We start from the raw sequence: 56,257 nt of genomic DNA, 5'->3' as shown, positions 1-56,257 counted from the left end.
CTTTACGTCATTCTAGTAATTTCACGTAGATGTTAGTTCTATGAAACGTCTTATTTAAGTGGGATTCTCATGCCATACTTTTCTCGTCTTTCTTTGCTTGTGGTTTCAGCGCTGGCTTTATCTGCCTGTGGTGCCGATCGCGAAACGACTGTAAGCCAGTCTGCGATCACCCCCTCCCCCTCCCCTGCTGTGTCTGTTCCGGCACCGAGTGTCTCTCCTGCTCCTGAGGTCACGCCTCCCGCTACAGGGGCGCAAACCTACCAGGAAAAAAATGGTTTGTTTGAAATTTCCTTTCCTCAAGGCTACAACTATCAAGAAACCGGAAGCGGCATTGCCTTCGTATCGGGCGATCAGGGGTTTGGTGGCTCAATTGACTATGGCCCTGCTCAGGGCACTCAACTCACCTCTGATCAGCTTGAAGAAGCACTAAAGGCTGAATATCAGCGGCGATTGCAGCAAATTGATTGGCAAGCTTCCTCGGTGCAGCCCGATGGCAGCGTTCGGGTGGACTGGACAGGGAAAGATGGAGATGGCAACGATCTGGATGCCATCAGCTTTGTGGAACAGCGAGGCGACACTATCTTTATCTTGAATCTGTTTGGGATCAATAAATCCTATCAGACCTACAACAGCGACGCAGAGGCGATCGTCAACAGCTACCGCACTGGCAATCCACAAGGTTAAGCCTATTGCCGCTCAGTCCTCCAATGCAAAAGAGGGCAGGTTTTGTTAACCTGCCCTCCTGATAGCCTGGATTAGTGTCCATCTGCTGATAACGGACAGCAGAATTAGTTAGAGACCTCTGCCATTTCGATGACACGACCATCCAGGTCTTTGACCAAAAAATTGAGCGGTTTGTCTCTGCGAATCTTGTGCTTTAACCCATATGCCTGCACTCGCAGTAGCAGTTGCTCCAGGCAGTCGTGGTCGAAACAGACATGCCGCTGTCGATTCTTCTGACCCAGGCTCGCACCAGAGATAATGTGCAGTTGGGTGTTCTTCTTCAACTGATACCAGAGACCATCTGGCGTGCTGAATCCCTGAGCTGCAGATGTCCGGCCCAGGCTGCTGGCGGAGGCGTACAACGGATCGATGCCGCTTGTTCCCAGGGTTTGCTCATAGTTGTAGTAGTAGTGCAACGGTACATCTGCCACGGGCAAATCCAACAACCCTTCATAGAGCCGTCTGGCTACTTCCAGGTCAGATACCATGACCGTGTGAACCTTGGGGGCACTGGTGAGAAACATCCACATCGCCCCGGCATAGGCGATCAGGAGGATAACCATAATGCCTTGGGTCGAGAGCAGCCCATCCAGTGGTAAGGACCAGAACGCACCAAGGACGGTAGACAAAAGCGGGAGGGTAGGATTGACTAAAGCCATGAACTGCAAAATATATTGAGGGTTGAATACGCTTCAGCAGATAGATCTTGCTTTTAGGCAAATATTAATACCAGTTTATCAATCTCACCTTCGTATCTTTCAAATCTGATCTCAAGCTTCAGACTTGTCGCAGTTTTGTGTAGCTCTCAACAAGGGTTAGGAGAATAGGAAACTGGATTATGGAATTGAGCTGTTCAGCCAGATCTATCACTAGATTCAGGCTGAATCTAATGTAATCCTGACAAAACACCTAAATTAGGTGCTTGACGTGATTTTGATATCTCTGCTACCGTTTAGAGGCGTAAAGAATTTTTGGATACTGAGTCGGCAGATGATTTGCTCAAGCGCTTACTTTTATTTTTGGTTTAGCGAGGTTCACCTGGGGTGAGTCCATTTCAACATGGAACCTCGAGGTGAACCGCAGAGCAAACTCTGCGGTTTCTGTTTTAAGTAGCACCTTCCAGTCGATCGCACATCAACAAAGCACAGATGCTGACCCACTACGGCTTGTTTTACGGATTTTACTTTTTTTGGACCAGGAGACATCCCGGGTAAATGGTCATGCAAGCATTTGCTTAACCCGGGACCCCAAGGTTCCGGGTTTTTTGATGATTATGAACGGGTCATTGGTTGTTTAAGCCCACTATTCGATTCCTAGATCAACTCACATCAAATCTAATTCACTCAATTCACAAAGGAGTATTCCAGTGCAGAACGCTAAACTCGTCGCTAAAGCTAGTTCCGACCACAAAACAATCGTTCAACTCTCTGATCAGGTGACAGTTGGCGGGCAGGATTTGTTAATTGTTGGCGGGCCATGTACCGTTGAAGATTCAAAGCAGATGGAAGCAGTAGCTAGCCGTCTGGCGGTGGCTCCAGTGCAGGCGCTACGAGGCGGAGTCTACAAGCCCCGCACCTCACCCTATGCTTTTCAGGGGCTTGGGTTAGAAGGACTCAACATTTTAGCAGGCGTACGGCAACGCTACGGCTTACCCGTGATTACCGAAGTGATGGCGATCGCACAAATTGAAGAGGTGGCAACCTATGCGGATGTGCTGCAAATTGGTAGCCGCAACATGCAAAACTTTGACTTGCTCAAAGCATTAGGGCAGGCCAACAAGCCTGTGGTTTTAAAGCGAGGATTGGCCGCCACCATTGAAGAATTCGTCATGGCCGCCGAATATATTCTCAGTCACGGCAACCCCAACGTGATTATGTGCGAGCGCGGTATTCGCAGCTTTGACAGCTACACGCGTAATGTTTTGGATTTGGGTGCGGTTGTAGCGCTCAAGCAAATCACCCATTTGCCAGTCATTGTTGACCCCAGCCATGCCGCCGGAAAGCGGGAACTGGTGGCAGATCTGGCTAGAGCTGCGATCGCCTGTGGAGCCGATGGCCTGATCGTCGAGTGCCATCCCGAACCAGAAAAGTCTGTTTCTGATGCGCGTCAGGCTCTCTCGCTCGATGACATGGTGAACCTGGCTGAAAGTTTGCAGCCGATCGCAGCGGCAGTTGGACGCACCATACCCAGTGGAGCCGGGAGTTTACCCCGGCTTTCGCTTGTTTAGGGAATAGGAGATCAAGCAGGGAACCTCGCTTATTCCCGAACAACCGGTAACTGAAGCCATTGGCTGAGTTCTTGAGAGAGCCAATCTAGTTCTGGATCGGTGAGCGTTTCGCCAATCTCATACTTTCGGGTTCCAACCCAGATCACAATTCGGGGTTTGATCTCAACTTCTCGGCTACCGTGGCGGGTTGATATCCAGCGGGACGATCGCCGCGTATGAACTAACTTGCCCACGTTTTGCACGTTCATTGGCCGCGTCGCTTTAAACGGCCAACCTAGAAGTTCATAAGACAGCGACACTGTTTCGCGATCGATTTGGAGCCGGGTGTGAACAACCAAAGCCCGGAGAACTTTGAGGATCATCGTGATGCCAACGCCCCAAAAGGGCAGAGAAAACAGGGCAAAAAAGAGGCTACCCTGAAGTGCGCCCCCCGTCCAAACAACGAGAAATGCGTTCCAGGCGATCGCAAACAGGATAGTGCCGCCCACTTCGGCGCTAAATCCGGGTGGCGGAACCAGGATCTCCAGGGTTTGGTCATCCCTGGTCAATTGCACCTTCGTATCGGCTGGTTTTCGAGCCAGAAAGGTGGAATAACCGGGTTGAGGTGCGATCGCCGACCCATGCTGTAGGGCGTGCAGTGCCTCTTGTGCCGAGCCAAACCGACGGTTCAGGCTAGGATGGGTCATCTGCTTGAGCCAACGAACCAGATCTGGACGTAATTGAACAATTGATTCAAATTCAATTTGTAAATCCAGTTGCGGCAAATCGGCAGGGTGCCGCCCCGTTGCTAAATAGATTAAAGTGGCTCCCAAACTATAGAGATCGGAAGCAGGAACGGCTCGTCCGCCAAACTGCTCTGGCGGCATATAGCCATAGGTACCCACCACCGTTAACGTTCCCCCTTCTTTGGCGGCGAGCGTTTGCACGGAGCCAAAATCCACTAAATAAACCTGACCAACGCTATTTCCTGAACGGTTAGTTAACAGAATATTGCTGGGCTTGATGTCCCGGTGAATGACGGGCGGTTGCCGTCCATGCAAATAAAGCAAAATTTCGAGCAGAGATGTGGCTAACTCTTTGATATCGGCCTCGCTAAACGTTCGTCCCGCTTTGAGCTGCTCTTCTAACGAATTGGCATCAATATAGGTTTGAACCAGAGCAAAGCCTTTGTGATGGGGCAGGTCTAATTCAAAATGATTCAAGTAGTTGGGAATTGCCGGATGGGATAGCGCTTGCAGCGTTTCTGCTTCCCGTTCAAACAGCTTCAAATCATCCCATTCAAAATCGTTGCCAAAGGTCAGCAGTTTCACAACCACCAGGTTTTGCGTCTCCAGATCTAGCGCCAGAAGCGATCGCCTCCCTGCCCGCTTTCCAAGCTGCCGCTGAACTTGGTAGCGGTTATACAGCACTGTTCCAATCAAATTGTTTGATTCTAGATTTGCCATGCGCTTACCACTCAGCTCAGCATGATACGAGGCGAATGTCGATTCAACCTATTGCTAGTGTGCCGAAGCAACTCCTCGTCTGTGTTACTGCGTTAAATTTTGTCGGAAGATTGTTGCACAGGTTAACGATTGACTCCAGGGCAATGGAGTGCGCTCAATCTCTGGAAATAGGTACCTGTAGCCAATGGCTGATTTCATCGGCCAGCCAGTTTAGCTCTGGATGAGTGACTGTGTTTTCGTTGCACAGCTCGTGTTTTTTGACCCCAACCCAGAGGATGAGGCGATCGCCCTTGTACCACCATCGCCATCCTGTATGCGATTGGGCTATCTGTAAGCGGCTCGCGAACCGTCTGGAAAGGGGAGCACAGCGATATTTCAACCCTAACAATTCGTAGGTTGCACTCATTTGCCACACACCAAAGCGCAGCCGCACTCGTCCGGCCAGGGCAAAGGCCACTTTCCAAACGCAGATTGCAGCAATGATGCTAAACACCCCTCCTGCGGCCAGATTGGCAAACGTCAGCTTGAGCGAAATAACTTCCTTCAAATTCAACGCAGCAAAGGCCAACAGACCTGTCAGGGCAGCACACCTCAGGGTCAGTCCTTCTGGCGGCAGCACAATATCTAACGCGTTTTCCTTTTTGAGCAAGGTCACCTTACTGCCCAGGGGTTTAGTAGCTCGCCTGGGATCTGTACCTCTGCGGGATGGATGGGACGATGAGTGGCGTTGCAGGAGCTGAACACCCAGGGTTTGTAGGGTTGGTGGTTCGAGCGATCGCAAGGCTTCCGAAGCGGACGCAAATCGATTCTTTAAGCTGGGTTGCGTCAGCCGCCGCAGCCACCAGGCCAGTGTGGGGGTCAAATGGGTTGGCTCAAACTGAATGCGAAAATCGTCATCGTTCAAGTCGGCAGGATGCTGCCCGGTTGCCAGATAAATTAACGTGGCACCTAAACTGTAAAGATCGGAAGCGGGAACAGCTCGTCCACCAAACTGTTCGGGTGGCATATAGCCATAGGTGCCAACAATCGTTAGGGTTCTGCTCTCCTGCCCGTTTCGCGTCTGCACGGCACCAAAATCGACAAGATAGGTTTGGGCAATACGATGGTTGGCATCAAGGGTGAGCAGAATATTGCTGGGTTTGATATCGCGATGAATCACAGGCGGTTGCCGCGTGTGCAGGTAGATCAGAATATTCAATAGCATTTGAGCCAGTTGCCGAATGTCTGCTTCACTGAAGGTGTGTCCAGACTGAAGATGGTCTTCTAAGGACAGCGCCTCGATATAGGTTTGAACCAGAGCAAACCCCTTGTAGTTTGGCAGGTCTAGCTCGAAGTAGTTTAAGTAACGCGGAATGGCAGGGTGGGTGAGGCTTTGCAGCGTATTGGCTTCGCGTTCAAACAGCTTCAAATCATCCCATTCAAACTCACTGCTGAAGGTGAGAAGCTTCACTACTACCTGGTTTTGGGTTTCTAAATCGAGAGCTAACAGCGATCGCCGTCCGGCACGTTTTCCGAGCTGTTGCTGAATCTGGTAGCGATCGTGAAGCACCTTGCCGACGAGGTCACACAGTCCTAGAGTTGACATTTGGTATTGCTACCCTTCAGTGAATTGACATTAAACTGATGTCAACTCATTTCAACTGATTTCATCGTTGCCCAGGATAGGATGCGATATGCAATTTGGTCCCGGTTTTACCGCTACATTTTTGTACTACTTTGCCACAACGGCAATTTTGTTTACACTGCTTGCGTCCCAGGTTCTCCATCTTGGAACCGGGACAGGCATTCCTCAGCAAGTCGGCATTTTAGGAGGACTAATTGCCGGAGTTCTAGGGGCTTACTTTAACCGCACTACTACATTTTCGGTTGGGTTCAAAAACCAGAAAACGTTTCTCAAAGAATTGCACAAAACGATGCAAGCGATGGGCTATGAACAGAAAGCCCAGGAGGAGGATGTGCTGATCTATGAGCGACCGGGGTTAGGAAAAGTTTTAGCTGGAAAAGTTTATGTGCAGCTAGAACCAGAAACCGTGACGATCGCCTCTCGTTCCATTCAGCTCAAGCGCATCCAGAAAACCCTCTCATAATAAGACCAATCTGCACCGACCTGCACCGCTCTGCATTGTCGAAACACCGCAGATGTAAACTGAACCACCCGATCGACAAGAGCCGGAATCATAGGTCAATTCTGGCTCTTGTTTGCTGCTGTTAGTCAGTAATCGCCATCTTTAAGCTGCGGCAAAAGGTTTCGATCGCCTGTAAGCCCTGGGTGGGGTCACCTTCGGCCAAACGCTTCACAAAAGCGCTGCCAACGATGACCGCATCGGCTCCCCATTCCCTCACTTGCTTGGCTTGCCCCGGTTGAGAAATGCCAAACCCAACGCCAACGGGCTTGTCGGTAATGCCGCGTAACTCAGTAAGCAGGTCTTGCACGCGGGCACCAACTTGAGTCCGTATTCCCGTAACGCCCGTGACGCTCACCAGATAGATAAACCCCTGGGAATTAGCAGCGATCGCTTCAATTCTGGCTTTGGGACTGGTGGGTGCCACTAGCAGCGTCACATCAATCCCAATTTCGGCGGCTGGTTTCAGCAGCCCTTCAATTTCCTCTAGCGGCAAGTCGGGCACCACCAACCCCTTCACCCCCACCTCTGCAATTTGTTGCAAAAAGGTTTCAATGCCTCGATTCAAAATGGGGTTGTAGTAAGTGAATAAAATGATCGGCGCTTTTAGCGTAGGGCTGACGGACTTAACGACATCAAGCACCTGCTCTAAGCGAGTCCCGTTTTGCAGGGCACGGGTAGCAGCCGCCTGAATCACGGGGCCATCCGCTAACGGGTCGGAATAGGGAACGCCTAACTCGATTAGATCGGCACCGTTTTGATCTAAGAGTTGAAGCGCTTTTGCTGTTGTTTCTAAATCTGGATCGCCTGCGGTGATGAAGGGAATAAGCGCACACTGGCCGCGATCGCGCAGCGCATCCATACACTGAAAAACTGAACCCATGCTGTGTCCTTAACGACCGTTTCTGAACCGTTTACAAGCCGATTGTGGCATTGCAACCGTTAACTTGCTTACGTCTTCACAAGACATTTATTCTACGGCTCATTGGTCGCCTGCGATCGCTCCTTTTCAGCCGCACGAAGCTGTTTTTCCTGCTCTAGTTCAGCCTGAAGCTGAGCCAGTTCTTCGGGCGACATTTCGTCTAAGCGTTTTTGTAAAACGGCATCTTCATAGTCTTGCAACTGCTGATTGTAGGTCATGGTGTGTGTCACAGCCCGAAACAGATAGGTGAGCAGCCAGCCGACCAGGCCGCCCACCAGCAACACCTGACTCCAGATGCCAGCATTGATGCTATCTAGCCCGATCGCTTGCAGAATCAGGTAAATGACTCCTCCAGCGGCAAACAGCCCTATGCCTATGCCTATGACATCAATCCGTCGCATCTAGCCCCAATCCCAATCGAAACCACCGATTTGGTGCAGTGGTGTGGCAATTAACCTTGATGAAGTGAACTTTATGCTGCAACCAGTTACGCTTCAACCTGCCGCTTTTGAGGCCGGAAGTTGAGAAACGGACTGAGCAACAATAACCCTGGAAACAGGAAGAAAACCAGAAAGTACATCAAAACCCGCTCGATTGAGCTGGCAACATACCACCGCTGCTTGAGGTAAAGGAAAGTTAGGGCTGGCAAAACAACCAGATAGGCACCACCAAGGGCGGCATACAGCAAAAGAACAATAGGAAGCTCCATAGGTTTGAAATGCTTAGTTACAATTCACCACATGCTGCCTTTTATCTTAACGCCTTCTGGTGCCCTGTCCCTTAGCAAACCCAGGACATTACATCACCCCAGGTTAAGACGCTACTGAGATGGAGATTGCGTCTCTGTGCTACTAGAAGGTCGATTGACCTGGAGCCGCTCGGTGACTAGCGTAATGCCATCGTTTCGCACTACAACCGCAGAAATCCACTGGCTGTTTGGCTGAGCAGGTGCCTGACCTACTTTAAACAGCCCACCCGCCGATAGAATCTCTAAATTGATTGGTGCAGCACGGAGATAGCCGCGCGGACGAATTGGTTCTTCGATCGCCGCTCCCAACAGCAGGCGCTCTCCCAGCGGTTCTGCCACGATCGCATCAAAGTTGAACGATTCCCCGGTGGTCACTTGCTCTGGCAAACTAACCTCAACGGTGGGTGGGCGAACGCCCGTGGTAACCTCACTCCGCTCACTTAAAATATCTTGCCGCACAATCTCTCCGTTTTCAAAGCGTTGCCGAGAGGTAATGCTGGCATTGAGATTTAACCGTCTGCCGTCGTTGGTTCGCGTTCCGGTAATGGTTGTTGTGGTTTCTGCGACGATCGCGGCTCCATCCTGCTGCCAGGAATTGAGCGTAGTGCGATAGGTTAAGTCTGGATAACGCTCCCAAAACCCTGCCAGCGCATTTCTCAAGTTCTGATAATTCAAGCCGTCAGAATGAGTGAGATTAGGGCTGAAGAACTCCATGACCGCATCTAAATCCCCTTCACTGGCAGCCGTATCCATCTGAGATAAGGCTGTGGTGAGGGCAGGCGGTGCAGCGGGTGGGGTTTCGGTTTGGGCGATCGCGCTTCCCCCAAAACTGATCAACAACCCTAGAAACAGAGACGATACAGACGCAGATGCTTTACATAGCGCACTCTGACAAACCCCATTGCTGGTTTGCGTCAAGAATTTGGAAGAATCCTGAACGTTAACGCTTCGGGTGGGTTGAGGGTTGTGCATAGATGATAGGTTGAATAATTGATTAGGGTGAGCGGTTTGAAATGAGTCCACTATAGTCGGCAGGTTTGAAAAATTCAAAAAACCGGGTCAAGTGAATCTAAATGGCAAGTGGATCTACGAATGGATCTGAATGGTCTGTTTCGGGCTTCTAATCCTAAGATTACTGCCATCTTAATGGTCATCGGTTGGTGGTCAATCCGTAGTGACTCCAAACTGATCCAATCAGCCCCATCAGCAGCGTAACGGAGAAAACGTCCTTTGGCAGATACACCAAAAAAACTACTCATTGCTGCCAGCGGCACCGGTGGTCATCTCTTTCCGGCGATCGCTACCGCAGAGCAACTGTCAGATTATCAGATTGAGTGGCTGGGGGTGCCCGATCGTCTGGAAACCAAACTGGTTCCCCAGCAGTATCCCTTACATACTATTGCGGTAGAAGGATTTCAGCAGCGGTTTGGCCTGGGGAGCCTGCGAATTTTTGGACGGTTATCAGGGGCGATCGTTCAGGTACGGCAACTCCTGCAACGCGGCCAGTTTCAGGGGGTATTAACCACGGGCGGGTACATTGCGGCTCCGGCATTAATTGCAGCCAGAAGCCTGGGTTTGCCTACCATTCTGCACGAGTCTAATGCACTGCCCGGCAAGGTGACGCGATGGCTCAGCCCGTGGTGCAGCACCGTGGCGCTAGGATTTGAGGCCGCTGCTACCTATTTGCCCCGAGCGCGTAAACTTTGCGTGGGTACACCCGTCCGTTCTCAGTTTCGAGCAGCTCTGCAAGCATCAGTTAAACCATCCGAGTTAGGCATTCCAGCCGACGTGCCGCTAATTGTCGTCGTCGGCGGTAGCCAGGGGGCAGTGGCCGTGAATCGTTTGGTACGGCAATGTGTCCCCACTTGGACAGAAGCGGGTGCCTGGATCGTGCATTTAACCGGGGAGAATGATCCAGAGGCCGACACCTTAAGCCATCCGCACTATATTGCTTTACCGTTTTACGACGACATGGCGTGGCTGTTGCAACGAGCGAACCTGGCAGTAAGCCGAGCCGGAGCCGGAACCCTCACCGAACTGGCAGTGACCCAAACCCCGGCTATTTTAATTCCCTATCCCTTTGCGGCAGAAGATCACCAGACTTACAACGCGGCCATTTTTGCGGCAGCAGGAGCAGCTCAGGTCTGCCGTCAGAGCGAGTTAACCCCAGAGCTATTAGAGCAAAAAGGCTTATGTCTGTTGCGATCGCCCAACCAGCTTCAACAAATGGCTACGGCAGCAGGCCGTTTGGCGATCGTCGATAGTGCAGAACGGTTGGCCACACTGGTGCGTGACAGCCTGAGCGCTATTCCCAAAAAACGGTAGGGGAGACTTGGAATCAAATTGGCTTGAAAGTTCCCCAGGGTTAGGGAAGGGTTTAGAACCTTCGTCAGTCAATCAGTTGTTCAGGCTCAATTCTGGTTACTAACTATCTATATCGCCAATTCAGTTTGCTGTATTCAAGGTTGTAACTGTGTAGCCTTATATGCTCGTTGAGCTATGCCATTACGGAGACATTTGATATGTTTCAGGTATCTTTAGAGGATGTTTTAATAGTCTGATTAGTTACCCGATAGGTGTAGGGGCGAAGCATACTCTGCGAAAAGCAAGCTGCGAATTAGAATGGCTGGAACAACCGAGACACTGTCTACCGAACGCTTCGCCCCTACCGAGACGCAAAAAATACTTTATCAAACCACCCCCTCAGTCACATAATCCCAGGAGCATCGAACCTATTAATTGAAAGTGATCCAAAAATGACAAATCCTTAGAACCTGGCTATTTCTCAGGAGAGGTTTTATTTACCTCAAAGGATAGGTTTTATAGTATGAACGTTTTCCTTAACCTGCCTTTTACAGCCCCTTAACAAATCAATTTGCTCTCTTCCATAGGATTGAGGTGAAGTTATTTCCTCGACCCTATGAACCGCCTAACTAACCTTCTTCCTCAAGGAAGGGTTTGGAGTATTATCGGTCTGTTACTGGCACTTCTAATCTTCTTTGTCAGCTTAGAGTTGCTAGGAGATGGATTTCAACTATTAGGAGAGGATGCGGCTGAAGCATTGCTTGCAACAACCCGCAACCCCATTACTAGCGTGTTTACAGGCATTTTAGCAACCACTCTTTTACAAAGTTCTTCAACCACAACGAGCATGACGGTTGCGTTAGTTGCGGCAGGTGCAATCGATACCGCAGCCGCAATTCCGGTTGTATTAGGAGCCAACATTGGAACTAGCGTAACGAATACCATTGTGGCACTGGGACATGTTAATAACCGGGAAGAGTTTGTGCGCGCATTTAAAGGGGCAATGGTATTGGATTTTTTCAATATCATTGCTGTTTTCATCTTCTTACCATTGGAGTTAACAACTAATATCTTGTCGTGGTCTGCAACTCAGTTGACGAATGCAGTAGTGGGAGTTGGGGGGACAGAACTGTTTGATCCATTAGGCTTTATTGTTGACCCGATCGCCGATTTGATTGTGAATTTGACGGGGGAAACCGGGTGGCTGGTTCTCGTGATTGCGATCGCCATGCTGTATTTCGGCTTAAGAAGTTTAGTTAAAGCCCTTAAAGCCCTTTTGAACGATAATTTGCAGGAAAAAGTTAAGAAGTATCTGTTTAAAACATCCTGGCAGGCGATGTTGTTTGGTTTGTTGATTACGGTGGCGGTGCAAAGCTCCAGCATTACAACATCAGTCATCATTCCAATTATTGCCTTGGGAGTCGTCCTGACCATGCAAGCGCTGCCTTATTTTCTGGGGGCAAACATTGGTACATCCACCACCGCATTACTCGCTGGGTTAGCGCTGGCAGGCAATGGAGAACCTGAGAGCATTGCTGCCCTGAACGTAGCCTGGGTACACATGGTTTTTGATATCTACGCCATTATTTTGCTGTTTCCGATCATGAAAATTCGCCGGATTCCGGTGTGGTTTGCAGAGAAGACGGCTGAAGTGATTACACGAGGTCGGGTGATGTCATTTGGCTATGTGGCGCTGGTGTTTTATCTGATTCCTTTTGGGTTGGTTTGGACTACACAAGATTTAGAAATTGCCCAATTCTATGATCCGATTGTGCCTCAGGAGGTGCAAGAACTGGAAACGGCTGAAAGAGATAGTGAAGCTGCCGATGAAGATGTACAAGAGGCGCTTGAGTCTGGAGGAGACGACGACAGCATAGGCACAGAAGCAGAGGACAACACTGAAGAGGCAGAGTCTTAGCTCGACTTTATCTAAATGCTAGAACCTACTGTCATTGGTAGTTCTAGCATTTTGGAAGACGCTCCTGACGTTTTCATGTCGGTGATATTCCATGACGTTTGCAACGTTCTAGAGCCTGAGCTTGATCCAGGCCGGGTCAAGGAATGACCTCGATTTTAGATGGACAAAGTCGAGGAGGATATTTGAAAAGTGCTGAGTAGTATTCGATCTGCCCTTTAAATCCTCAAGTTCTGGCTTCGACGTGAGCGCTCAGCCGAACGGGGACTTTGAACCAAATTAGCTTGAAAGTCCTCCCATGTTGGGGAATTTAGGGGGCAAATAAAGCTGTCTGGAAAGCACCAAACCTCCCGACATTAGCCTCCAAATGCCGCAAACAGACCCGCTCCATCTTTTGTTCAAAGTCCCAAAGTTGGGGATTTCGGAACAACTAGAGGTGCGACTAAGGAACCTTTAAAACATCCTCTTAAGCACAACCAGTTGAATTAAGAAGCTCCATTTTTAGAAGTCAATATATGGGAGAAGTGTAAATGGCTTCAAAAACAGACGCTAAACGACATCAATCCCTCAAGCGGCAACTCGGTATTCCAGGGGCGATCGCGCTGGGTCTGGGTTCCATTGTGGGCACCGGTGTATTTGTCAGCATTGGCTTGGCCGCAGAAATTGCTGGCCCCTCCATGATCATTGCGGTCGCTATTGGGGCATTTGTTGCCACCTGTATTGCATGCGGCTGCCCTGATGTTTGTAGCCTACACAGGATATGGCCGTATTGCCACCCTGGGGGAGGAGGTACGCGAACCCAGGAAGACCATTCCCAGGGCAATCATCACCACATTGATCATGACCATGTTGCTTTACATTGGCGTGGCCGTAGTTGGCATCGGGTCGGTTGGAGCGAATACATTAGGCAGTGTCACCCGTGAAGAGGTTGCCCCATTAGAAATTGCAGCCCGCAATTTTGCGGTACCGGGCAGTGCCATTGTCCTGGCGGTGGGAGCGGTCACCGCAACTCTGGGAGTTTTACTGAATCTCATTTTGGGGTTATCTCGCGTTCTGTTTGCAATGGGTCGCCGTCGTGATATGCCAGGGGCGGTTGCTCGGTTAAATCAGTCTGAAACAACGCCGTATGTTGCCGTCATCATCATGGGAATGGCGATCGCGGTCATTGTTTTAACTGGAGACGTGCGAATCACCTGGTCATTTAGTGCCTTCTCGGTGCTGGTGTATTATGCGTTGACCGACTTATCTGCACTGCAAATTCCAAATGAAGATCGGCTCTATCCCCGCTGGATTGCCTGGATCGGCTTATCTGCCTGTCTATTTCTGGCATTTTGGGTAGAGCAACAAATTTGGTTAGTAGGATTGGGACTGATTGTGGCTGGATTGGTCTGGCGATGGGCTATGCAAAACCTATCTGCCCATGCAGATGAAGGTTGATGAGAAGGCAAGAGAATTCCTCTATCCATTGAGGTATGCCGCAAGAGGGATTGTTTCTCAATTTCCCAGGATTTAACTCCGCCTTAACACCCAGTAAACCTTCCACTAGGAAGCACTTGATAGTCTGATCAGGTCTTCAGCTACCAACTGCCAGGTTAAAACCTGAACAGGGCAGTTTTGCTGAAACAAGGGTCTGTTTCTGTGCATTAATCAATCGTTTCACTCACTTGAGATTCAAGTCAGAGATTTTGTGAACAGCCAGAAACAGAAAATTCAAGTTTTACAGCGATCGATCAGATTAGTCAGTCTCTTTTTTCTCCTGGAATTAGGGGTTGGATTGTGGATTGATAGCCTCTCTCTGGTTGTGGATGCAGGACACATGCTCCTCGATCTGCTGGCATTGGGGTTGTCCTTAATCACAGCCTCCGTATCGTTCCGTTTACCTCTTCGTCAAACCACAACCTCTTTGCGTTTGGAAGGACTCGCAGCCTTGATGAACAGTTCCAGCTTGCTCGTGTTGGCAGGTTGGGCAGCCAGGGAAGCGATCGATCGCCTTCAAGCTCCAGCAACGACCGACCTCGTCAGTCTACCAATGCTAATTACAGCGGTCATTGGACTGGGTATCAACACCTGCAATGCTCACTGGCTACATCAACATTGTCATCACGATCATCATGCCGACCTCAGTTTGCAGTCGGCCTGGTTACATGTGCTGACGGATGCGGTTAGTTCGCTAGGGGTGGTGTTCGCCGCGATCGCAATGGTTGGGTTTCACTGGTGGTGGGCAGACAGTGCCATCAGCCTGGTTATATCAGGCTGGATTGCAGCATCAACCATACCGCTTGTGATTCAAAGTGTGCGTCGTTTGCAACGTCCCCAACGGGATGCTGTGCTTCTGTGTCAGTGTCATCCTCAAATCGTTCAGCAATACATCTATCCCTCATTGGAGGAACTGATTCGATGAATGTGCGTTCTTTGCTCAAAAAAGCCTGGTTCTGGCCGATAGGTCTGGTGAGTATCAGTCTGATTTGTTTGCTAACCCTTTTCCCGGCGCTGATTCCAGGCAGTTTGACCTGGGCACAACCCGGACAAACGCGATCGCCCGATGACCCACTTACATTAGGAGCCGTGAGTCCAGCCCCTCTCCGCCTCTGGCCGGTGAACAACACAACACTCATCACCGGACAACGGTTTGATCTACGGGTCGAAACCACGATTCCTGCCGCAGAAACGCCCACGTTGCAATCGCTAACGATCAATGGTGCAGATGCCACAGCGGCATTTCAGCAGGGTATTCAGGCAGAAATGGCGGGCGAAGGTGGGGCACTAGAAGCAGGCATACCTGACGCAGATTCCGGATTTTTTGGGCAAACCCTCCGCAATTATTCCTTCGATCGACCTGGTACCTATCAGGTGGCCGCCACAGTGGTGTTGAACGGGGAACCCGTTACGGCCACCAACACATACCGGGTGCAGGCGTTTCGTCCGGCGGGGAATCTGAACAAAATCATTTTCACCATCGGTGACGGCATGGGAACCCCCCTGCGGACAGGCGCACGCATTATGGAGTACGGCATCCGGGATGGACAACCGGGAGGACGGCTCCAAATGGAGCAAATGCCAGAGTTAGCCCTCGTTTCCACCCACTCACTCAATAGCCTGATTCCAGATTCTGCCAATACCGCCGCCGCCTGGGTTTCGGGTGCGAAGACTATCAACAATGCCCTGAACGCCTTTCCCGACAACACGCCAGATAATCCTTTAGATAATCCCCGCATTGAAACCTTGCCGCAGTACATGAAGCGGAACTACGGCTGGGGCATTGGCATGGTCACAACGGCATTTCTAACGGATGCAACGCCGTCATCCTTTGCTGCCAATATTCGGCATCGTGACCAGTATGAAGCGATCGCCCAACAATACGTGGACTACTACAACGATGACTTTTACCAGCCCGCAACGGGCTATCGCGCCCTGGCCGAATTAACGCAACCTGTGGATGTATTGTTGGGACCAGGGGCACGTCACTTTGTAGGCGATGAAACCGTCAGTGAGCAGCAATTTCGAGACGGCAGCGCTCGCCGTGATAACCAGGACTTAATTGCTATTGCCCGCCAACAGGGATACACCGTTGTCACCGATCGGCAAAGCATGAATGCGGCTCCTAACGATCGATCGCTGCTGGGACTATTTTTAGGTGACTTTCGACCCAACGCCGCCCTGGGGCCACAAAACACTCCGTCTGCCCTGGATCTGCTGATTTCACGGGAACAAGCGACTATCCGTGGACGGGGTGCGGCCAACCTGGAACCGCCAATTCCAGCCGAGTTTGCCACCATTCCGATGCTGGAAGAGATGACCACCAAAGCGATCGCTACGCTCAATACCTTATATCCCAACGGCTGGATGTTGCAGGTAGAATCGTCCCAATCTGATAAGCTGGCGCATCCCCTTGACCCCGATCGCACCCTGTACGAAGTCTTGACGCTCGATCGCTCTGTTCAGGTGGCACGAGAGTTTGCTCAGCAAGCGGGTAATACCTTGGTCATTGTGACAGCGGATCATGCCCAGGGGCAGACGGTTGGTGGCACGGTGGATACGCTGGCCATTCGTGAGGGCAGAACTGACTTACAAGAGGCCATGCGTTCCTTCACGGATGCCGGATTTACCGACTACCGCGATCTGGATGCCAATGGATATCCGGATGAAGCCGACCCGCCCAACAAGCTGGTGTTAGGAGTTTCAGCCCGCCCTGCTTTTCGTACCGACTTTTTAACCGATGATGTCAACCTTGATCCCACCGTTGATGAAGACGGGTCTACACCCAACCCGGAGCGCAATCCCGAAGGCTTGCTGTTAACGGCGGATTTAGAGCGGTCTACCACGGTTGCTAATCATACCGCCGATGATGTGCCCTTAGCAGCAGAAGGGCCGGGTAGCACCCTGTTCAATGGGGTAATTGACAATATCGAAGTCTTTCAACGCATGGCCGCTGCTATCAGTGGTGTACGCGATCGCACCCAATTATCAGCCCTCATTCCCAACGAACGCCCGACCGCTCTTGATAGCCAGGGTCGTCTGGTAACGGACGCATCCCTTCAAACCCCCTACCGTTAATCAGGGAGAACACTATGTTTTTGAATCGATTGGTTCGCACTCAGCCTGTTCAATGGCTATGGATAGGATTGGTGATAATGGTGGCGATCGTCCTAATGGTGGTTCGTCCTGCCTTGAGTACCTCAAATCAGTTTCATGGCAGCAGCATCTTATACGGCAAAGTTTCCGATACTCGCCATTGGTACGACACACATGGACACAATCTCGTTGCTCATGCCAAAGTCACTATCAATTCCCTGCCGCCGCAAATTACCTACACCGATGATCAAGGGCAGTTTCGGTTTGAGGGATTGCGCGATATCAAATACCGCATTGCCATCGAAAATCCCCAGGAAACCAATAAAGCCTATACCTTTGTCACACGGGTTGAAGGACGCACCGGGCAGTTTTATGATCTCGCTTCGGATGAGAAGCACAACCTGAAGGAAATGGATTACTAGGCGTTGCCGAATCACGGTACGAATTCCTCCCTTGCTCTCCCAAGGTTGGGGACTTCCGCACCTTCAAAGTCATCAATTCTGGGGAACTTTGAAGGTGCGGTTCGATTGCTTCCTTTCCTCTTTTATAAAGTCGAGCAAAAGATTAAAGCTACCCATGTCCGAACAGTTGGATAAGAAACTGGGTCAATCTCACCTGACCCGACGCAACAAAACCATGCTGGACTGCAAATGCTAACCTAGAAGTTGAATAATGGACACAGTGGGATTATCAGGCTTTCAGACTCATGAACAAGGTCGTTGTTGGACTCTCAGGAGGAGTTGACAGTTCAGTTGCTGCGGCAACCTTACATCACCAGGGGTATAGCGTTGTTGGTCTAACGCTCTGGTTGATGAAGGGAAAAGGACAATGTTGTTCTGAAGGCATGGTTGATGCTGCCAAGCTGTGTGAAGACCTTGGCATTCCGCATCACATTGTGGATAGTCGAGACGTCTTTCAATCGAACATCGTAGATTATCTGGTAAGCGGTTATGCTGCCGGAATTACACCGTTGCCCTGCTCTCAGTGCAATCGAGCTGTGAAGTTTAGTCCGATGTTGCGCTACGCCCATGAAGAATTGGGCATTGAGCAAATTGCCACAGGCCACTACGCCCGCATTCATTTCGACGAAACAACAGGACGTTACCAGTTGTGGCGAGCAGTCGATCGCACTAAAGACCAGTCTTATTTTCTCTACGACCTGACCCAGGACGTGCTGGCCCATACTCTGTTTCCGCTGGGCGATCAAACCAAGGTTGAAACTCGCAGCGTCGCGGCTGGGTTCGGGCTGCATACCGCCAGCAAGCCGGAAAGCCAGGATTTGTGTTTAATTGAAGCCCACGGCTCCATGCGCGATTTTCTCGACAAATATCTAGCCCCTAAAGAAGGCGATATTGTTGATCAATCGGGCAAGGTGCTGGGTCGCCATCTGGGTGTTCACCACTACACCATTGGCCAGCGTCGCGGCCTGGGAATTGCCGCCGAGAAGCCGCTGTATGTGGTGGCAATTGACGCCGGACGCAACCAGGTGATTGTTGGCGATCGCACCGATATGCTCCAGTCAGATTTCACGGTGCAACGAGTCAACTGGGTGTCCATTCCCGACCCAGAAGCCCCGATTCGGGCAGACGTTCAGGTGCGCTATCGTTCAACGCCAGAACCCGCCACGCTAATTCCGCTATCGAGTGTAGATGGAAACTATCGGGTCAAAGTCACTTTTGATGACCCCCAGGCCAGCATCACACCAGGGCAAGCCGCCGTTTGGTACGATGGCGATGTTTTGTTGGGGGGCGGCTTGATTGAGCCATTCCCAAACGCGAGCTAGCTCTGGCCAGGGAACTGGCTAGAGAAGATGAGTTAATCTTGCACCCATAACCGTAATACGATGGGTGCGGAACCAATGCGATCGCATTTTGTAGACGTTAGTTAAGCGAGGGGATTACTTTGAGTCGTCACGCACAAGGGATCGAAGCCCACGGTGGGCAGTTAATTAATCGGGTGGTTACACCTGAACAAGGGCAAACATTCCTGGCACAAGCCTATACATTGCCACGGGTCGTTCTAGACGAACGAACCACCTCTGATCTGGTCATGATTGCGATTGGCGGGTTTAGCCCGCTCACCGGGTTCATGGAACAGGCAGACTATGATTCTGTTGTGACCAGCATGTATCTGTCCAACGGGTTGCCCTGGTCAATTCCCATTACGCTATCCGTGAGCGAAGCGATCGCCGATCCCTTACAAGAAGGAAGCCTGATCCGGTTGGACGATCCCAGCGGGCGCTTTGTTGGCGTATTAGAACTGACGCAAAAATTTCGCTACGACAAAGTAAAAGAAGCCATCAACGTTTACCGTACCGACGAAGAAAAGCATCCCGGTGTCAAAGTGGTTTACGAACAGGGGGCGATCAACCTGGCAGGGCCGATCTGGCTGCTCCAGCGCGACCCTCACCCTCAGTTCCCCACCTATCAAATCGATCCAGCGCAATCCAGAGCGTTGTTTCAAGAAAAAGGGTGGAATACGATTGTTGGGTTCCAAACCCGCAATCCGATTCACCGTGCCCACGAATACATTCAAAAGTGTGCGCTTGAAACGGTAGACGGGTTGTTCTTGCATCCCCTGGTAGGGGCAACCAAAAGCGACGACATCCCAGCCGATGTGCGAATGCGCTGTTACGAAATCATGCTGGAGCATTACTTCCCTACCGATCGCGTCATTTTGGCTATTAATCCAGCCGCCATGCGCTACGCTGGCCCCAGAGAAGCCATTTTCCACGCACTGGTACGAAAAAATTACGGCTGCACTCACTTCATTGTTGGGCGCGATCATGCGGGTGTTGGCGACTATTACGGCACCTACGATGCTCAACACATTTTTGATGAATTTGACCCGGCAGCATTGGGCATCACACCGATGAAGTTCGAACATGCGTTTTACTGCACTCGAACGCAGTCGATGGCGACCACGAAGACCAGCCCCAGTTCTCCAGACGAACGCGTTCACTTATCTGGAACCAAGGTGCGTGAGCTGCTGCGGCGAGGCGAGCTGCCACCACCGGAATTTTCGCGGCCAGAGGTCGCTGCCGAACTGGCTCGTGTGATGCGATCGCCCGTCGAAGCGTAACATCCACAAACACGTCCATCAGAGCAACCCAATTTGCTCTGATGGGAACCGTTTAGGCCATCGAGACTATCCGGTTGAAACCCTATTAATGTAATTATTTAGATGTAACAAGACATTCCCAAAAACGAATCATTCGCTCACAGGTTGACAGATCAATGTTTGTCAACTGTCTGGGTTGACTTTAGAGGATGTCTTAAAAGTGCTAAGCTCCAACTCGAACCGTCCCCTAATCCCCAAAATTGGGGGACTCCCGAATCCATTCTGTTTCAAAGTTCCCCAATTTTGGGGGATTTAGGGGGCTAATTTAGAATGTTGAGTCATTCTCAGACACCCTCTTAGCCCCGTCAACTCGATCTGACCAATAGCCATGCAGACGTAGAGAATCTAAGGTCATCCCGTATTGACAAAAAGCTCCTATTTTTCAGGGAGATTGGATGGAACGCACGCAATTTTGATGTCGAATAATGTTCAAATAGGAGCATGGGACTAAAGCGACGAACCTTTTTACAGCAAGCTGGATTGGCGCTGAGCGCGTGGGGCATCAGCGAAACGGGGCTGTCGGTGTTGGCACGTCGCTATCAGCAGGTGTTGGCTCAACCGACTCGTCGCAAGCTGGCATTGTTGGTGGGCATCAATCAGTATGCCGAACAGGTTTGTGATTGTACACCGCTACGGGGCAACACAGCGCTCAACGGTTGCCTCACCGATGTTGCTTTGCAGCAAGAGGTTTTGATTCACCGCTTTGGGTTTCAACCCAGCGACATTTTGACCCTGACCGACCAACAGGCCACTCGCGAGGCGATCGAAACAGCCTTTCTTTCTCACCTGACCGAGCAAGCCCGACCGGGAGATGTGGTCGTCTTTCACTTCAGCGGGTTAGGAAGTCAGGTTAAGTTTGAAAACGCCCCCGAAGCGTTACAGAATACGCTCGTTCCGGTCGATGGTATTCTCCCGTCTGAAGAAAATCCCACCATCCACGATTTGCAAGAAGAAACGCTGGTTTTGCTGTTGCGATCGCTCCAGACGGATCAAGTCACCACCGTTTTAGATGCCAGCTTTGCCGACTTTGGCCGATTCCTTCAGGGAAACCTGCGGATTCGATCGCGTCCTAATGCGCCAAGCGGTTATGCCTGCGATGCCGAACTGGCCTTTCAGGAGCAGTTATTGACCCAAACCAAGCTATCGCGGGAACAGGTGGTTCAGCAGTGGCGCTCTGGTCAACTGCCGGGAATCATGCTAACAGCCGCCGGGGCGAACCAGATTGCCACGGAAGGTCAGTGGAACGGGTTTAGTGCCGGTTTGTTTACCTATGCCCTCACCCAACAACTGTGGTGGACTACGCCCGTATCGACGCTACGCATTAACCTGGGTCGTGCCATTGGTTCGGTGAAGCAGCTTGTGGGGAGCAACCAGTTACCCGCCTTAAGTGGACAAAAAAGCCAGGAACAGGTGTTGTCGGCCTACTACACTCTGCCAACGCCCGCCAGTAGTGCGGATGGAGTCGTTACGGCGGTTGAAGAAGATGGCAAAACTGTGCAACTGTGGTTAGCCGGGTTGCCTGCCAGCGTTTTGGAATATTACGGCACGAACTCATTACTATCGCTTTACCAACCGGCAGCCACACCACCCTCGTCAAAGCTAAAGACCGCTGATGAGGCACCAGGCACATCGTCAGATTTGGGCGATCGCCCCTTACTACAGGTGCGATCGCGCGATGGCCTAACCGTAAAAGCGCGAGTTGCGACTACAGACGCCTCCTCACCACCGTTACAAGTGGGGCAGCTAGTACAAGAATCCGTCCGGCTATTGCCTCGCAACATCAGTCTCACCGTTGCCCTCGACACCAGCCTGGAGCGTATTGAACGGGTAGACGCAACGAGTGCCTTTGCCTCTATTCCCCGTGTGTCTTCTGTAGTGGCCGGAGAGCAACCCGCCGACTATTTGTTTGGCAAAAACCTGCCGCAACCTCGAACCCTGGCAGCTCTGGCGGATGACGGGCTGCTGGCTGACGCGACACAGCCAGCGACAAGTAAAACAGCCAACGACACCCCAGCGGCAAAGAGTAGCTATGGCTTGTTTTATCCCGGTCGAGCCGTTATTCCTGGAACCCTGGTTGAGGGAGAAGAAGCCGTAAAAACGGCAGTGAACCGCCTCACACCGCAATTGCGAACCCTGCTGGCAACCAAGCTGCTGCGGTTGACCGTAAACGAAGGATCGTCCCGGCTGGGCGTTCGAGCCGTATTAGAAATGGTGTCGCCCCAGGAGCGCATCGTTATGCTGCAAGAAACGGTGCGTGCCCCGTGGTCAATGCCAAGCAGCCGATTGGTGTCGTTGCTGGCGGGTAACGGTGTGCCAACGTTACCCATCGGTAGCCATGTGCAGTTTCGCTTGAGCAATTACGGCGATCGCCCCGTGTATTTCATTCTGCTGGGGTTAGATACAAGCGGCAGTGCGATCGCGCTGTACCCGGCATCTGTTACCTTTAGCAGTACCGCTCCTCGGTTATCGCTACAGGACAACGTTATTCCACCGGAGCAAACCATTACCATTCCTCAGAATCCTCTGTCAGACTGGATCATTCAAGGCCCAACAGGATTCGCCGAAACCTATCTTATCTTCAGCCGTAGCCCACTTACTCAGGCGTTTGCGGCTCTAGAAACAGCAATGCGCTCTAAGGGGGATGCACGGCAGGTCAACGTCCTGTTAGATCCACTTAAAGTAGCTCAAGCGGTTCTGCGCGATCTCCATCAAGCCGGTGCCCCAGCGGTCAAAGCCGATGCTCCGAGCGATAGCTATGCGTTGGATGTAGATAGCTGGGCAACCCTCAGTTTCATCTACCGGGTGGCAGAAGCCTGATGTGGCAAAGCGCTGTCACGTGTTGTTTGTAAATCAGCCAGATCAGCCTGTTGCTTGCAGACATAGCACAGTTACACTGGTAAGAATTGCATCCGTTGCAGCGGAGGTAGCAAAAATAACTCTCCCGTGTCCCGTACGGAGAACGGCTGAGAACAGGTCTAAACGTTTTAGGTAGCCTGATCAGGCATTGATTCAGGTGTAGTTGGATCAAGTCGAGACGTAAAAGATACTTCTCAAACACCCTTCTAATGTTACAGGTCGTTTAACTCACACCCTAACGTTCGAGTGCAACTAAAAGACGTCAGACTTCAGCGTGTGGCGTTTCAAACTGTATAGCACTGTATAGCAACGCTACACCATACCGTTGCTACAGATGAATACTACGATGAACAGCGTCAACATAGGAAGGCGTAGGCTTTTGTGACACCAGTTCCAAGTGTTATTCCACCCAATGAATCACAACGCTTAGCGGCGGTCAAACGATACGACATCCTGGACACGCCTCCTGACAAAACGTTTGATCGCATTACCTATCTGGCTGCTCAGATCTTGCAGGTGCCGATCGCACTGGTCAACATTGTGGACTACGACCGAATTTGGTTCAAATCGTGCTGGGGGCTGGAAGGTGTTGAGCAAATTGAGCGAGATCCAGGACTCTGTGCCTCTGTGATTTTGCAGGACGAGGCGTGGATCGTAACCGATGCTAGCACCGATCCCCGAACACAGACCAATCCGCTGGTAACGGGTGAATTTGGTCTCCGGTTTTACCTGGGTATTCCGCTTAAGACCAAGGATAGCTTCAATTTGGGGACGCTTTGTGTTGTGGATCAAAAACCTCGACAAGTGGTTGAGGAAAAGGTCAAGATGCTCCAGGAACTGGCCGCTATTGTGGTGGATGAACTGGAGTTGCGGCTAGCAACCCGTCAGGTGGTTCAATCTAAAGACATTCAACTGACCGAAGTGGAACGGTTGAGCCAGCTCAAAGATAGTTTTCTGAGTACCATTTCCCATGAACTGCGTGCGCCCATTACCAACATGAAGGCCGCGATCGCCATGCTTAAAGTGGCGAAAACCGAGACAAAGCGCAACCAATATCTTCAGGTGCTAGAGCAAGAGTGTAGCCGTGAAGCTCAGCTCATTGACAATTTGCTCAATTTGCAACAGCTAGAAGCAGGGAATCTAGAGCCTCAGCCTGAGACGATCGAGTTAGCGGGTTGGTTAAAGGAGTTGTTGCGTCCGTTCGAGGCTCGTCTTCAGCGCCGACAACAACGGCTTATGCTGGAGATTCCGGAACACCTCTCCCTGACAACCGATCCCTCAATCTTGCAGCGCATTGTGATTGAACTGATCAATAACGCCTGTAAATACTCCCCACTGGATGCAACGATCGCTGTAACAGTAGCCTCTTCCATGGATGCCGCGGCTCAACCCGTTATTGAACTACAGGTGAAAAACACAGGCGTAGAGATTCCGCCGCAGGAGCAACAGCAAATTTTTGCCAAGTTTTACCGCATTCCCCAGGGCGATCGCTGGCAGCAAGGCGGCACCGGGCTGGGGCTGGCTCTGGTCAAGCAGTCTGTAGAGGCATTACAAGGAACGATTCAGGCTCAAAGTGCAGACAACCAGGTTACGTTTTCGGTGGTGTTGCCCCATCTTTCACCCCGTTCAGCGATGCCTGAGTGACCTAAACCAACTCAGCGATGTCAGCGTCGATCAAGCGAACGTGAACGGGTTAAAAAGATTTCCTGATTTGGGCATGGGGAGCCGGAATAGAGAAGCAACTACCCTTTATTGCTGGAGGTTTACCTGCATCCCCGGCAGTGAGGATGTGAGATCTGAAGCGGGAGGGTAACTTTGAAGAAGCATCACTGGTTGAACGTTGCTGAATACGCGTCTGTTGTTGGTTTGGGGGTCGGTTCGCTCGCTTCTATCGTGTATACGCAGATGCTCTATGTATCTGCTCCGCTTTCAATTTTGGTGTTGTTGAACTTAGCGAACCGCCGTCGCTTAGAGCAAGAAACTGAACAACACACGGCGATCGCCGTCAATGAACTCGACCAGCGATTATCGCAGCAGATTGAGCAACTAAATCAGCAAGTGATGTCGCTTCCCACCATTGAAACGGTGGGAGGCATCAAAAAGTCGCTACTTTTGAAAAATCGGGAAGTTGTCGAAAAGCTATCCGGCGAAATAGTAGCCATTCAGCGTGAATTCCAGGATCGGTTAAAGCTAATTGAAAAGCAAGATTTAGCCGCTGCCCGCCTGGATATTAATCAACTGGGTGAAAAGTGCGCCCGCCATGCCGAGGCACTGGCCGACATTACCAGTCACCTTAATCGCCTCTCTAGCATCGCCAGGGTCGATGGCCTGGAGAATGTGGTAAATCAGCTTAAAGGGGATGTGTCTCAGCTTCAGAGCCACTTGCAGGAGATTACCAGCTACGCTAAACCCAACCTGGTTTCGCTTCAGGATCAGGTGGCTAATCTCAACCGCCAGTTCAAAAAAATTCCGGCTCCTGTGGATCAAACAGCGCTGAGACAAGAAATGAGCGAGTTGATTCGGGTGGTGGCTGACCTGGTGCCCAAACGCGAGTTTACGGCGCTAACGGCTCAAATTCGAGAGCTGAATCAACAGCAAGAGATGCTGAAGCAGACCGTTGCCACGCTTGAAACCCATTCCGCCCGGTTTGGTAAACCCCAGGAGGTACCGCCTGCTCCCCCAATTCCCGCACCGCAGCGAGCAGCCGAGCCAGCAGATAAAGAACTAGATCGCCAGGTCGATCGCCTGTTAAGCGCTTCTGAGTTGTCGCAGCAGCATCCAGATGTGCAGGAAACCATCACTACCATCATCAACGGGTTACAGGAGCAACTAACGGCGCTTCACACATCAACCCAGCAGTTGACAGAACAACAGCAACGCCTGTATACCCAGGTGAATCAACTGCCAAAAACGCTGGATGCGGTTGCCGTGCAGCGGCAGGTGCAAGACATTACCGAGCGAATCGCCCATGTTGAAAGCGGCACCCAACTGTTTCAAGCGCAAGTGGAAGCCAATTTGCAGCGTGACTTAGAGCAGGTGAACCAAAAGCTGCGATCGCTCCCTGCGGCTCCAGACTACGAATTTATTTTCGATCTCACCTCAGCGAACGGCCAGAACAATAACGGTAGCCAGACAGCGTTGCAGCAGGCGCTAAACCATAGTCAGGAACGGCTAATTTTGATTTGCCCCTGGTCGGATGAACAGCGACTAAACGGGGAATTGCTGCAACAGTTAAAGCAATTCTTGCAAAACAATCGGCAGCTTAGTTTGGGTTGGTGTTTCCAAGCAAACCGGGACGAAAACCGCCTGCTCAACAAGCTAGTGCGCGGTTGGGAAGTTACACCCCACCAGCGCACCGAACTGCAAGACACCTTGCGAGATTTGCTGAAGTTGAAACAAGCGTATCCAGAGCGGTTTCAGTTTAAGGTTTTGGGCACGGCTGAAAGCTTTTTGGTGATGGATCAAACGATGGCGATCGTGGGGATTCCAGAGATGCTATCAACCCGGTCTATCTTTACGCAACTGCAACTGAAGCTTCGTACCACCGACAGCGGTGTGATTCAGCAGCTTATTCAGCGGTTTGATAACCCCCTATTAGACCCATCCGACCTGGCAGCTCATTGGAATCGAGCCGTCACTCGCTACGAATTGGGCGATAAGCAAGGCGCAGTGGCTGACTTTACTCAGGTGTTAAGTCTTGATCCCAACGACGCGATCGCCTACAACTATCGTGGTTTGGTGCGTGCCGATCTGGGTGATGTTGAAGGGGCTGCGACCGATTTCACACAGGCGTTGCACCACGACCCGCGCATGTTTGCCGCTTGCTGTAACCGGGGCTTTGTGGCGCTTGAACTGGGTGACTATCTAGCGGCGATCGCTGATTTTGGCCTTGCGCTTCAGCTTCAACCCCAATCGGCCATTACCTACTTCTATCGCGGTTTAGCGTCGCAAAAGTTAGGCGATCTTGAAGGCGCGATTCGAGACTACAGCGAAGCGCTGATGTTATCTCCAGAAGCAGCGGTGGCCTACTATTACCGAGGCGTAACCCATCAGAAGGTAGAAAACTGGTCGGAGGCGATCGCCGATCTGGAAGCGGCAGCCCGCCTGTTTCACGAGTTAGGCAGCAAAGCCAATGTGCAAAAAGCGTTACGCATTCTAGAAAAGCTAAAGTCTGCTCCACCCGCAAAACCTGCGGTTGCGAATGGTAGAAAGTCTGCGGCTCCCCACTACTCAGCCAACCAGTTTGAACTGGCTCCCTCGGAAACCATTGCCAGGGAGTATGTGCATCCGTTGGGGCCAGAAGCCAGTCTGGCAAACAGTGAGCAGTTGCACTCGTCTAACGGCCATCACGCTCATGCCGAGAACCCAGTATCTAACGAGCTGATTCAAGTGGTCGATGTTGAGGTGCTTGGCCCGGAAATGATCATTGATCCGGTTTTTCCGGTAGAACCCGAACCGTCGCACCGATCGCCATCGAAACGGACAGGTCATTCCATGCGATCGCCTCGTCCTACGACTCAAAACGGTAATGGTGCCCATCATAGTGAGCGATCGGAGGCGGAAGTGTTAGTGGATTTCTGTCGCCACAACTAAGTTGAGCTTACTAAATCTCCTCTCGTTTTAACAGCAGGCGAAATGCCTGCTTTTTTTTGGTCAACCAGAGGTTGACCAATTCGTACAAAGTAAGTATTTTTAGATCTATTACTTAATAAAAATAAGTTTGTGGATCTAAATTCAATAGATTTTAAGGCAATACGCTTTCTTATGGCTCAAGGACGAATGACCTGGTCTGAGTTGGCAGGTTTGTTGGATCTGTCTGCCCCGGCCACTGCCGATCGCGTCCGCCGATTAGAAGAACGCAAGGTCATTAAGGGCTATGCCGCTCTGGTAGAGCCAGATGCGATCGGATGCCATCTTACTGCGTTCATTGCCGTTACGTTAGAGCGTCCAGAGCATCGAGCTGGTTTTCTGGAACGCATCCGCGAGTTACCCGAAATCCAGGAATGTCATCACGTGACAGGCGAAGACGATTACTTGTTGAAGGTTCGTTGTCGTCACACTAAAGATTTGGAGATGCTGATCAGCGAACAGTTGAAAGGATTACCCGGTATTTTGAGGACTCGCACCACGATCGCCCTTTCTACCTTGAAAGAAACGCCCATTTTGCCGATGAAACACAACGACTAACGCTATTGCTGCTGGCTACGTTTCGCCTCTTAATTGCACCTCATTCGCCACACCGTTATGGACATTGATTTCTTTGTTCGAGGGTTGATTGTTGGTTTTTCGATCGCGCTTCCGGTTGGGCCCATTGGCGTTTTGTGTATTCGCCGCACTCTCACCGAAGGACAGCTTTCAGGCTTGGTATCTGGTTTGGGAGCTGCAACAGCCGATGCCATTTACGGCGCAGTTGCTGGGTTTGGGTTAACCTTCATTTCTGGTATTCTGATCGGTCAGACCTTCTGGTTACGTCTGATTGGAGGAGCATTTTTGTGTTATCTCGGCCTTAAAACCATCTTGACGAAAACAGCCGATCGCGCAGCGTCAGAGCAAAAGTATGGTCTACTAGGGGCTTACACCTCTACGGTATTTCTGACCCTGACCAATCCTGCAACCGTGCTGTCGTTTGTGGCTGTGTTTGCTGGAGTAGGGCTAGCCAATGCTGATGGAAATTACCTGACAGCGGGAATTCTGGTTTTAGGTGTTTTCACGGGTTCGGCAATATGGTGGCTGCTGTTAAGTAGTAGCGTCAGCCTATTACGAGCAAAATTCAATCCTCGCGGCTTGCAGTGGTTAAACAGAATTTCAGGTTCCATTCTTCTCGTCTTTGGCATCATCGCTCTCAGCGTTGGGCGCTAACTGCGCTCTGGTGGCGAGCGCTGCTAATGGTGATGGCAATCTGTCTCTGTATCGCTTGTTGGACGGCCTATTCTGCAACGGCGACATCGGTAGATAGCCTGCGGCAGCAGCAACAAGAATTAGAGCAAAAGCGCCTGGACATTATTCGAGAACGCGATCGCCTGCAAAATATGGAGCAATCGGCTCAGAAGCATTTAGGTGGGTTGCAGGAAAACATTCGCGTCACGGGCAGCCAAATTACCGAGAATGAGGCCAGGCTAAAGAATGCCACCCAGGCACTAGCACAACTGCAAGCAGAACTGGCTAAGGCAGAAAAAAGTTACCAGGATCGACAATTTTCAACGGTGGCGCGGTTAAAGTTTCTGCAACGGCAGACGGGCAGTAAAGGTTGGGCGGTGTTGCTGCAAAGCCAGACCTTGAACGACTTCCTCGATCGCCGCCGTCAATTAAAGCTGGTTTATCGAGCCGATCGCCATTTTTTGGCAGAACTAAAAGCCGAGGCTGATGATCTGGCGCGTCGCAAACGCGAGGTGGAGCGGCAGAAAAACGAAATTGCTCTGCTCACCCAGGAGCTACAAGCGCAGAAGGAACAGTATGAAGCGCAAGCCGAAACCCAGGAAGGTTTAATTCAACGGTTACGAGTCGATCGCCAAGCCCTGGAAGAAGCGGAAGAGCAGCTTTCCAGAGATTCTACTAATATTGCTGTTTTAATTCGCGATCGCATTACCTCGCAAACCCAAAGCCGAGTGCTCATTCGGGGAACTGGGGTGTTTGGCTTTCCCAGTGATGGGGTACTCACCAGCAGTTTTGGTTATCGCCAGCATCCAATTTTGGGCAGTCGCCGCTTTCATGCCGGGGTCGATTTTGGTGCCAGTCATGGCAGCCCCATTCGAGCCGCAGATGATGGAATGGTGATCTTTGCAGGGTGGTACGGCGGCTACGGTCAAGCCGTTGTGATTGATCACGGCGGCAGTATTACAACACTGTATGGACATGCCAGCGCGCTGTATGTTGCGGAAGGGGAGGCGGTAAAGCGAGGACAGGCGATCGCAGCCGTTGGCTCAACGGGCTTCTCGACAGGGCCACACCTCCATTTTGAAGTACGGCAAAATGGCGATCCGGTGAATCCATTGAATTTCTTGTAGTCTAAGAGGATGTTTGAAAAGTGCTGAATGTCACTTGAACCGCCCCCTAAATCCCCCAATTCTGGCTTCGACGTGAGCGCTCAGCCGAACGGGGACTTTGAAACAGAACTGGCTCGGAAGTCCCCCAAGGTTGGGGGATTTAGGGGGCAAATGCAGTACATTTGCTACGTTTCAAACATCCTCTAATGGCGGGGAGCTTGAACTCCTTACGTCAGCGTTGTGCAGGTATGGGGAGATGCCATGAGTTTGGTCTTTGAAACGCAGAGATTACGATTAAACCCAATCACAATGGATGGGCTGGATACGCTGCACCGTATTTTTGTTGATCCATTTGTCAGAAAGTATTTGTGTGACGATGAAATATTCTCTTCTCAACAGGTCGAAGAGATGTTGCTAGAAAACCAAACGCGATTTGAGGCCGAAAAGTTTGGACTTTGGTTTATTGAAACAAAAGCGGAACAAGAGATTATTGGGTTTGTTGGGTTGTGGTATTTTTTTGATGAAGACCAGCCGCAATTAATCTATGCGTTGCTGCCGACTGCAACCCAGAAAGGCTATGCCACGGAAGCGGCAACTCAAATCCTGGACTATTGGTTCAACGAACTCAACCATGCCTATCTTGTAGCCAGTTCGGATAAACCTAACCTTGAGTCGCACAAGGTTGCAGAGAGGTTGGGAATGAAGCAAGTAGAGGAAAAAATGATAGACGGCAAGCCTGTCTTATTTTTTAGAGTAGAGAAATCCTGAGCCATACTAACCATTTCGATGACTGCTAGAAATTAGCATTGATGGAAATAGGGCGATCGCCACGAAGTCCTCTATAAGGGCGTAGCATTTGGCAGATACCCTCTTACAGCAGTTCTCAATCGAGTAAGCCACAGTCTCGTCAAGAGGGGTGTGGGGTGTAGGGTTTGAGGTGTGGTGAATGCAAATGAAAATGGCTGTAAGCAGACTCAGATGCCCCCAGCCAAATGCTGCGCCCCTACGAGGCGACGGGTTACATATAGGCTTCCTCAAACATCCTCTTAGAAATCTGCTGGTCTTACATCATCGGGCAATTCGTCGAGTGTAACGTCTAACGCCTTGCAAAGGGCTTTCATTTGTGGAATCGTCAACTCTGGCTGATATTCACCTCTTTCCCAAGCGCTGATCGCTCGTTGCGACAAAGTCCCTGTACCCGTTTTATCTGGAATTTGTTTTGCTAGCTCAGCCTGAGTCAACCCTGCCTTGAGTCGAAGCTTTTTCAGGGGGGAAATGGGTTCCTCTGGCGATCGTTGGGTTTCAGACTCAGGCATAGGAGCAAATTTTAGAAGCACACTTCTTGACAGCGATCGTTTTTAGAAGTACGCTTCTATTTCAAGGACAAGTGAAAGAAGCAAATGCATCAAAATATTGCTGCTGAACCAATTGATTTCAGTTGGTTAGCAGATTGCGATGCCTGCGTCTCTAGTGTCTCACCAATAGCCGATATTGAATACCAACAAGGCAACTGATTGATTTCCGTTTGACATTAAACGGATGTTGTTTGCTGCCTAAATAGCCTCTTGCAAACCCTAGCCCGATCGCCTTTGTTGCGATCGCCTTATTTGCCATGTCTTACCGCGATCGCCTGTCGCCCTGGTGCATCGTTCGTCATTTGCCAAAGGCGCGATCGATCATCGTTGCTCGGTTTCGTCGTCGTCCTGAAGCAGAAGCCCACTTGCGTACTATGCAACAACTGTTGCCCACCACCCATCACACCATTGTGTTTGATGCGATCGCTCAACCCTCAACAGAGATCAATATAGATAGTTTGGTTGAAATGGAAACAAGGGGCGATCGCTTTGCTCCCAATATCTCCGTTGCCATTCCGCAACCGCGAGATTTGAGGAAGCCCAATGTGTAGCCCGTCACCGTGTAGGGGCGCAGCAGTTGGGCAACCCCTCTGAGTCTATTCCAGCCTCTACCTGCAAAATGCTACGCCCACCTGGCTACGTTTCAAATAGCCTCTTAACAAAAGAGACGTTCCATTACAATAGAACGCCCCTCAGAGTTATTGATGAAACGGTCGTTAGGTAATCACGGTGGGTTGCTCCCGCCCTGTAAACTCGCGGATTTTAGCCACCTCTTCCGCAATGCGAATCAACTCGCCCAACGCTTCTTGCGTATCAATATCATGCTGGTTGGGGTCGGGCTGGTAGCTCTCTAAATACACCCGCAGCGTTGCCCCCTGCGTTCCCGTTCCCGATAACCGAAACACAATTCGAGAGCCATCCGTGAAACCAATCCGCAACCCCTGGCGATCGCTAACGCTATGGTCGATCGGGTCGGTATAGCTGAAGTCATCAGCAAACTCAACCTCATAGGCACCAAAGGTCTTCCCCTTCATCTCTGGCGCAAGCTGGCGTAAGCGGGTCATCAATTCCGTGGCTTTATCGCTATCAACCCCCTCATAGTCATGACGAGAGTAGTAGTTGCGTCCGTAGGTTTTCCAGTGGTCGCGCACAATCTGCTCCACCGATTCGCCCCGAACCGCCAGAATGTTGAGCCAGAACAGCACCGCCCACAGCCCATCTTTTTCGCGGACATGGTTGGAGCCTGTGCCAAAACTTTCTTCGCCGCACAGCGTTGCTTTGCCTGCATCCAGCAAGTTGCCAAAAAACTTCCATCCGGTTGGCGTTTCGTAGCAGTCCATCCCCGCCTGCGCCGCCACCCGATCGACTGCCTGACTGGTGGGCATCGATCGCGCCACTCCGGCCAAACCGTCCTTATACCCCGGAGCCAGATGAGCATTAGCTGCCAAAATAGCTAAACTGTCGCTCGGCGTAACAAAGAAATGGTTGCCTAAAATCATGTTGCGATCGCCATCCCCATCGGATGCAGCTCCAAAATCGGGCGCGTTATCACCATACATAATGTCAACCAGATCATGGGCGTAAACCAGGTTAGGGTCGGGGTGCCCACCCCCAAAGTCTTCTAGCGGTTCACCGTTTTGCACCGTACCGGCTGGCGCACCCAATCGTCCTTCTAAAATTGCTTTGGCATACGGCCCTGTTACCGCGTGCATTGAATCGATACACAACCGGAATTGTCCAGAAGCAACGACCTGACGGATGCGATCGAAGTCAAACAGCGACTCCATCAGTTGAGCATAATCCTCAACGGAATCAATCACCTTAACGGTCATGCTGCCTATTTGCGATTCGCCCACCCGGTCGAGATCCACATCTGGAGTTTCCAGCATTTTGTAAGCATCAATCTCTTTGCTGCGAGCATAGATGGCTTCGGTTACTTTTTCAGGAGCAGGGCCACCGTTGCTGGTGTTGTACTTTACGCCAAAGTCTTCGTCTGGGCCTCCCGGATTATGGCTGGCTGATAAAATAATGCCGCCGATCGCTTCTGTTTTACGAATCACGCAGGATGCAGCAGGTGTAGACAAAATACCGCCCTGCCCCACCAGCACCTGCCCAAACCCATTAGCCGCCGCCATTTTGAGAATGGTTTGAATCGCAGTGCGGTTGTAATAACGCCCATCGCCACCGAGTACCAGCGTTTGCCCCGCATAATTTTCAATGGCATCAAAAATAGATTGGACGAAGTTTTCCAGGTAGTTTCGCTGCTGAAAAACCTTGACCTTCTTGCGTAGTCCGGAAGTGCCGGGCTTTTGATCCGCGAAGGGGGTTGTGGCAACCGTTCGTATGTTCATGAATGTATAGTGATGGCTTAATAACTGTTAGTAGTTCAGCTTGGTGGTTCAACAAGGTTGCTGTTCTCACGGCAAAACTAACAAAGAACCCAAGTTACACCCATCATCGTCGCATTTTGGCTGTCTCCTGTGGAGTCATCCTTGAGACAGGTGTTCAAAATTTTGGACAATCCCGCTGCAAACCATTCTCTAGCCCCAGTTTCTATAATTCTCGGTAGCATGGTCAAGATGTTGGTTAACGTTTCATCTCGATCGAATTGACCCATGCAGCCATTCACAACCCATCTCCGCGTCCGTCACTATGAGATGGACCCTTTGGGGCATGTCAACAACGCCGTCTATCAGCATTATTTAGAGCAAGCCGCGATCGAACACCTGGAACATCTGGGGTTTACGCCCGACCGATATCGTGAATTGCAGGGCACATTTGTGATGCGCCGAATCACGATCGACTATTTACGTCCGGCGATATCCGGTAACACCCTTGCTATCAAGACCTGGCCTGAAGAAATGCGGGGCTCGCGAGCCATTCGGCGGTATGAGATTCGCAAACAGGGAGAAAGCGATTTGCTGGTGACAGCAGAAGCGCTGTGGGTCTGGGTCGATGCGATAACGATGCGCCCTAAAGCGATTCCGCGCCCAATTTTTGAAGTATTTGGTCAACTCAGCCAATCTGTGAAGGAGTAGCACCATGCCCACTACTGAAGCCACCTGGCAACACGATTTCATCGTTAGCAATGGCGTTCGTTTGCATTATGTCACTCAAGGAGAGGGGCCGCTGATGCTGATGTTGCACGGTTTTCCAGAGTTTTGGTACTCCTGGCGCAAACAAATTCCAGAATTTGCCAAAGACCACAAAGTGGTGGCGATCGATCTTCGAGGCTACAACGATAGCGACAAGCCCACGGATCAATCGGCCTACGTCATGGCAGAATTCACCAAAGATGTGGCAGGGGTCATTCGTGGGTTAGGCTACGAACGCTGTATTTTGGTAGGTCATGATTGGGGTGGGGCGATCGCCTGGAATTTTGCCTACGCCTACCCAGAACTGGTCGATCGCCTGATTGTACTGAACTTACCCCATCCCGCCAAGTTCGCCGAAGGATTGCGTACGCCGCAGCAGTTGCTCCGCAGTTCGTATATTTTCTTTTTCCAGTTGCCCTGGCTGCCAGAATTCATCATCGAAACCTCAGGCTATCAGCTGATTAGCAATGCAATTCAGGGAATGGCCGTAGACAAAACCGCTTTCACGCCAGAAGACCTGGAACTGTATCGAACCGCCGCCGCCAAACCGGGCGCATTGACAGCCATGTTGAACTACTACCGCAATGTGTTTCAACAAGGGCTAACCCGCACGGACTGGGGCATTTTACAAGTGCCAACGTTGATGATTTGGGGCGAAGACGACACAGCCCTGGGCACCGAGTTAACCTACGGCACCGATGCCTATGTAGAAGACCTGCGGATCTGCTATATCCCCAACTGTAGCCACTGGGTGCAGCAAGAACGGCCAGATTTGGTGAATCAGTATATGCGGCAATTCCTGGCTCAGGCCGGGTAGACCCAGCCTCACTGCGCCTCTGGCGGCAGGTCTTGACTGCGGCGAAACAAATGGGAGTGATCGGGACTGTATAGACGCGATCGCACCACATTACCAGCAGGCGATCGCGCCTCAGCGGGCTTCAGTGCCGGACTGATCAAGTACAGCGTGGTGCGAATCAGGTTTTCCTGGCGGGTCAGTTCTGCCATTTGATGCAGCGGCACCACCCAAATTTTTTCGTCCGGCCAACCGACTCGAAAACAAACGGCAACCGGGGTATCGGCTGGATAATGCTCCAGCAACCTGGCCTGAGAGTCTTCCACATGACGAGCGCTGAGATATAAACACAGGCTGGCTTTATGAGCCGCCAGAGAGGCCAGCTCCTCTGCAACGGGCACCTGAGTACGACCGCTGATTCGAGTCAGGATAATGGTTTGCACCAGGGCAGGCACCGTCAACTCGACTTGCAGCTTGGCGGCAGCCGCCTGAAAAGCACTGATGCCAGGAATCACCTCAAACGGCACCTCAGCCGCCGCGAGCGCTTGCATCTGTTCGTGAATGGCGCTGTACAAGCTTGGATCGCCAGAATGTAGCCGAATCACCGACTTGTGCGATCGCACCCGTTCTATCATCAGCGGCAAAATGTCTTCCAGCGTTTTGTTCGCCGTGCCAACCACTTCTGCATCCGGGCGCACAATCTGGAGAATTTGTTTGGGCACCAGCGAATCAGCAAACAAAATCACATCCGCTTGAGCCAGCAGCTTGTACGCTTTGACCGTCAGCAGCTCTGGATCGCCAGGGCCAGCCCCCACAATGTAAACCGCAGGGACAAGCGCCGCCTGGGACGATTCGCGAACCTCAGTAGCATTTAAACTGACCATGTAATACTCCGATTCTGTCTCTACGAATAAATCCTTAAACAAGCCTCAAAAAAGCCGAGTTTTTATGAAGGCTATGTGAACTGTAAGGGTCATTCCGGATACCACCTGTTCTCCCAGTAAAAGGGAATGGTAGATGCACCCTGATTCAAAACCAATGGTTCGCCATTGGTTTTTTTTTGTCTAATTGACTGTCTACTTACCGTTCTACTTGGGCTTAGTGGGAGTTGGATGCGGCACCGTTATCCGATGGCGATCGCATCGAAACCACATCGGGCAAAAAGCGGCGGAACCCATACAGCCAGATCAAGCCAGCAATCCCAAAGGTGATGCCAATTAAGCTCACCACCTGAGCAATGCGTAACGGGCCTAGCATGAGGCTGTCCATTCGCAAGCCTTCAATCCAAAACCGTCCCAGGCTGTAAGCAACAAAGTAAACGAGAAACAACGTCCCTGGTTTTAGTTTGAGCCTGCCACGCACCCCTTGAACGAACAGCGTTAACAACAGCGCAAACACCGCTAAATTCCACAGCGACTCGTAGAGAAAGGTGGGATGAAAATAGCTGAATTCTGCATAACCGGGCGGACGCTGAGCCGGTGGAATGTAAAGCTTCCACGGCAGTTCGGTCGGACGACCAAACGCTTCCGAGTTAAAGAAGTTGCCCCAACGCCCGATCGCCTGTCCCAAAATCAGTGATGGCGCAACGACATCAGCCAACTGCCAAAACGAAACGCGATTGAGTCGGGCAAAGATCAGCGCTGCAATTGACCCACCCAAAATTGCGCCATGAATAGCAATACCACCATGCCAGATAGCCAGAATTTCGGCAGGGCGCTGGGCATAGTTCTCCCATTCAAAGGCAACATAATACAATCGGGCGGATGGAATGGCGGCAACCACCAGCCAAATGGCCAGATCGCCAATCAGGTCAGGGTTCATGCCTCGTCGCTTTGCTAATGTCGTGGATAGCGTTAATCCAATCATGACTGCCGAGGCAATTAGGGCACCGTACCAGCGAATTGCAAGGGGACCCCACTCCAACAAAATGGGTCCAGGAGAGGCAAATTCAGCAATTAGGGTTGGTATATCTGGCACGATCGCTGCTCCTAGAGAGACTTCTGCCAGTCTATCAAGTATTGCTAAGCAGACGACCATTTCAGCAGATGACGCTGAGTGTGCCGTTGAAGCGGCTCTACCTCCCAAAAATCTTCTGTGGGGAAAGCTAAATTACTCTGTGGAACCGAGGAGATTATCTGCTATCATAGGTTCTCGTCACCCTGGAGAGGTGGCTGAGTGGTCGAAAGCGGCAGATTGCTAATCTGTTGATGCCTTTAGGGGTATCCGAGGGTTCGAATCCCTCCCTCTCCGTTCTATAACTGTTTCAGCCGATTCTACCCGATTGCAATTAACCATTGCAGCGACCGTTTTCAACGCTCAAACTGGTTGAAACGGGGTGTTTTTGGGGGAGAAATGGGGGAAAATCCATAGGAAAGTAAAGGGCTTTTCCGATGGATTTAACCCAGCGAATCAAGGACGCAAATCGAGGCCTGGAGAAGATCAGCATCCGCGAGAAAGACGGAAAGCTGTATGTTCGGGGGAGAACTCGCGATAGTTTCCCGCCCAAGCCAAGCGGCGAGCAGCCGGATCGAGCAGAAATTGCGATGGGAGTCAGCGCAACTGCGTCAGGTCTGAAGGTTGCGATCGCCAAAGCCAAAGCGATCGATGCCGATTTGATCTGGGGGAAGTTTGACTGGACTCCGCATTTAAAGGGAAAGCAGAAGCCACCGGAAACCGTTGCGGAGTGGGTCAGACGATACGAAGAACACCACTGGCTGATGACACCATGCACAACCCATGACGAGCGGTTGAGCAAGGAAAACTCGTACCACAAGAACTATCGGTTGATGTTCAACCGGCTGCCCCAAAACGCACCGCTGACCACCGAGCTGCTGGAACAAACAGCGGTTAATGAGGTTGCTGCGGGAACGCGATCGCGCCAGGTCATGTGCATGGCCTTCAGGCGGCTCGCTGAATTTGCCAAAATCGATGCTGGGAACTTAAAGCAGTTGGGAAAGGGCTACACCCCTGACTCTGTTGACCCACGTAATTTGCCGTCCGATCAAGAAATTCAGGAGCTGCGATTGAAGCTGACTGATCCAGCTTGGCGCTGGGTGTTTGATGTGATGGCGATCTACGGATTGAGGCCGCACGAAGTGTTCCGATTGCGAACCGATCGGCTTGTAGAACGTCCTTCCATTTTGGAAGTACAAAAAACGACGAAGACCGGGTTTCGAGTGGTCTACCCCATTCCAGCAGACGGATGGGGTTTTGATGCTAAAGCAGTTTTATTTCCCAGGATCAAGATTGAAGGACGAAGCAACAATCAGATGGGAATGGCTATCTCTCAAAAATTCCGCCAGCAAAACTTAGGAATAGACCCCTATGACCTGCGACATTGCTATGCCAGACGGGGTTTTGAGAGAGGCTTTGGTTCTAAGTTCTTATCAAAATCAATGGGGCACTCAGTTCGAGTGCATGAAAAGACGTATCAGGCTTGGATCAGGGAAGAGACCTACACAAAGATGTACAACCAGGTGATGGGGATGAGCTAACCCGCCCTGCGCTGGTCTGGTGGAGTTTTAAGAAATTCATCGAAATTGGCAACGTGCACTTTCCAGGATGCAGAGCTAGATTCTGTGCTCCTATCATCCCGATAGTGCGTTCCATAAACCAAATCTCCCTGCTTCCCCAACATCCGCAGCGTTTCCGCTCGATCGATCTCATCAATGATGCGATCGTGGCTTAGCCCTAGCAACGGAGCTGCCTTGGGAGGGGTCAGCCACGGCCCACGAATGCCATAGGCCGAGAAGATGCGTGACATCCAGCTCAGTTGCTCCCGCATAGAGAGCATCTCGGCTTTTAATTGAGCCATTTCTTGTTGCAAGTCAGCAATAGTCAGAGATTTAGCCATAAGTTGATAGTTCGCTTAGTCCTGAAACCTAATTGAGTCTTGATGTGGGCTTATTTAGGTGCGATCGCCCTCCTCTTCAGTCCACAGCGTCGTCACTCCGCGCATTTCCCTAAACTCCTGAATTAACTCATCTGCAATCTCTCCAGACTGCTTTAGCTCCTGAAGTAGAAACGCCGCCAGAAAGGCTTCGATCTCCGCTCCAAATGCTGCATCCATCATTTGCGTGGCGTACTGCCTAACTGTTTCAGGGCGGAGATGGTCGCCGTCAATATTCATCGTCACGCTAGGGATAGTGCTGGTATTCCGCTTTTGCCGAAACAATATTAGGATCTGCCCTGCCTCCTGTATCTCAAGCCCTAACTTTTGAATCGCCCATTGCATCAGGCAAGCGTCCAACTCAGCAGCGGCGATTGCTTCCAGGACGGCATGAGCATGATGTCGCGCCTCCTCCGGGTCGAGGTTAGCCTGTTGCTTACCCCATCTAATCGATACAGCCGGGGTGAGGGCGCGGCTGGCAACCATTGATTCAACCCAGATTCCATCGTCATCTGACGGCTGGGGTTTTCCAAAACCTTTAGCCATCACCACCTCCCACAAGCTTAAAAAATCCATTAGTGAAGTTTGTTAGCAGCTTTGCCGCTGCTTCGTCGGTGGCATATGCTAGGATTCTGCCGCCGTTTTTGTCAGTGATGCAAAACTGAAATCCCCGATACGGAGGATCAAGGCGATCGTATTTCAGCGGGTATTCGACTTGAATTTCAAATGATTCAGCCATTGCGATCGCCTCCCTCATTCTTCTGCTGAATAGCTAATTTGAACCGTTCTAACTCGGCATATAGCTCTGGCTCCTTTTGCTTTATTTGGTCAATTTCCGACTCCTCTACCTTTGCAAGCATTAGATTCTTATCAAATTGGAGGAATCGAGCACAGCCAAAGCAGACTGTGAGGTCACCAGAGCTAGGAGAAGCTAAGTCTAGGCTTGCCGCACCGTTTAGCGTCTTTCTGCAATAAGGGCAGACAGATTCGGGCATTCTTGTTTTTCTCATGGCTCACCCCCTAGAACAGCAGCGATCGGCTTGGCATGAACACGCTCCATCCAGTCAGGGCATGGAAGCTGATGATCTTCTAGCCCTAGCGGATGAACAACACAAAGAAATCCTGCTCCCGTAGCACAGCCGGAGGCACAGCGCAGGCATCGCGCCATCTGAGCACGGCGTGGCTCGTCTCTCTCCCAGCGAGCTTCCTGCTCAGCACGTAGCAGCTCAAACTGTTGTCGCCGCTCTAACCGTTCAGATTCTGCCTGTGCCAGTCGTGCTTCTAACTCAGCCTGCCGTGCTGTTCTACGAGCTGCGATCGCCCGTCGTCGCCCTGCTTCAATCGCCTCGCGATTTTGCTCAAAGATGGCAAGGTAGCGATCGCGTTCACTCAGCCATTGTGCGTATTCTTCAGCGTTCTCAGCTAAGAACGACTCTACTCGTTGCCGGGAGTAGAGCTTCATCTCACTCCATTTCTCATGGTGGGGATTGTCGGTGATGCGATCTGGTTCACCAAGCCGAGCAATCCAGCGATCGCTCAACAGGTAGGTACGGCGGAGAGTTGTTTTAGCAATCCATTGATCGCGAGCTTGCCAGTGGCAATCGTCAGGATGCCAGAGAAGCTCTGTGTTCCAACCTAAATATTTGCTCCAGTAGCGGTAGCACCCTCGCGGCTTGACACCCTCCCCGCTGAGATTAAGCTTCTCTAGTTCCTTCTGTGTTTTCAGCTCTAGTGGAATTGCATCACGATCAAAGCAGGTTGGTAGGGTTGGATCGTCTATCTCGCAATCCTCTTTTTGATAAAGGTAGACCCACTCAGAATCACGCCAACCCCAGTAACAACCGGATGGCTTAGCATCACCAGGCTTGAGGTTCCACCGCTGCAATTGGCAGACAGTTTTCATCTGTGCAAACCGCTCCGATCGATCGCTGATAGGCGGCAAATCAGGAATAGTAACCTCTGTCTGATTGAGATCGTATAAGTCAACGTGGTACGGCGCATTCATCACCCGCATGGTCGCGACTGGCTCACCTAACGGCTTGAGGTTTTGCGCCATCAGCTCATCTTCGGTTTTTAGATGGGCGGGGCGATCGTGGTAACGGTGTACCGGACAACCCGCGCAAACCGTGCGAGGTTTTGACTTCCAATTCAGATGGCAGACTTTGCAATACCAGCGATCGCCCCGCTTGTTCAGTTGATGGTCAGTCATGGCGATCGCCTTCTGAGGACATCTCTACCGCCTCAAGTCCTAAAGCCAGGGCAATGTAGCCATCTTCGTTTTGAAGGTCGGAGGGAAGGGCAGGAGAACCTTGAGCGACAAACAAGCCCTCATAGAGTCGTCCTTGAGCCGCATAATACATTCGCTCCCGATCGCTCAATAGTCCGTTTATAAATCTGTTGTGTTGCTGTTGAAATTCAGGCATTTCTACATTTCTCTTAAAACGGTGGTTCATCACGATTTGGATCGTTAACAAGACACAGCCAGCGGTAGTGCAGAGTACCAATCGCCCTCTTGTAAAACCGACCTAGATAATCCCAAAGCGTATCGGCATAGGGATCGGGGCAGCGGCGACAGTTGGCTTGGGGCCACCCGCGATGGTTCGATCGGTAGGTGATTTTGTGATCAAACAGAAAACAGATTAGTTGCTGGATTCGGTATTTCATTACTCCTAAATGGAATGTCATCTCAATCGATCTCCTTTTCTAAAAGTTCAATTTGTCGCTGAACCTGCCGCAACCTCTCCCGCCGCTCCCGTGCGGCGATCGCCGCCTTATGCCTGTCCGCCCCCTCCTCGCCGATGTAACTGGTCTTGACTTTCGCTTCAGGGTTTCCCCTAGAACGCCTTGGGGTGAACATTGGTTTAGAACTACGCCACCAGGCTTGGCGGAAGTCCCGCCCTTTCACCTTGCCAGTCTCGATCCAGCAACCTTCGGGGGCGATGTCTCCCTCTGATTTGATTTGAGCCTTCTCTTGCTCAAGTCGAGCCAACGTGTCATGGAGGATTTCAGCGGCGGCGATCGTTGGTTCAGCGATATAGCTGTTGTGGAAATTCTCTGTTTGAGCGATCGCTGCTGGCGCTTTACCTTTCCCAGGTTTCCTGTCGTTCTGTTCTAGGGGAGCGATCGCTTCTAGCTCTCTCTCCTGGAACGATCGCAGTTTGCCGCTGTCAAGCTTGACTGTCACAGTTCCATTGATTCGTTGGGCGCTCTCGACGGTGCCTTCCTGATTCCAGTTATGGGATTCGGTTGGCTTGATGGGCGCAACTCTAACTCGGTCGCCTGCTTGAAATGCAGTTTTTTGCTTCAACCCTTCTACCTGAAGTTTTGCCGCTGGAATCCGGGTGCGAAAGTTGTAGCCCACAAACTGCACCACAGCTTCAGCTTCCACCGTGTCCCATCGCAGATATGCATAGACCCAGTTTTGCCCCGCAATGGAAACGAGATCGCCCTTTTTCAGCGCTCTGATATCTTCAGTAGTAGCAGTCCGCCATGCACCTTTCTTGACCTCGCTGTAATAGACCTGCTCCTTGTAAACCGCCACAGGACTGACTTCAACGGGCTTTGAAGGAAACAGGCGATCGCTTTTTTGACGAGTTAACTTTGGCTCTTTGGTGGGAGCTGCGACTCGGTCGCCTGTCTCCAGGTCAGCCTGCACTCGAACCAATGTGCTACCAATTAGCAACTTTGGCTTGGGTTCACCGATATCGAGCAAGACCATGCCAGAAGGGGTTGTATTCTTGAACTTCCCGGTAAACTGTTTGCCGTTTAGATCCTCACCCTTGACCAGCATTCCTGGCTCTAGCGATCCCAGATCTCGCACATGATTCTTGGTAAGGGGTTGGCAATAGCGGGTACTAATCCAGACATCCTTGCCGTGGTCAAAAGCAACGAGACAGTTTTGCTGACAGGGGGAGAATTGCTTGATCCTGCCTGTGTTGGTGGTGGAGCCGTGGTAACAGCGATCGCCCGCTCCGAGTCCTTTTGGACGCTTAGGCTCCAGAGACAATTGCTCGCCCTGATAAGGCTGAATTTGTTCTAGGGGAAGCTGAATCTCCCCTCGATGCACCCCATCCGACGGATAGGCATCTAGATAAATCTCATCCAGGCGGGCGTATCCTGCTCGACCCAGTTGATCGATCGGTGGCAGTTGGCATTCATATTCAACGGTGACCGTTCCTGGAATTGAGTTCTCTGGCTCGATCGCCACTCCAACCACCGATCGCACCTCACCGAATAAATGCAGATCGAAGGAGACTCGATCGCCTACCGCCACTTTTGGAACGGGCGGCAAAACTATTTTGATGGATGAGGGAACCAGACCCTCACCTTTTTCAGGTGGGGATGGGGACGACTGTAAATCAGACTCCTTCCCTGAAGTTGTGCCAGATAGCGATAGATCAGCGACTTCGTGATCTGAAGCTCCTTTTGGACGGTGGAGGCAATGATTCCGGGGTTGGCCTGAACGAGTTGGAGCACTTGTTGTTGGCGCTTCGTCAGAGATTCCATTTAGGGCATCTAGTTCAACGTCTTTCATTTCCCGACCCTCCGCGTCTGCCGAATCGTGACGGAGAGTCGTCCAGCTTTCATCCCCAAGCTAGCTGTGGCTGTGTTGGCGTGGATCTTCATGACACCGTGGAAGGCCATGCGGGATTCTCCCCCCATAACCAGCACGTCACCCGATCGCAGTTCAATGTCGTGGTGGGGCTTATCCTTGTGCTGGCAGTTCCCCAGCCGGAACGTGCAGCTATCCCCTAGAGAAATGGTGACAATTGGGCTGCCGGATTCTCGCATCACAGAATCCTCAGAACGGTCTTGGTGCATTCCCAGGCTGGAGCCGACGGGAAAGTAATTGACGATCGCCACGTTTGGGAAATAATCACCCAAATATCTAGGCAATGTTTTCTCCAGTGCGCGGCAACTCAGGAAATGCAGCCGAGCGGGAAAGGGGCGATCGGTCTCGAAGTATTCGTATGGCTTCCAGTTCAGCCCCAGTCCACACAGAGGATGGTTCATGGGTGTGCCGTTGGGCATGGTGGGTGTCCAAAACCCGCCTTTGCACCAGTCACGCAACCATTCCACCAGCTCTGCCTGCTCATCTAGAGAGAGCCAGTCAGGAATGTGGACGCAGCCAGGGGCAAGGTGAGCTGGCTTTCGAGGAAGGAGGTCAAGTTGCATTAGCCAATTACCTCCGTCTTCATGCCGTTCACGACCGCCCAAGTCAATTGGCGCAAGTGAACCCTACCTTTCCACTCCAGCTCTTCAGTGCAGTGGAAGCATTCATAGATCCTGCCAAGTTGCTGACTCTGCTCAATGACAGCCCCAACCTGGTCGCATCGAGGGCAGCGATCGGGATCAACGCACATGATTGACCTCCTCAATACCGCTCTCCCCTAGAACAAATCCCCAAGCAGGGTAGCGATCGCACAACTGCTTCGCTTCAGGCACATGGCTGCACTCGCAAAGCATCTGGAGTTTGGCGCGAATGAAGTCTCGATCGCGGCTGCTCCAGGCAATGATGCAGGCATCCTCGACCTGGCGAAGGTCAATTCTGGGTTGACTCTCAGCTTCAGGCGCAGAGTTCTGTGCTGGCTTCTTGCCCTGCCTGAGTGCCTTGATGAACAATCCGGTAGGATTCCGCACCCACCGCTTTCCAACCTCCTGGCGAACGTAGGCAAGGGCGTTGGGGATGCGATCGCGGTTCTGCTCCATCTCTTTGCGAACCGTGCGATTGTCCTCAATGCCAAGCTCAATCAATTGAGCTGAAAAGTCCGTGGCGGAATCGGCGGAAGGCATATCTTCTCCACTAGTTTCAGGTTCTTGTATAGGGGGTTCATCAGGCGGTAAGGGCGAAGCAGGAACGTGGCCGCTCAATGGTTCGGATTCCTCTTCCTCGTTTTCCACAGCAGACAGCGCAGATGTTGTCTGTGAGAAAGAAGGTGAGTTGTTTGTTGTGATCATTGGCGAGGTGTCGCCTTCCAGAGACGAGGTGTCGCCTTCCAGAGACGAGGTGTCGCCTTCCAGAGACGAGGTGTCGCCTTCCAAAGGCGATTTTTTAGAAGTGGCTTCCAGTAAGGTTTTGAGCTGCTCCAGCTTCTTTAAGTCAGCCTGGTACTGGTAGGTGCGATCTTGTCCGTTGTAGGGGTTGTGCCGCCGCTGGACGAGGGCAAGGTCATTTATCAGGTTGAGAGCGGCGCGGATGATGTCTTTGCAGTGCTCTCCTTGAAGCTCTTCATGCAGCGATCGCGGAGGCGGCTCTCGATTTTCCTGCTTCCAGAGGGCGAGCTGTTCTTCCGTAGGAGGTTTCGGTTTGATGATGGGAATCCAGAACCAACAATTTTTTAGGGAAAGTTGGTAGGCTTCCATCTTCCAGCGTGTCTGCCGTTCAAAAATCTGGAGCAGTTTTGCAGCGCAGAACCGAACGGCGCGGGAGACAGGATTGTTTTTAATGAGTTGATCGAGAATTTGCAGGTAGTCTCGATCGAGAAGGGTGATTGGCGCTGGGCAGTGGCAGGTAGTCATGTCTCACTTCCTCTGGCGATCGCCGTTAGCACGGTATCAAGCCACATTGGCCCCTCCAGTCAGCAACGCTCTAGAGGCTGGTAGGTAGAACACCCAGCAGCTTTCGCCAAACTCTAATGCAAAATATTTGCGTGCCCATTCCTCACGCAGCTTCTGATTAGGCGCAATCTTCAGCAAATGCTCACGGTACTGAGTCCGTGATTCTGGCGTATCAGCAAACAGGCATCCTTTAAACCATTCAGGGCGAGGTTCGATCGCTGCTCGCTTAAAGTTGGCGATGCAGGTGGAATAATGTAGCCCTGAATCGGGCTTGTTTTCACCTAAGGCCGTTTTCCAATAGGCATTACGCCACAAATCTTTGAATTCACGCTCCCACTCTGGCAGTTTCTTGTTCATCCACTCTGCCCAAAGGGGACTTTGTTGCTTGTTGTTGGCAGCTAGGGTTGCTTCTAGCAGGTCATAAGCAGCATTAAGGTCTTGACAGTGTTCGGTAGCTTTTTCAAGTCGATGTGGGTTTAGGTCGGGATGCCATTTTTTGATCTCACGACGATAGGCATCTTTGAGCTGAATTAGCTCAAACGGAGCTTCTAGAGCCAAGAGGTTGAGTGCTAAGACTAGAGTCAACATGAGCTACCTCCAGTTTCAGCTTTCAGATTGAGTCCATTGGTGGCAGCTTCTTGACGGACTTGAGAGTATCTATCAATGTGTCCACAAGGATTCCTCCATCCATCACAGACCTGGCTGCGTGAACCGTCATAGCTGCGAATTGGAAAGATTTCACCACGCTGACCACCACAGGCAGGGCAAACCCACTTCACGCGGTAGCGAGCAAAGTAAACGCCTTCATGCTCATCTGTGGAGGGGATAAAAACAGTTTGAATAGTCATCTCTGTATCCCCCTACGCGATCGCTAACGACAGTGAATAATTCGCGACCCCGTCTCGCCACTTGGGATAGTAGAAGTCGAGATAATCAAGCACCTGATGGCGCTCGGGGCTTGTGAGACAGCCTCGAACAGCTCCAGGAATGCCGATTAGTTCAGCAACCTCTAGCAAGACCTGGTTGTTGACCCGGCTCTTGAGAGAGTCGGGTTGATATAGCGCCTGCAACAGGTCTACGGGGATGATGATGGGTTTAAGATGGGCGATCGACGCAGGAATTAGCTGCTCACCTCGCTTCGCTGCCTCGATTCGCTGGAGTGCCGCCCGATCTTCAGCCGGCTCTAGCAACACGTCACTAGAAAAGGAGTGACCTCCATCAACCCACTGCACTACTGGGTGCGTTTGCCCTATGGAGCGAACCAACTTAAACTCGACAACCCAGCCCAAACGCTCCGATCGCGTTCCCTGGTTCTCAACCACGGGCAATCCTTTGACCTGAGGAAGAGGCAGGCGATACATGCAGCAACCACGGTTCTTCTTGATCAATACGCCTCGCCTCACCAGGGTGTTGCAAACCGCTTGCAGTCGCGACTTAATAAGGTTCCCATGCTGCCGCCGCGCTAAATCCTGGATATCACGGGTCGATCGCAGTCCCATCCCAGGCTGAAGGATGCTTAAAACGATTTCTTCATACCGCCGATCCGCTTCTTTGGGAGGAGGGGTGCGATCGCGGTAGACTTCAGCGATCGCCTCTGCTGCAAAGGTGGCCTTGACGAGGTTCTTTCCAGGCTTGCGGCTGATTGGGCGGAGCAAGACCGTGACTCGATCGCCTTCAACTTTAGGCGTGGCTGCAACCTGGCAGCGTTGATAGCGGCGATCGAAGTAACTGTTAAATTCGTCATGCAGCCGCAGATTTTTATACGGCTTCCGGCAAAATTCATCCGGAACTGATACAGGCGATCGTGTAGCTGATAAACTAGTAGACATAATAGAAGCTGTCTCCATGTAAGGGGGACACAGAGCAGCCGGTCACTTGCGAGGTGGGACGGCTGTTTCTGTTTTTAAAGGTTGTGATTACGAAGGATTGCTTGCCCTGGAAGGGTTCATGCAGCCTGCACTAAGCGCGACTCTTGCGACTCTTGCTGCTTTTCAAGCGATTCAATCTTTTCCTTAAGCGCTGCGCTGGCTATCTCCTGAATCGTTTGATCCGTTTCCACGCAGAGAATCTTCAGTCGTCGCTTTAAACTCACGGGAATTCGGATGGTTATTTTTTCCAGTTCCATTTTTTTTAGGATTGCCCAACTGCCTACATTCAATATTAAAAGATTCAATATTGAATCCGTCAAGATCGACTTAGCCTTTCTTCGTAGAATCAATATTGAATTGGGTAAGCTCTGGGTTAATTTGGAGTGGTACCCACATGGGTACCACATTGGAAAGGAGAGATAATGAAGAGGGGCGTTACTGCCAACGGACAATACATTTTTGGGCAATTCGTCGCAGCAATGCGCGATCGTCAAGGGAGCGATCGCGCTCCAGAGTGGATGAGCGCTTTCCAGCACGAAAAAACTCAGCAAGCCTTAGCAACGTGGCTCACTGAGCAGACAGGTATAAAGGTTTCAGAGAGCGCCGTTGGGCGGCTAGAGCGCGGTGACGGCTCCCCTCGAATCGACGTTCTGATTGCCTTGGAAATGGCTAGTTTTCTAAAGTTTCCAGATGGTTCCTCCTATCGAGTGGGCGACATGGTAGACGTGATGCGGGAGATAATTGACCCGTGGACAGGCGATCGCCACACCAACGGATTTAGCAGCGTTAAGGCTTGATGCAGCCTTAACGCTTGATGCGCTTAACGATCGCCAGCACCCTATTCTCGTTCGGCACGGGAATCAGTTCGGTGCAATAGCGAAAAGATTTGATCGGATATTCAATTTGTTCTGGCTGGCCGCTATCGTAGACGCGATCGATCGCCTCCATGATTAACTGAGCCGTGGCAATGGGAAGCACCTCGTCAAGCCGCTTTCCGAGCATGTATTCATCAGGAATCATTGAGATGGTTCCCTGATGGATATTCACTTCCAGATAAATTCCAGTGGTGCTAATAATGAAAACCGATGCCTCTTTTACGAGGTAGTTTATTAGCGATCGGCAGCAGGAGCAAAATAGGACTTGCTCTTGCTGATGTTGGTCGTCAATTGGCCCTAGTATTGGTTCCATAGTGGATGGGTGAAGTTCAGTTATGTCAGCAACTTCGAGAGCCACATCCGTCCTTACAGGCGCGTAAAATTTCAAGACAATTTGCTCAAACGGTGCCAGTGAGATGCACTGCTGAGTGATGTCTTCGACGTGTTTGGCAACAGCATTAGTTGCTGCTGTAGAGGGCTTAATTTCTAATATCAATTCTCTTAAATCAGAACTGATATTGACCTCATTAATGTGCTGAAAAACTTCAGGCGATCGCGCAAGAATTTGCTTGAGCCGCTCAATCAATAACTCCTTTATTTCCATGCCAACCTCTCTAGGTGGCTTGGGGTACCCGCAAGCTTTTTTGGCACTGTAGCTTTGCTTTAAAACTAGTGGAAGGGGGTCGATCCCCTCGCTGCACCTTAATTTTAAAGCAGCACCTAAGGGTTTTTCTTGCTGAAGCGTGAAAGGTTAATTGCGGATGGTTGAAGCTGAGGGTGGCAGTTCATCACGGTAGTGACTCACATGCTTCTCCGTCATGGTCACGATCGAGCTTATAAGGATCACTCGGGTCAGCATCTAAAATTCGCTGTGCTTCTGCACGGGTGCTGAAGTCAGAGCAGTTATAGTCGCCACCAGCAGGTTGAGCAATCGAGTTGGCAGTCGATTGCAAAGGAGCAGGAACAGCCATCGGTTCAGGGCTAGCAGATGACCGGTCACCTCGTCGCCAATCCCACGGCATGATGGGATTATCCTGGCTCCAGAAAGCAAGCCGCTGCTGTTTAGCTTGATCTTCAGCTTCCAGGTAGCGATCGCGTGTAGCATCGCAGCCGCTCAAATATTGGCGATAAACCACCGCATGTCCTTCCTGCACCAATTGCAGGTTGACCGATTGACCATCGCGGTACACTTCAGCAACTTCACGACCGTAGCGATCGGTGTCTACAACGCGCAGCTCTACCTCTGTTCCTCTAGGCAGGAGCTGCCGTAATCGGTCGGTTGATTCTTACCCTTGGGGGGCAGCAGATTCGGGTGAATCAATGCACGCCATACGAACCGTTACGGAACTGCGATCGCTGGTGTAAATCGCCTGAAACGTATCGCCATCTCCTACTGAAACCACTTCAGCAGGGGTGCGATCGATCGCCGTTGAGGCAAGAGCTACAGATGCGATCGGCGTTGGGGAAGGGGCGATCGATGGTGCAACGATAGGAGTTGTTCTAGGGGATGCGATCGGGCTGGGTGCGATGTGTTGAGTTGGTTCTTGAGCCGCTGTCTCGACTGGCAATGGCGGCAACTTACCAATGAGCGACAGTCCAACGACAAATACAGCGATTTTAGTTCGCATGCTAGGCAGTCTGCCCAAACGCCTCAAAAAGCGGTTGACGGGTGGCAGGCAGATGAGGCACCAAACCAGCAATATCACGCCATAAGTAAGGCTCAAAAGGCTGGGTGGCATAAACATGGTGATCGTACCCAGCCCAAAAAATACGCCAAATCCCCATCCGAGGAAGGTCTTGATCTTTTCCATTGTGCTGTCCAAGGCTACGGACTTAGGGTGCCCTGGCATCGGCAGTTTGTTCTAGGGGATGAGGAGGCGATCGGATTGGTTGTGCTACGTTGGGTTGACGTTTGGACAATCGTTTGGGCTAGGGATTGTATGCCGATGACGATGAATCCAATTTGTTAGAGTTCGCTATCATTTCTCACAACTCAACAACCAACCTTAAAGATGTTCCATCAACTTCCACTGCTCAACCAAAATTCTGACGGACCACAAGAGTTTTTCACATGCAAGCGTTCTTGGTCTGCTGCAAAACACCGAATTATGCTGCGTTATATTCAATCGCATTGTTACAACTTGGGTGGAGATAAACCCTTTCAATCTAGACACATTAATTATGTGGATGGATTTGCGGGTGCGGGAAAGTACGATGATGGTTTTGGCATTGAGGACTTTGTCGAAAAATCTAATTTTTGGAAGCGATATAACATTGATCTTCTAGATACCGACGGTTCTCCTTTGATTGCCCTCAAATGTGCCCAAGTGTTTCGGGCTGAAAAGCGAGTTAATCTACGATGTTTTTTTGCAGAAGCACATAAGAAAACAAACAAGGAACTTCAGGCAAATTGCTTAGGAATTGGAAATGGAGTAGAGTGCAAAATTTACAAGCCACAACGGTTTGATAAAACTTTTCCTCAAATAATAGAAGATTTGAATGAGTACCCTACAATCTTCTTCCTAGATTCTTTTGGAGTCAAAGGTATAAACTTCGAACAAATTGGCATGATTGGTCGATATGTTAGCAGATTTAAGGGAGAACTTTTTTTGCTATTTCATAACTCTTCTGTTGCGCGTCATGCAGGTTACTTGACACAAAAATCAGACAACGAAAGGATGAAAAAAATAGCTGGGACTTATATGCAAAATTTAACAAAGATGCTCGGGCCTAATTCTGATGAAGATTGGAAACCAAAATGGCTGGAGTTAAAAGATGAGCCGCAACAATTTGAACGTTGGGCACTTGATTACTTTACCCAAAGAATTGCTAATGAAGGTCAGTTTAATGGAGTTGCTAGTTTTGACATAAAAGAACGGTACACCGATTTGCGTCCAATGTATAGCATTGTGGTTGGTAGTAATCATCCGCGGAAAGCCTGCGGGGAGTTCTTAAACGACTTCTTTGCAGACGAAAATAAGCTTCTATTTTACGAAGTCGATAAGAGTAAGAAGAATAGGAATTTTTTACAGCAAGCATGGGAGCGACAGACTCAGCAAAGGAAGAGTGAGATCAAACCTAAAATCATTCAACTTTTAAAGCAAAGAAATCAACAATGGAAGAAGATGGATGATGTGATTACTGACCTTATTCTTACTTTAGGTAGTCAAGGCTATGACCTGGGTTACCTGAAACGATCCGATTATCGAACCATAATGATTGAATTATTCACTGAAGGTATTATTCAAACTGAATCCTTAGGTAAAAAACGATTCCCAACACTAGAAAGCAAAGTGAAAATCGTGTGATAATAATTAAAAACAGAAGCCGGATTTGGGAGAGATATTATGTCAATGAACTCAGCAATAGAGTGGACTGAATCTACCTGGAATCCCACAACTGGATGTGATGAAATTAGTCCAGGGTGTAAGAACTGCTATGCAAAGCGATTTGCTGAGCGATGGCGCGGAATAGAGGGTCATCCATACGAGCAGGGATTTGACATTAGAATCTGGCATGAGCGATTGGAATTGCCATTAACCTGGAAGAAAACACGCCTGATCTTTGTAAACTCAATGAGCGACTTGTTTCATCCAGAAGTTCCAGACGACTTTATTCACAAGGTCATCTCGGTCATGGAGAGGGCACACTGGCATCAGTTTCAGTTACTTACAAAACGGCCTGAACGAATGCTAGAAATTGCGAAGCAAGTTGGGAAATTACCCTCCAATGTTTGGGCAGGAGTAAGCGTTGAGTCGCAAGCTTGGACAACTCGAATTGATTTGCTAAGACAGGTTCCAGCTCAGATTCGATTCTTATCCTGCGAACCACTATTGGGTCCGTTACAGCTTAATTTAACTGGAATCGATTGGGTCATTGTAGGTGGTGAATCCGGCATTGGTGCAAGACCAATGAAATCGGATTGGGTAAGAGAAATACGTGAGCAGTGTCTAGCAGCGGATGTTCCCTTCTTCTTCAAACAATGGGGCGGCGTTCAGAAGAAGCGAAATGGACGAACCTTGGATGGTAGAACTTGGGATGGTTTTCCATCAGCAGGGTCAAAAACCGTTCAGTTATCTCAGAAAGAACCTGTTCAGGAAGCTCAAATCGCTCTACCTCTTTAACCCTTGATCTGACAATGCTTGATAGCCGCATTACAACTTGCTTGCAGTGCGGCTAATGCTTCGTGGACGACCCCTTCAGATGATCAGGTAGCGATCAGAAGTCTAAAAAGAACTCTCCGTATCGCCTCCTGGTTAGTTATTCTCCCCTTTACCTAGAATGCCTGGTGCATAGCGTTGAACGCTATCATTGATAAAGAGAAAGGCGATAAACCTTAGTGGTGCAGAAAACTCCTGAAACCCTTATGGAAACAGGATTCTCAATAAGAGGGTAATCTTGGGATTTTCCAAAAAATCGAACGAGGGCACTGGGTTTCAGCCACCGTTTTGATCTTCCAAGCTCTCGATTGTGAGACTCAAAAAAGTTTTCTGCACCACCAAGGGCGATAAACCCCTATACGCCTGAGTCGTATTTGCTTTTGCTGGCAATCACTCTGACAATAGTTGTTCTCAAAACCTAGTTAAGAAACTACGTAGAAGTTATCCGCTCCTTCAGGGCACTCCTCGTTCATTAATGCCAAACAACGACGAACACTGGCTTCGGAGTTTCCCCAACTTATCGTTTCATGGCCACACTGACTGCAAGTCGTCCAAACGCAAGGTGAATCGGTGCCAGAATCGTTCTCTTGGGTACCATAGACTACTTCACATTCAACACGAGCCATGGCTTATCTCCCCGTTTAACTTACTTTCTGAGCGTATTTTAAACGATGTTTCGGCACGCCTATAAGCCCGCTCTAACTCATCCCATTTAGTCCGATCGCCTCCGTTGCGATCAGGATGACGTGAGAGGGCTTCGTTGCGATACGCCCCTCGAACCTCATCCCAGCTTGCGTGTTGGCTAACGCCCAACACTTCCCACCACTGCTTTTCAGCCGCTTGCCCATTCGTCGATTCAGGCAGTGCCTCATAGCCCATAAATGCCTGCTCCAGCGTCCCCACCCCCCACCGCTGCTGTCCGCGCAGAGCGTTGATGTGTTTGGCGATCGCCCACACGTTATCGATGACCCGATCCCAACTATCGCAAGCCAGCACCATCGGCTTTTGGTCAAACCGGAAATAGACTGCAACACCTGGATCTTCAGGCTGCTTGAATCGTGCGTAAGGCAATCCGTCTCCTCGCAACGGAATGTTGGTAGACAGAACCACGCTTTTTGCATTCAGTAACTCCAGTTCCTTCAACAGCTCATCACGTGCCTGGGCAAACGTTCTAGTTCTGTTGCGATCGAACTGTGACGGCTGGCGAAATGTGGTGCGCTTCCAGCCTGCGGGATAGTGAAGGGGATATCGCAAATCAGGCTCAGTCATAGTCTCCTCTTAAAACGGTGGTAGTACATCATCCCAGAACACTGAAATACCCCAACCATTGGGGTCATCGCAATACACACCCCAATCCTCGATTTCGCGCACAACTGCGATCGCAAATCGTTGGAGCTGCCAATAGGGAAACGTGGGGAGATACGGCGGCGTGACATAGCCAACGCGATCGCCAATTCTCAGGTCTAAGTTAGACATTGCGATCGCTGTTCTAGGGGTACAGATGGCAGAGAAGAAAGGTTGATTGAGCCATACTCAATCATTAAATTGCACCCCCAGAGTCACCCCAAGAGCTTGTTCAATTTTTCTTAAATTCTCAATTGATAAAGCCCCTTTCAAAGTCTCCTTCTCAATGTCGTACCAGTAGGTTCGGGAGACCCCAACCTCGTCACAGATTTCCTCAAGAGATTTGCTGCAATTTAAGCGAGCTTGCTTGATCCGCTCGCCCAAGCCCTCCACCTCGATCTCCCTTATCTGCCGTATTCGCATCTTAGTGGCTAACACAATAAACCCCTCCAGTAGAGTAAACCGTTAGCTAACAGTATATAGCACACTGTAAACTATTAGTTGACACACTATAAACTATTAGTGTACATTTAGATTAATCGAAAGGCGATCGCCCCTTCAGCCTCGGAAACTGACAGCAATCGCCTTTCGCAATCTCTCTCAACTCAAATGCTTGGACAACACGAAGAGTTGAGAACCCCAAGAAAACCTCGGAGGATTTGAATTAATGGTAGCTCTAAACGTTAGAACCGTCGCGCAACAAGAACTCGACACCTGCATTGAGGCTCAAGCCACCGCGATCGCTCCCGACGATGATGACGCAGCACTCCAGAAAGAGCTGCTGCTGGATGACTTAGCCTTCCTATCACAGGCGATCGACGAGATGCTTGCTGCTCGTGACCAGGGTGCTGAAGATGCAGAATCGCGGTTTCAGGACTGCTGCAAGCGGGTCAAAAGCGTGGCGATCGGGCTTGATTTGACCAAAGAGATATTTGCAGATCAAGACCGGCTCTTAAAGCGGCAGGGATTGAAAATCCATCTGGTTCCCATTGCTAGCTGATGGCATGTGGGGCGCATCACGCCCCACTCTCTCGACTTGAAACACCCGCAACTTATTGGTGAACCACGATGCAAATTTCAGATTTCCCAGAAGCGATCGCCCGCACCCAGTTTCAGCTTCTTTCCCAGGAGCAGCATCTGCGTAAGCTCCAAGATGCTCTAAGCCAGTTTAATGCTGAGATTGAAGGCGCGGTTGCCTTTGATAAAACCTTGACCAACGAAGGTCAACGCAAAGCAAAAAAGGCTGAGCTGATGGCAGTCGAAGACTACCAAGCCCTGCTGCTTGAGGTTCAATCGGCACAAGACAAGCGCACTGAACAGCAGATCCAGTTGGATCTGCTCCGCAATCAGTTCAGCGTGCTGAAGCTCAACGAACGACGAGCGATCGCAGAACTCGAAGCTGTTGCAGCCGCCTAAACCTACCCTAAAGCCCCTCTCCAGAAGTCTGCCCCAATTGTTCATCCTGCCAGCTCAACTTTCCACGGCAAAGCTGGCAGGTTATCCTAACGGACTTCATTCATGCTAGTTGAATTAACTTCGATCGTTCTAGGGGTAACACCCCCATCACTTCCAGTACCCGTTTATTCCCAGGTTCAAACACAGGATGAGACTAGTCATCGCGGTAGTGGTAGGCGAGATCTTGATCAGCAGGCAATAAAACCCATCCAGCCCCAGCCTGACTCATGTACAACAACCGACAACAGGCCGGGTTGTGGTGTTCACGACGATCGCGACTGGGAAGTGGTTGAAGTAACCTTCGCTGCTTCAGAACCATACGTTCCACCTGTCGAAGATGGACCGGAACGCAGCCAAGGATCTGGCACTCGGTAACGCTTAGCGATCGCCCCTCTCGCTCAATCTGAGGGGCAACTGTAAATCAAATGGGAAATGAACAATGATTAGCTGTGAGATTGCTGTTGAATTTGAAACAATGCAACAAGAGTTAGAAGAAATCAAGCAGATGGTGCGCGACGCTTCAACCCTAGAAGACCTCAATCACCTGCATCACAAGGTTGGTGCATCGGAGCAAGAGATAGAAGCCGCTGAACAGCGAATTAGCAAATTGGATAGGCTTGTTGCTTGGTGTGCATGGGAAAAATTTGAGTCTCAGTGCTCTCTTGAAGAATTGCAAGCCCGTCAAGAATGGACGGCAATTATGAACGTTCAGAACGAATACGAAGCCAAATATTGCTGATAACGCGATCGCCCTCTTGTCACCAGCAAAAGGGCGATCGCTCCACCACTCTTCCGTCTCCGTTTCAGGTAAAGTTCTTGCTATTCTCAATCTTTGAGGTTGATGGCGGTTGGAATCTCTGCATCTACACCGATCCACATCCAGAAATTGAGCCGCTTCAACCCTACACCCTATTTCCTACGCTCACA

Annotated in this window: 59 protein-coding genes, 1 tRNA gene and 1 pseudogene (1 of these 61 running past the window's edge); 30 read left to right on the top strand and 31 right to left on the bottom strand. The window is 50.8% G+C overall.

The features are described 5' to 3' along the window. Positions 1 to 69 precede the first annotated feature (69 nt). Positions 70 to 684, top strand: a complete 615-nt coding sequence (locus IQ268_RS09420; protein ID WP_193877800.1) for a hypothetical protein — start codon at positions 70 to 72, stop codon at positions 682 to 684. A gap of 104 nt (positions 685 to 788) precedes the next feature. On the opposite strand, the gene IQ268_RS09415 is transcribed toward IQ268_RS09420, so the two are convergent. Beyond that, on the bottom strand, positions 789 to 1,382 hold the full coding sequence (locus tag IQ268_RS09415) for a glyoxalase-like domain protein (protein ID WP_193877798.1): 594 nt from the start codon (positions 1,380 to 1,382) through the stop codon (positions 789 to 791). A gap of 707 nt (positions 1,383 to 2,089) precedes the next feature. Between IQ268_RS09415 and aroF the strand changes: the two genes are divergently transcribed. Beyond that, a complete protein-coding gene (gene aroF / locus IQ268_RS09410; RefSeq protein WP_193877796.1) occupies positions 2,090 to 2,950 on the top strand; it encodes a 3-deoxy-7-phosphoheptulonate synthase in 861 nt (286 codons plus the stop codon). 29 nt (positions 2,951 to 2,979) lie between these two features. On the opposite strand, the gene IQ268_RS09405 is transcribed toward aroF, so the two are convergent. Both IQ268_RS09405 and IQ268_RS09400 read right to left on the bottom strand, forming a co-directional pair. Then, positions 2,980 to 4,395 (bottom strand): serine/threonine-protein kinase, encoded by a 1,416-nt coding sequence (locus IQ268_RS09405; protein ID WP_228035214.1) that lies wholly within the window; start codon positions 4,393 to 4,395, stop codon positions 2,980 to 2,982. A 154-nt stretch (positions 4,396 to 4,549) separates the two neighbouring features. After that, positions 4,550 to 5,980 (bottom strand): serine/threonine-protein kinase, encoded by a 1,431-nt coding sequence (locus IQ268_RS09400; protein ID WP_193877794.1) that lies wholly within the window; start codon positions 5,978 to 5,980, stop codon positions 4,550 to 4,552. Between the two features lie 88 nt (positions 5,981 to 6,068). Between IQ268_RS09400 and IQ268_RS09395 the strand changes: the two genes are divergently transcribed. Next, positions 6,069 to 6,482 carry a hypothetical protein gene (locus IQ268_RS09395; RefSeq protein WP_193877792.1) on the top strand — a complete coding sequence of 138 codons (414 nt, stop codon included), beginning with the start codon at positions 6,069 to 6,071 and terminating at the stop codon, positions 6,480 to 6,482. A gap of 121 nt (positions 6,483 to 6,603) precedes the next feature. Here IQ268_RS09395 and trpA read toward each other — a convergent pair whose 3' ends face one another. From trpA to IQ268_RS09375, 4 genes are all read right to left on the bottom strand, one after another. Then, positions 6,604 to 7,401, bottom strand: a complete 798-nt coding sequence (gene trpA, locus IQ268_RS09390; RefSeq protein WP_193877790.1) for a tryptophan synthase subunit alpha — start codon at positions 7,399 to 7,401, stop codon at positions 6,604 to 6,606. A 92-nt stretch (positions 7,402 to 7,493) separates the two neighbouring features. Further along, positions 7,494 to 7,841, bottom strand: a complete 348-nt coding sequence (locus tag IQ268_RS09385; protein WP_193877787.1) for a DUF3007 family protein — start codon at positions 7,839 to 7,841, stop codon at positions 7,494 to 7,496. A gap of 86 nt (positions 7,842 to 7,927) precedes the next feature. Next, positions 7,928 to 8,149, bottom strand: coding sequence for an NAD(P)H-quinone oxidoreductase subunit L (gene ndhL / locus IQ268_RS09380; protein WP_193877785.1), 222 nt, complete (start codon positions 8,147 to 8,149; stop codon positions 7,928 to 7,930). Positions 8,150 to 8,260: 111 nt separating this feature from the next. Then, the gene (locus tag IQ268_RS09375; protein ID WP_193877783.1) at positions 8,261 to 9,160 is read right to left on the bottom strand and encodes a nuclear transport factor 2 family protein; all 900 of its coding nucleotides are present in this window, start codon (positions 9,158 to 9,160) and stop codon (positions 8,261 to 8,263) included. A 258-nt stretch (positions 9,161 to 9,418) separates the two neighbouring features. Between IQ268_RS09375 and murG the strand changes: the two genes are divergently transcribed. The 15 genes and pseudogenes from murG to IQ268_RS09300 all read left to right on the top strand — a co-directional run bounded on the left by murG (position 9,419) and on the right by IQ268_RS09300 (position 30,706). Further along, the gene (gene murG / locus IQ268_RS09370) at positions 9,419 to 10,513 is read left to right on the top strand and encodes an undecaprenyldiphospho-muramoylpentapeptide beta-N-acetylglucosaminyltransferase (protein ID WP_193877781.1); all 1,095 of its coding nucleotides are present in this window, start codon (positions 9,419 to 9,421) and stop codon (positions 10,511 to 10,513) included. A 595-nt stretch (positions 10,514 to 11,108) separates the two neighbouring features. Beyond that, complete coding sequence (locus IQ268_RS09365) at positions 11,109 to 12,410, top strand: Na/Pi symporter (RefSeq protein WP_193877778.1); 1,302 nt, start codon at positions 11,109 to 11,111, stop codon at positions 12,408 to 12,410. A gap of 527 nt (positions 12,411 to 12,937) precedes the next feature. After that, positions 12,938 to 13,844: pseudogene (locus IQ268_RS09360) on the top strand (APC family permease). A gap of 250 nt (positions 13,845 to 14,094) precedes the next feature. Continuing rightward, positions 14,095 to 14,808 (top strand): cation diffusion facilitator family transporter, encoded by a 714-nt coding sequence (locus IQ268_RS09355; RefSeq protein WP_193877776.1) that lies wholly within the window; start codon positions 14,095 to 14,097, stop codon positions 14,806 to 14,808. Further along, entirely contained in the window at positions 14,805 to 16,961 is a 2,157-nt protein-coding gene (locus tag IQ268_RS09350; protein WP_193877774.1) for an alkaline phosphatase, read from the top strand. Before IQ268_RS09355 ends, IQ268_RS09350 begins: the two co-directional genes overlap by 4 nt. A 14-nt stretch (positions 16,962 to 16,975) precedes the next feature. Further along, positions 16,976 to 17,401 (top strand): carboxypeptidase-like regulatory domain-containing protein, encoded by a 426-nt coding sequence (locus IQ268_RS09345; RefSeq protein ID WP_193877772.1) that lies wholly within the window; start codon positions 16,976 to 16,978, stop codon positions 17,399 to 17,401. A gap of 284 nt (positions 17,402 to 17,685) precedes the next feature. Continuing rightward, positions 17,686 to 18,762: a tRNA 2-thiouridine(34) synthase MnmA gene (mnmA, locus tag IQ268_RS09340; protein WP_193877770.1), complete on the top strand. Its 1,077-nt coding sequence runs from the start codon at positions 17,686 to 17,688 to the stop codon at positions 18,760 to 18,762. Positions 18,763 to 18,881: 119 nt separating this feature from the next. Further along, the gene (sat, locus tag IQ268_RS09335; protein ID WP_193877768.1) at positions 18,882 to 20,060 is read left to right on the top strand and encodes a sulfate adenylyltransferase; all 1,179 of its coding nucleotides are present in this window, start codon (positions 18,882 to 18,884) and stop codon (positions 20,058 to 20,060) included. Between the two features lie 480 nt (positions 20,061 to 20,540). Further along, on the top strand, positions 20,541 to 22,916 hold the full coding sequence (locus IQ268_RS09330) for a caspase family protein (RefSeq protein WP_193877766.1): 2,376 nt from the start codon (positions 20,541 to 20,543) through the stop codon (positions 22,914 to 22,916). 420 nt (positions 22,917 to 23,336) lie between these two features. Further along, on the top strand, positions 23,337 to 24,599 hold the full coding sequence (locus tag IQ268_RS09325) for a GAF domain-containing sensor histidine kinase (RefSeq protein ID WP_193877764.1): 1,263 nt from the start codon (positions 23,337 to 23,339) through the stop codon (positions 24,597 to 24,599). Positions 24,600 to 24,770: 171 nt separating this feature from the next. Beyond that, positions 24,771 to 27,548: a tetratricopeptide repeat protein gene (locus IQ268_RS09320; protein ID WP_193877762.1), complete on the top strand. Its 2,778-nt coding sequence runs from the start codon at positions 24,771 to 24,773 to the stop codon at positions 27,546 to 27,548. A 129-nt stretch (positions 27,549 to 27,677) separates the two neighbouring features. Then, entirely contained in the window at positions 27,678 to 28,142 is a 465-nt protein-coding gene (locus tag IQ268_RS09315) for an Lrp/AsnC family transcriptional regulator (RefSeq protein ID WP_193877760.1), read from the top strand. Between the two features lie 57 nt (positions 28,143 to 28,199). Further along, a complete protein-coding gene (locus IQ268_RS09310) occupies positions 28,200 to 28,814 on the top strand; it encodes a LysE family translocator (RefSeq protein WP_193877758.1) in 615 nt (204 codons plus the stop codon). A gap of 26 nt (positions 28,815 to 28,840) precedes the next feature. Continuing rightward, positions 28,841 to 29,959, top strand: coding sequence for a murein hydrolase activator EnvC (locus tag IQ268_RS09305; protein ID WP_193877756.1), 1,119 nt, complete (start codon positions 28,841 to 28,843; stop codon positions 29,957 to 29,959). Positions 29,960 to 30,199: 240 nt separating this feature from the next. After that, the gene (locus IQ268_RS09300; protein WP_193877754.1) at positions 30,200 to 30,706 is read left to right on the top strand and encodes a GNAT family N-acetyltransferase; all 507 of its coding nucleotides are present in this window, start codon (positions 30,200 to 30,202) and stop codon (positions 30,704 to 30,706) included. 278 nt (positions 30,707 to 30,984) lie between these two features. On the opposite strand, the gene IQ268_RS09295 is transcribed toward IQ268_RS09300, so the two are convergent. Further along, the gene (locus IQ268_RS09295; RefSeq protein ID WP_193877752.1) at positions 30,985 to 31,254 is read right to left on the bottom strand and encodes a helix-turn-helix transcriptional regulator; all 270 of its coding nucleotides are present in this window, start codon (positions 31,252 to 31,254) and stop codon (positions 30,985 to 30,987) included. A gap of 296 nt (positions 31,255 to 31,550) precedes the next feature. Here IQ268_RS09295 and IQ268_RS09290 point away from each other — a divergent pair, with 296 nt between their 5' ends. Continuing rightward, positions 31,551 to 31,844, top strand: coding sequence for a hypothetical protein (locus tag IQ268_RS09290; protein ID WP_193877817.1), 294 nt, complete (start codon positions 31,551 to 31,553; stop codon positions 31,842 to 31,844). 165 nt (positions 31,845 to 32,009) lie between these two features. Here the strand turns inward: IQ268_RS09290 and IQ268_RS09285 are convergent, their stop codons facing one another. Beyond that, entirely contained in the window at positions 32,010 to 33,644 is a 1,635-nt protein-coding gene (locus IQ268_RS09285) for an alpha-D-glucose phosphate-specific phosphoglucomutase (RefSeq protein WP_193877750.1), read from the bottom strand. Between the two features lie 264 nt (positions 33,645 to 33,908). Between IQ268_RS09285 and IQ268_RS09280 the strand changes: the two genes are divergently transcribed. Together IQ268_RS09280 and IQ268_RS09275 are read left to right on the top strand one after the other, a co-directional pair. Further along, on the top strand, positions 33,909 to 34,331 hold the full coding sequence (locus IQ268_RS09280; protein WP_193877748.1) for a thioesterase family protein: 423 nt from the start codon (positions 33,909 to 33,911) through the stop codon (positions 34,329 to 34,331). 4 nt (positions 34,332 to 34,335) lie between these two features. After that, positions 34,336 to 35,205, top strand: coding sequence for an alpha/beta fold hydrolase (locus IQ268_RS09275; RefSeq protein ID WP_193877746.1), 870 nt, complete (start codon positions 34,336 to 34,338; stop codon positions 35,203 to 35,205). A gap of 8 nt (positions 35,206 to 35,213) precedes the next feature. Here the strand turns inward: IQ268_RS09275 and cobM are convergent, their stop codons facing one another. Both cobM and lgt read right to left on the bottom strand, forming a co-directional pair. Beyond that, positions 35,214 to 36,065 (bottom strand): precorrin-4 C(11)-methyltransferase, encoded by an 852-nt coding sequence (gene cobM, locus IQ268_RS09270; RefSeq protein ID WP_193877744.1) that lies wholly within the window; start codon positions 36,063 to 36,065, stop codon positions 35,214 to 35,216. A gap of 214 nt (positions 36,066 to 36,279) precedes the next feature. Continuing rightward, a complete protein-coding gene (gene lgt, locus IQ268_RS09265) occupies positions 36,280 to 37,158 on the bottom strand; it encodes a prolipoprotein diacylglyceryl transferase (protein ID WP_339383774.1) in 879 nt (292 codons plus the stop codon). A gap of 184 nt (positions 37,159 to 37,342) precedes the next feature. Between lgt and IQ268_RS09260 the strand changes: the two genes are divergently transcribed. Beyond that, positions 37,343 to 37,431 (top strand) — tRNA-Ser (locus IQ268_RS09260). 140 nt (positions 37,432 to 37,571) lie between these two features. Further along, positions 37,572 to 38,675, top strand: a complete 1,104-nt coding sequence (locus tag IQ268_RS09255) for a hypothetical protein (RefSeq protein WP_193877740.1) — start codon at positions 37,572 to 37,574, stop codon at positions 38,673 to 38,675. Here the strand turns inward: IQ268_RS09255 and IQ268_RS09250 are convergent. From IQ268_RS09250 to IQ268_RS09190, 14 genes are all read right to left on the bottom strand, one after another. Then, a complete protein-coding gene (locus IQ268_RS09250) occupies positions 38,672 to 39,034 on the bottom strand; it encodes a hypothetical protein (protein ID WP_193877738.1) in 363 nt (120 codons plus the stop codon). The two genes, IQ268_RS09255 and IQ268_RS09250, sit on opposite strands and share 4 nt — an antisense overlap. Before the next feature lie 54 nt (positions 39,035 to 39,088). After that, entirely contained in the window at positions 39,089 to 39,616 is a 528-nt protein-coding gene (locus tag IQ268_RS09245) for a hypothetical protein (protein ID WP_193877736.1), read from the bottom strand. Then, positions 39,609 to 39,809: a hypothetical protein gene (locus tag IQ268_RS09240; RefSeq protein ID WP_193877734.1), complete on the bottom strand. Its 201-nt coding sequence runs from the start codon at positions 39,807 to 39,809 to the stop codon at positions 39,609 to 39,611. Before IQ268_RS09240 ends, IQ268_RS09245 begins: the two co-directional genes overlap by 8 nt. Beyond that, the gene (locus IQ268_RS32810; RefSeq protein WP_255527161.1) at positions 39,802 to 39,930 is read right to left on the bottom strand and encodes a hypothetical protein; all 129 of its coding nucleotides are present in this window, start codon (positions 39,928 to 39,930) and stop codon (positions 39,802 to 39,804) included. The genes IQ268_RS09240 and IQ268_RS32810 overlap by 8 nt, the downstream gene beginning before the upstream one ends. 146 nt (positions 39,931 to 40,076) lie before the next feature. After that, entirely contained in the window at positions 40,077 to 41,279 is a 1,203-nt protein-coding gene (locus IQ268_RS09235) for a hypothetical protein (protein WP_193877732.1), read from the bottom strand. Next, entirely contained in the window at positions 41,272 to 41,493 is a 222-nt protein-coding gene (locus IQ268_RS09230; protein WP_193877730.1) for a hypothetical protein, read from the bottom strand. Before IQ268_RS09230 ends, IQ268_RS09235 begins: the two co-directional genes overlap by 8 nt. A 13-nt stretch (positions 41,494 to 41,506) precedes the next feature. Next, positions 41,507 to 41,734, bottom strand: a complete 228-nt coding sequence (locus tag IQ268_RS09225) for a hypothetical protein (protein ID WP_193877728.1) — start codon at positions 41,732 to 41,734, stop codon at positions 41,507 to 41,509. A 22-nt stretch (positions 41,735 to 41,756) separates the two neighbouring features. Beyond that, positions 41,757 to 43,361, bottom strand: a complete 1,605-nt coding sequence (locus tag IQ268_RS09220) for a hypothetical protein (RefSeq protein WP_193877726.1) — start codon at positions 43,359 to 43,361, stop codon at positions 41,757 to 41,759. 2 nt (positions 43,362 to 43,363) lie between these two features. Beyond that, positions 43,364 to 43,576 carry an HTH domain-containing protein gene (locus tag IQ268_RS33350; protein WP_193877724.1) on the bottom strand — a complete coding sequence of 71 codons (213 nt, stop codon included), beginning with the start codon at positions 43,574 to 43,576 and terminating at the stop codon, positions 43,364 to 43,366. Positions 43,577 to 43,600: 24 nt separating this feature from the next. Continuing rightward, a complete protein-coding gene (locus tag IQ268_RS09210; protein WP_193877722.1) occupies positions 43,601 to 44,245 on the bottom strand; it encodes an alpha-ketoglutarate-dependent dioxygenase AlkB in 645 nt (214 codons plus the stop codon). Positions 44,246 to 44,422: 177 nt separating this feature from the next. Continuing rightward, positions 44,423 to 45,589, bottom strand: coding sequence for a hypothetical protein (locus IQ268_RS09205; RefSeq protein ID WP_193877720.1), 1,167 nt, complete (start codon positions 45,587 to 45,589; stop codon positions 44,423 to 44,425). A gap of 36 nt (positions 45,590 to 45,625) precedes the next feature. Further along, the gene (locus IQ268_RS09200; RefSeq protein WP_193877718.1) at positions 45,626 to 46,216 is read right to left on the bottom strand and encodes a J domain-containing protein; all 591 of its coding nucleotides are present in this window, start codon (positions 46,214 to 46,216) and stop codon (positions 45,626 to 45,628) included. A gap of 272 nt (positions 46,217 to 46,488) precedes the next feature. Continuing rightward, the gene (locus IQ268_RS09195; protein WP_193877716.1) at positions 46,489 to 47,457 is read right to left on the bottom strand and encodes a hypothetical protein; all 969 of its coding nucleotides are present in this window, start codon (positions 47,455 to 47,457) and stop codon (positions 46,489 to 46,491) included. Between the two features lie 116 nt (positions 47,458 to 47,573). Continuing rightward, a complete protein-coding gene (locus IQ268_RS09190; RefSeq protein WP_193877714.1) occupies positions 47,574 to 47,753 on the bottom strand; it encodes a hypothetical protein in 180 nt (59 codons plus the stop codon). 165 nt (positions 47,754 to 47,918) lie between these two features. Between IQ268_RS09190 and IQ268_RS09185 the strand changes: the two genes are divergently transcribed. Next, the gene (locus IQ268_RS09185; protein WP_193877712.1) at positions 47,919 to 48,293 is read left to right on the top strand and encodes a helix-turn-helix transcriptional regulator; all 375 of its coding nucleotides are present in this window, start codon (positions 47,919 to 47,921) and stop codon (positions 48,291 to 48,293) included. Between the two features lie 7 nt (positions 48,294 to 48,300). Here the strand turns inward: IQ268_RS09185 and IQ268_RS09180 are convergent, their stop codons facing one another. The 3 genes from IQ268_RS09180 to IQ268_RS32195 form a co-directional block, all read right to left on the bottom strand. Further along, positions 48,301 to 48,975 (bottom strand): hypothetical protein, encoded by a 675-nt coding sequence (locus tag IQ268_RS09180; RefSeq protein WP_193877709.1) that lies wholly within the window; start codon positions 48,973 to 48,975, stop codon positions 48,301 to 48,303. Between the two features lie 184 nt (positions 48,976 to 49,159). Next, a complete protein-coding gene (locus tag IQ268_RS32200) occupies positions 49,160 to 49,630 on the bottom strand; it encodes a thermonuclease family protein (protein WP_305082369.1) in 471 nt (156 codons plus the stop codon). A gap of 27 nt (positions 49,631 to 49,657) precedes the next feature. Next, positions 49,658 to 50,182, bottom strand: coding sequence for a thermonuclease family protein (locus tag IQ268_RS32195; RefSeq protein ID WP_228035212.1), 525 nt, complete (start codon positions 50,180 to 50,182; stop codon positions 49,658 to 49,660). Between the two features lie 201 nt (positions 50,183 to 50,383). On the opposite strand from IQ268_RS32195, the gene tcmP reads away from it, so the two are divergent. Further along, complete coding sequence (tcmP, locus tag IQ268_RS09170; RefSeq protein ID WP_193877707.1) at positions 50,384 to 51,679, top strand: three-Cys-motif partner protein TcmP; 1,296 nt, start codon at positions 50,384 to 50,386, stop codon at positions 51,677 to 51,679. Positions 51,680 to 51,718: 39 nt separating this feature from the next. Then, positions 51,719 to 52,495, top strand: a complete 777-nt coding sequence (locus IQ268_RS09165; RefSeq protein ID WP_193877705.1) for a phage Gp37/Gp68 family protein — start codon at positions 51,719 to 51,721, stop codon at positions 52,493 to 52,495. 648 nt (positions 52,496 to 53,143) lie between these two features. Here the strand turns inward: IQ268_RS09165 and IQ268_RS09160 are convergent. Genes IQ268_RS09160 through IQ268_RS33345 form a run of 3 tightly spaced genes read right to left on the bottom strand, consistent with a single transcriptional unit; the run spans position 53,144 to position 54,298 of the window. Continuing rightward, positions 53,144 to 53,800 (bottom strand): DnaJ domain-containing protein, encoded by a 657-nt coding sequence (locus IQ268_RS09160; protein ID WP_193877703.1) that lies wholly within the window; start codon positions 53,798 to 53,800, stop codon positions 53,144 to 53,146. A 9-nt stretch (positions 53,801 to 53,809) separates the two neighbouring features. After that, positions 53,810 to 54,007 (bottom strand): hypothetical protein, encoded by a 198-nt coding sequence (locus tag IQ268_RS09155; protein ID WP_193877695.1) that lies wholly within the window; start codon positions 54,005 to 54,007, stop codon positions 53,810 to 53,812. Between the two features lie 57 nt (positions 54,008 to 54,064). Beyond that, positions 54,065 to 54,298, bottom strand: coding sequence for a helix-turn-helix transcriptional regulator (locus tag IQ268_RS33345; RefSeq protein ID WP_193877811.1), 234 nt, complete (start codon positions 54,296 to 54,298; stop codon positions 54,065 to 54,067). A 244-nt stretch (positions 54,299 to 54,542) separates the two neighbouring features. On the opposite strand from IQ268_RS33345, the gene IQ268_RS09145 reads away from it, so the two are divergent. The 4 genes from IQ268_RS09145 to IQ268_RS09130 form a co-directional block, all read left to right on the top strand. Then, positions 54,543 to 54,875, top strand: a complete 333-nt coding sequence (locus IQ268_RS09145; protein ID WP_193877693.1) for a hypothetical protein — start codon at positions 54,543 to 54,545, stop codon at positions 54,873 to 54,875. Positions 54,876 to 54,943: 68 nt separating this feature from the next. Continuing rightward, positions 54,944 to 55,291 carry a hypothetical protein gene (locus tag IQ268_RS09140; protein ID WP_193877691.1) on the top strand — a complete coding sequence of 116 codons (348 nt, stop codon included), beginning with the start codon at positions 54,944 to 54,946 and terminating at the stop codon, positions 55,289 to 55,291. 478 nt (positions 55,292 to 55,769) lie between these two features. Continuing rightward, positions 55,770 to 56,069, top strand: coding sequence for a hypothetical protein (locus IQ268_RS09135; RefSeq protein WP_193877689.1), 300 nt, complete (start codon positions 55,770 to 55,772; stop codon positions 56,067 to 56,069). Next, positions 56,063 to 56,257, top strand: the 5' portion of a protein-coding gene (locus IQ268_RS09130; protein ID WP_193877688.1) for a hypothetical protein. It continues 60 nt past the right edge of the window; only the first 195 of its 255 coding nucleotides appear in the window; the start codon lies at positions 56,063 to 56,065; its stop codon lies off the right edge, out of view. The genes IQ268_RS09135 and IQ268_RS09130 overlap by 7 nt, the downstream gene beginning before the upstream one ends.

It is taken from the genome of Oculatella sp. LEGE 06141 (assembly GCF_015207605.1).
Lineage (GTDB): Bacteria > Cyanobacteriota > Cyanobacteriia > Elainellales > Elainellaceae > Oculatella.
This window is presented reverse-complemented; position numbering and strand designations above follow the sequence as displayed.

Excerpts from the sequence above, each read along its gene's own strand:
- IQ268_RS33350 (WP_193877724.1), bottom strand. The coding sequence starts at position 43,576 with ATGGAATCTCTGACGAAGCGCCAACAACAAGTGCTCCAACTCGTTCAG.
- IQ268_RS09135 (WP_193877689.1), top strand. The coding sequence starts at position 55,770 with ATGATTAGCTGTGAGATTGCTGTTGAATTTGAAACAATGCAACAAGAG.
- IQ268_RS09415 (WP_193877798.1), bottom strand. The coding sequence starts at position 1,382 with ATGGCTTTAGTCAATCCTACCCTCCCGCTTTTGTCTACCGTCCTTGGT.
- IQ268_RS09180 (WP_193877709.1), bottom strand. The coding sequence starts at position 48,975 with ATGGAAATAAAGGAGTTATTGATTGAGCGGCTCAAGCAAATTCTTGCG.
- IQ268_RS09295 (WP_193877752.1), bottom strand. The coding sequence starts at position 31,254 with ATGCCTGAGTCTGAAACCCAACGATCGCCAGAGGAACCCATTTCCCCC.
- IQ268_RS09155 (WP_193877695.1), bottom strand. The coding sequence starts at position 54,007 with ATGTCTAACTTAGACCTGAGAATTGGCGATCGCGTTGGCTATGTCACG.
- IQ268_RS09235 (WP_193877732.1), bottom strand. The coding sequence starts at position 41,279 with ATGACTGACCATCAACTGAACAAGCGGGGCGATCGCTGGTATTGCAAA.
- IQ268_RS09300 (WP_193877754.1), top strand. The coding sequence starts at position 30,200 with ATGAGTTTGGTCTTTGAAACGCAGAGATTACGATTAAACCCAATCACA.
- IQ268_RS09345 (WP_193877772.1), top strand. The coding sequence starts at position 16,976 with ATGTTTTTGAATCGATTGGTTCGCACTCAGCCTGTTCAATGGCTATGG.
- IQ268_RS09275 (WP_193877746.1), top strand. The coding sequence starts at position 34,336 with ATGCCCACTACTGAAGCCACCTGGCAACACGATTTCATCGTTAGCAAT.
- IQ268_RS09210 (WP_193877722.1), bottom strand. The coding sequence starts at position 44,245 with ATGCAACTTGACCTCCTTCCTCGAAAGCCAGCTCACCTTGCCCCTGGC.
- IQ268_RS09395 (WP_193877792.1), top strand. The coding sequence starts at position 6,069 with ATGCAATTTGGTCCCGGTTTTACCGCTACATTTTTGTACTACTTTGCC.
- IQ268_RS09350 (WP_193877774.1), top strand. The coding sequence starts at position 14,805 with ATGAATGTGCGTTCTTTGCTCAAAAAAGCCTGGTTCTGGCCGATAGGT.
- IQ268_RS09310 (WP_193877758.1), top strand. The coding sequence starts at position 28,200 with ATGGACATTGATTTCTTTGTTCGAGGGTTGATTGTTGGTTTTTCGATC.
- IQ268_RS09330 (WP_193877766.1), top strand. The coding sequence starts at position 20,541 with ATGGGACTAAAGCGACGAACCTTTTTACAGCAAGCTGGATTGGCGCTG.
- IQ268_RS09290 (WP_193877817.1), top strand. The coding sequence starts at position 31,551 with ATGTCTTACCGCGATCGCCTGTCGCCCTGGTGCATCGTTCGTCATTTG.
- IQ268_RS32810 (WP_255527161.1), bottom strand. The coding sequence starts at position 39,930 with ATGCTTGCAAAGGTAGAGGAGTCGGAAATTGACCAAATAAAGCAAAAG.
- IQ268_RS09285 (WP_193877750.1), bottom strand. The coding sequence starts at position 33,644 with ATGAACATACGAACGGTTGCCACAACCCCCTTCGCGGATCAAAAGCCC.
- cobM (WP_193877744.1), bottom strand. The coding sequence starts at position 36,065 with ATGGTCAGTTTAAATGCTACTGAGGTTCGCGAATCGTCCCAGGCGGCG.
- trpA (WP_193877790.1), bottom strand. The coding sequence starts at position 7,401 with ATGGGTTCAGTTTTTCAGTGTATGGATGCGCTGCGCGATCGCGGCCAG.
- IQ268_RS09385 (WP_193877787.1), bottom strand. The coding sequence starts at position 7,841 with ATGCGACGGATTGATGTCATAGGCATAGGCATAGGGCTGTTTGCCGCT.
- IQ268_RS09375 (WP_193877783.1), bottom strand. The coding sequence starts at position 9,160 with ATGCACAACCCTCAACCCACCCGAAGCGTTAACGTTCAGGATTCTTCC.
- IQ268_RS09165 (WP_193877705.1), top strand. The coding sequence starts at position 51,719 with ATGTCAATGAACTCAGCAATAGAGTGGACTGAATCTACCTGGAATCCC.
- IQ268_RS09250 (WP_193877738.1), bottom strand. The coding sequence starts at position 39,034 with ATGGCTAAATCTCTGACTATTGCTGACTTGCAACAAGAAATGGCTCAA.
- IQ268_RS09225 (WP_193877728.1), bottom strand. The coding sequence starts at position 41,734 with ATGAAATACCGAATCCAGCAACTAATCTGTTTTCTGTTTGATCACAAA.
- IQ268_RS33345 (WP_193877811.1), bottom strand. The coding sequence starts at position 54,298 with ATGCGAATACGGCAGATAAGGGAGATCGAGGTGGAGGGCTTGGGCGAG.
- IQ268_RS09400 (WP_193877794.1), bottom strand. The coding sequence starts at position 5,980 with ATGTCAACTCTAGGACTGTGTGACCTCGTCGGCAAGGTGCTTCACGAT.
- IQ268_RS09200 (WP_193877718.1), bottom strand. The coding sequence starts at position 46,216 with ATGTTGACTCTAGTCTTAGCACTCAACCTCTTGGCTCTAGAAGCTCCG.
- IQ268_RS09305 (WP_193877756.1), top strand. The coding sequence starts at position 28,841 with ATGGTGATGGCAATCTGTCTCTGTATCGCTTGTTGGACGGCCTATTCT.
- IQ268_RS09145 (WP_193877693.1), top strand. The coding sequence starts at position 54,543 with ATGGTAGCTCTAAACGTTAGAACCGTCGCGCAACAAGAACTCGACACC.
- IQ268_RS09190 (WP_193877714.1), bottom strand. The coding sequence starts at position 47,753 with ATGGAACTGGAAAAAATAACCATCCGAATTCCCGTGAGTTTAAAGCGA.
- IQ268_RS09405 (WP_228035214.1), bottom strand. The coding sequence starts at position 4,395 with ATGGCAAATCTAGAATCAAACAATTTGATTGGAACAGTGCTGTATAAC.
- IQ268_RS09195 (WP_193877716.1), bottom strand. The coding sequence starts at position 47,457 with ATGTCTACTAGTTTATCAGCTACACGATCGCCTGTATCAGTTCCGGAT.
- IQ268_RS09365 (WP_193877778.1), top strand. The coding sequence starts at position 11,109 with ATGAACCGCCTAACTAACCTTCTTCCTCAAGGAAGGGTTTGGAGTATT.
- ndhL (WP_193877785.1), bottom strand. The coding sequence starts at position 8,149 with ATGGAGCTTCCTATTGTTCTTTTGCTGTATGCCGCCCTTGGTGGTGCC.
- IQ268_RS09280 (WP_193877748.1), top strand. The coding sequence starts at position 33,909 with ATGCAGCCATTCACAACCCATCTCCGCGTCCGTCACTATGAGATGGAC.
- IQ268_RS09140 (WP_193877691.1), top strand. The coding sequence starts at position 54,944 with ATGCAAATTTCAGATTTCCCAGAAGCGATCGCCCGCACCCAGTTTCAG.
- IQ268_RS09245 (WP_193877736.1), bottom strand. The coding sequence starts at position 39,616 with ATGGCTAAAGGTTTTGGAAAACCCCAGCCGTCAGATGACGATGGAATC.
- tcmP (WP_193877707.1), top strand. The coding sequence starts at position 50,384 with ATGTTCCATCAACTTCCACTGCTCAACCAAAATTCTGACGGACCACAA.
- IQ268_RS09205 (WP_193877720.1), bottom strand. The coding sequence starts at position 45,589 with ATGACTACCTGCCACTGCCCAGCGCCAATCACCCTTCTCGATCGAGAC.
- IQ268_RS09185 (WP_193877712.1), top strand. The coding sequence starts at position 47,919 with ATGAAGAGGGGCGTTACTGCCAACGGACAATACATTTTTGGGCAATTC.
- IQ268_RS09230 (WP_193877730.1), bottom strand. The coding sequence starts at position 41,493 with ATGCCTGAATTTCAACAGCAACACAACAGATTTATAAACGGACTATTG.
- IQ268_RS09420 (WP_193877800.1), top strand. The coding sequence starts at position 70 with ATGCCATACTTTTCTCGTCTTTCTTTGCTTGTGGTTTCAGCGCTGGCT.
- IQ268_RS32195 (WP_228035212.1), bottom strand. The coding sequence starts at position 50,182 with ATGGAAAAGATCAAGACCTTCCTCGGATGGGGATTTGGCGTATTTTTT.
- IQ268_RS09255 (WP_193877740.1), top strand. The coding sequence starts at position 37,572 with ATGGATTTAACCCAGCGAATCAAGGACGCAAATCGAGGCCTGGAGAAG.
- mnmA (WP_193877770.1), top strand. The coding sequence starts at position 17,686 with ATGAACAAGGTCGTTGTTGGACTCTCAGGAGGAGTTGACAGTTCAGTT.
- IQ268_RS09160 (WP_193877703.1), bottom strand. The coding sequence starts at position 53,800 with ATGACTGAGCCTGATTTGCGATATCCCCTTCACTATCCCGCAGGCTGG.
- IQ268_RS09240 (WP_193877734.1), bottom strand. The coding sequence starts at position 39,809 with ATGGCTGAATCATTTGAAATTCAAGTCGAATACCCGCTGAAATACGAT.